Here is a 56,890-nt window from a genome sequence, read left to right as displayed (position 1 = left end):
GAGAGCCCTGAATCCGAAAAGGTTCAGGGCTCTTTCGTTTTGTATGAAAATACACCCTGTTGTCCCACGGGAAGCCGTGCTATCCTTAGGTAATCCGCCTCTTTTAGAAAATAATCACGGGGTGCATGTGAATACCTGCTGTTTTTGTGCGGAAGCTGGTTTCTGCGTATGTGCGCAGGTATAGTTGTCAAATCAGCTTTTTATCCCGCACTTTCTGCACTTCTCACACCTGAGTCGGGTGTAGGAAGTGTGGGAAGTGTGGGTTGTTTTTGGTATATGACAACTGCCGCACGCGCAGGAAATTTATGATAGTTCGATGCGGAAGGTTGTACCTTTGCCCAATTCTGACGACTTAACGTAGATATGCCCGTGATGGTATTCCTCTACAATACGTTTGGCAAGTGAGAGACCTAGCCCCCAACCACGTTGCTTCGTTGTAAAACCAGGTGTAAAAACATTTTTGATATCTTTTTTACGGATTCCCTTACCAGTATCAGTTATTTCAATCGCTACATGTTTGCCTTCCTCAGTCAGAGTGAGGACAATCTGTCCGCTACCTTCTATCGCATCCACAGCATTCTTGCAGAGATTCTCGATGACCCATTCAAAGAGTGAGGTGCTCATCTTTACAATTACATCATGCTTGGGAGTATGGCATATTATGTTCACTTTATTGGAAGTACGCTTACGCATATAATCTACGACATGTTCAAGAACTTCATTCATAGAACTGTCCTTGGTTTCTGGGAGAGAGCCAATCTTAGAAAAGCGTTCTGCTATACGTTCCAGACGTTTTACGTCCTTGTCCATCTCGGGAATCATCTCGTCATCGGGATGACTTTCTTTCAGTATTTCTACCCAAGCCATCAGACTGGATATTGGTGTGCCAAGTTGATGAGCTGTTTCCTTCGATAAGCCAACCCATACCTTGTTTTGTTCTGCTTTCTTTGAGGATAATAGGGCGAAGATGGCCACGACAACAAAGATCATGACGATGCCTAATTGCCAGTAGGGATATTGTGAGAGCCGTTTGAGTAGAGTAGACTCATCATAGCAAACCATTTGGGTGCCAACACGGATGGTGTCACCTGATTGCATCATCTTCAAAGCATAAGCTTTTAAACGGGTTGTATCTTTGATGTTGATGTTACGGAAATCATCGACGTTTCCTTCTTTATTTAATATGATGACAGGAATTGTCGTATTACCTTGTATAACATCCAGTACAAGTGCTAAATCTGTGTTCTCATCGGCAGTATTGAGGGCGTGTAGAGCTTGTGCCCATACTTCCATCTTCTTGCGTTCCTCGTTAGAAAGGTCTTTCACAAGATAATGTGATACAACCAACGAGGTGACGGCAATCAGGATGGCTGCCATCACTAGGAGGATTTTTACTTGTCGGATTCTGTCTGTCCACTGCATACATGGAAATAACGCAGAATTCTTCGTATTATTGCACAGAATGCCCTGTAAATGTGTAATATAATAGTCTGAATATCATGTAATTTGCAGGAAAATGATAAAAAAATAAAATTACCGTCCCTTAATTGGAAAAAAGTTTGTAACTTTGCAACCCAAAAGTGTGATTATGTGTAGTCTGGAGTTATTGAAGGTCGATCTGAAGGGGTTGAAGGAAGAGGAAACTTCCTTAGATTTCAATCTTGACGATGCTTATTTCAAGGCTCTTGACGGTGCTGATGTGAAGAATGGCTCTTTGCATGTGTCGGTGTCTATACGCAAGGCAACCGGCTTTTTCGAGTTCCAGTTTCATACAGAAGGCATAGTAATCATACCTTGTGACCGATGCCTCGACGATATGGAGCAGCCGGTAGAAACCGACAACCGCTTGGTCGTTAAGCTCGGAAGCGCATACTCAGAGGAAGATGATGTTATCGTGGTGCCTGAGGACGAAGGAATACTCGACATGGCGTGGTTCATCTATGAGTTTGTCGCACTGGTTATACCCATCAGGCATGTGCATGCACCTGGCAAGTGCAACCCTGCCATGACGCAAGCTCTGGAAGAGCTGTCAGCTGACCGAAGCAGCGATGAGGAGTCCAACCAGCCGATAGACCCCCGATGGGAAAAACTCTTGAAATTAAAAGAGAAAAGTTAAAAGTTAAATTTAAAATTTAAAATAATTATGGCACATCCTAAAAGAAGACAGTCAAAGACTCGTACACTCAAGCGTCGTACTCACGACAAGGCAGTAGCTCCTACACTCGCAGTATGCCCTAACTGTGGCGCATATTATGTTTATCACACCGTATGCCCCACTTGCGGTTACTATCGTGGTAAGGTTGCTATCAAGAAAGAGGACGAAGTAGCTGAGTAATGGATAGAATCAACGCTATAATCACCGGCATCGGTGGCTACGTCCCCGACTACATTCTCACCAACGAGGAGTTGTCGAGGATGGTTGACACCAACGATGAGTGGATTATGACGCGTGTCGGTATCAAGGAACGCCGCATCCTCACAGAGGAAGGTCTCGGTACCAGCTATATGGCGCGTAAGGCAGCCAAACAGTTGTTACAGAAGACCGGCGTTGACCCTGATACGATTGATGCGCTGATTGTTACCACTTCAACGGCGGATTATAAGTTTCCTTCCACAGCATCTATCGTGTTAGGCAAACTTGGTCTGAAAAACGCTTTTGCGTTTGATTTCTGGGGTGCCTGCTGTGGCTTCCTCTATACGCTCGACGTGGCAGCAACGATGATTCAGAGCGGTCGCTACAAGAAAATCATCGTCATCGGCGCTGATAAAATGTCGTCGGTAACAGACTATAAGGATCGTCAGACATGCCCCCTCTTCGGAGATGGTGCCGCTGCCGTGCTCTTAGAAGCTACCGAGGAACAGAACATCGGTGTAATGGATTCTTATCTCCGTACAGATGGTAAAGGTCTCCCGTTCCTTCATATGAAGGCAGGAGGGTCTGTCTGCCCGCCATCGCACTTCACAGTTGATCATCGTCTGCACTACCTTTATCAGGAGGGACGTACGGTGTTCCGCTATGCTGTGACGAACATGAGCAATGACTGCGCATTGATTGCTGAACGTAACGGCCTGAATAAGGATAATATCCAATGGGTTGTTCCTCATCAGGCAAATATGCGTATCATCGAGGCGGTAGCCAAACGTTTGGAACTTCCGATGGATCAAGTGATGGTTAACATCGAACACTATGGTAATACTAGTGCTGCAACCATTCCATTGGCCATCTGGGACAACGAAAGTAAGCTAAAGAAAGGTGACAACATGATTTTCACCGCCTTCGGTGCAGGATTCGTACATGGCGCATCTTACTACAAATGGGCTTACGATGGCAGTAAATAGTCATAAAGCAGGATTCGTAAATATCGTTGGTAACCCCAACGTAGGTAAAAGTACGCTCATGAACCAATTGGTTGGTGAGCGTATTTCCATTGCTACTTTCAAGGCGCAGACAACCCGTCACCGTATTATGGGTATTGTTAATACACCAGAAATGCAAATCGTCTTTTCTGATACACCAGGTGTGTTGAAGCCAAACTACAAACTTCAGGAGTCGATGCTCGCTTTTTCAGAGTCGGCCTTGCAGGATGCAGACATTTTGCTCTATGTGACAGATGTTGTAGAGAATCCAGAGAAGAACATGGATTTTCTTGAGAAAGTGCAGAAGATGGATATCCCTGTGCTGCTGTTGGTTAATAAGATTGATGAATTGGCAGGCGGTGAAGCTAGACTGGGTGAGATTGTTGAACATTGGCATCGCTTGCTGCCGAATGCTGAAATCTTGCCGATCTCTGCTAAGAATAAGTTTGGTGTAGACATGCTTCTTCGCCGCATTCAGGAGTTGCTTCCTGAGAGCCCGGCCTTTTTTGAAAAAGACCAACTGACGGATAAACCAGCCCGTTTCTTCGTGTCGGAGATTATCCGTGAAAAGATTTTGCTGTACTACGATAAGGAGATCCCTTACTCTGTAGAGGTCAGCGTAGAGCGCTTCAAGGAAGACGAGAAGCATATTCATATCAATGCCGTCATCTATGTGGAGCGTGATAGCCAGAAAGGCATTATTATAGGCCATCAGGGCGTAGCCTTGAAAAAGGTTAGTACTGAGGCTCGCAAGTCGTTAGAGAAATTCTTCGACAAATCGATCTTCCTGGAGATCTTTGTGAAGGTCGACAAAGATTGGCGCTCGTCAGAGCGTGAACTCAATCATTTCGGATACAACCCTGAGTAAGAATTTAGCAACAGAACATGACTTTTTGATTGTAATAGTCCTTAAGTCCTGCTGTCTGTTGCAGAAAAAGAGAGTTATATGGGAAATTTAGTAGCAATCGTAGGACGCCCGAATGTGGGGAAATCAACCCTATTCAATCGCTTGACAAAGTCTCGTCAGGCAATCGTCAGCAATGAGGCAGGCACTACCCGTGATCGCCAGTATGGCAAATGTGAGTGGAATGGTCGCGAGTTTTCTGTAGTAGATACAGGCGGCTGGGTCGTAAACTCAGATGATATATTCGAGGAGGAAATCCGTAAACAGGTGATTATCGCCACAGAGGAAGCAGATCTGGTGCTTTTCCTTTGTGACATTAATAATGGTGTAACAGGCTGGGACATGGATGTGGCTCAGATTCTGCGTCGTGCAAAACTACCTGTAATACTTGTGGCTAATAAGGCCGACGATGGTAAGGATCTTTATGATCAGTACGAGTTCTATAAACTCGGATTGGGCGATCCGTATCCCATCAGCGCTGCTACAGGCAGTGGTACAGGCGACTTACTTGACAAGGTGCTCGAGTTGTTGCCAGAGAAAGCAAAGGATGATTTGGAGGATGGCATCCCCCGTTTTGCCGTTGTTGGTCGTCCTAATGCCGGTAAGTCGAGTATTATCAATGCCTTTATTGGTGAGGAACGTAATATCGTGACGGAGATAGCAGGAACTACCCGTGACAGTATATATACACGCTATGATAAGTTTGGTTTCGACTTCTATCTTGTTGATACGGCAGGTATCCGTCGTAAAAATAAGGTGACGGAGGATTTGGAGTTCTATTCGGTAATGCGCTCTATTCGAGCTATCGAGAATAGTGATGTATGTATTCTGATGATCGATGCTACGCGTGGTATTGAGGCACAGGATATGAATATCTTCCAATTGATTCAGAAGAACAATAAATCACTGGTTGTAGTCGTTAATAAATGGGATCTTGTAGAAGAAAAGTCTCAGGTGGTTATTGATACGTTTACGAATGCTATTCGTCAGCGTATGGCACCATTTGTCGATTTCCCCATCATCTTTGCCTCGGCGCTTACGAAACAGCGTATTTTCAAGGTGCTGGAGACAGCTAAGGAGGTCTATCTGAACCGCAAGGCGAAGATCGGTACTTCGAAACTTAACGAGGTGATGTTGCCGTTGATAGAGGCATTCCCGCCTCCCTCAGTAAAAGGCAAGTATATTAAGATTAAGTATGTGGCACAGGTACCTGATACACAGATTCCTACTTTTGTGTTCTATGCCAACCTTCCACAATATATCAAAGAGCCTTACAAGCGCTTTCTGGAGAATAAAATCCGAGAGAATTGGACGCTTACAGGTTCGCCGATTAATGTCTTTGTGCGTCAGAAGTAAATGAAACATCTGTTTTGGGCTTGGCTGGTCCTGATTCCAGTATGTGCTTGTTCTGGACCGACGCCAGAGGAGTTAGCTTCTTTGGCGGCAAAGGGCTATTACGATCACCTGGTCAGAGAGGAATATAATCTGTTTCTGGAGGGCAAGAGTGGCGCAGACAGTCTGCCTGCGGACTATAGTGAGCAGTTGCAGGTTACATACCGCCAGTTTATGGCGCAGCAGGAGGCCTTACATCATGGTATTCGTGAGGTACGTATCTCCAGGGCTATGCGTGATACTGTATTGAACTCTGTAAATGTATTCCTGGTGCTTTGCTATGGAGACTCTACGAATGAAGAGATTGTGGTGCCTATGGTGGAGCAGGCAGGAAGTTGGCGAATGAGATAAACATGATATAATCAATAATATTAAAGGATAACTAAATGAAAAAAGTGATGATTCTGCTGGCTATGGCCAGCTTGGGGGTGACTGCTATGGCGCAGACTGAAAGCCAAAAGAAACTGCCCGTACTTAATGACAAGCAGTCGGAGTATATTCCTGTTCTTCAGTATTGGAAGGAACATGATATTCTCCAACATATGGATGTATCGCTCACAGCAGGAACTACAGGTCTTGGTTTGGAACTTTCTTCACCAATCGGTGAGTATGTGCAGCTCCGTGCAGGCTATGATTTTACGCCTCATTTCACGAAGAATATGCAGTTTGATGTTATTGTTGGTGATGAGCCGGCTCGTCGATATGATGCTAATGGAAATCGTGTTGAAACACGTTTTGACCGTATGTCTGAGATGCTCTATTCTTTCTCTGGCTTTGATGCAGATGATCATATCGATATGGCTGGTAAGCCAACCATGAGCAACTTTAAGTTGTTGGTTGATGTATTCCCATTTAAGGCAAACGATAATTGGTCTAAGAATATACATTTCACAGCAGGATTCTATTGGGGAGCGTCAAAGTTCGCAGAGGCTGTTAATACTACAGAGGCTATGGTTACTTTGCTCTCTATTGGTATGTATAACCGTATGTATGACAATGTCATGAATGGTGATCCGGTTATAACACTACCTAATCCTCAGAACCCCAGCGAGCCTTATGAATCTTATTTGAATCCTCATCAGGAGAAGATGTTCAGGGATGCAGGACGAATGGGCTTTAAACTGGGTGAATTTGCACATGATATCTATGATTCTTATGGAGAATTGATTCATAGGGAGGGAGATCCTTATGTAATGGTTCCAAATTCAAAAGGTATGGTTGTTGTAAAGGCTAAATCAAATGCATTCAAACCTTACTTGGGCTTTGGATATGGTGGACGTTTGGTGAAGAACCGTGACGATTGGAAGGTTTCTTTCGATGCCGGCGTTTGGTTCTGGGGTGGTTCGCCTGATCTTTATATGCATGACGGTATCAACCTGACGAAGGATGTTAGAAATATCAGCGGACAGGTTGGTGACTATGTTGATCTGGCTAAGACCTTTAAGGTTTATCCAGTATTGAATGTGAAATTCACCAAGAGAATTTTCTAATACAAATAATAAAAAATCCCCGCCAGTGACGGGGATTTTTTATTATTTGTTAGCTGTATACTTCTTACTTAATTACGATCTTTTTACCGTTCTTGATGTAGATGCCAGCTTTAGGCGTAACGTTGGCAGGCAGCTCCTGACCAGCGAGAGTGTAGATCTTGTTGTCTGCTTTCTCTTCTGCTTCAATGCTCTCTATGCCTGTGTATCCGTCTTCTGTCATTATTTCTGCAGAACCAGAAGAAACCTCAAGGTATGGCTTGTTGTGAGGGATATAGGCTCCATCTGTCAGATCGCTTGCTGATGCAACGACGAAAGCAAGCTTACCATTCTCATCTTTACCGAGCACGCGCATCGATCTTGAGTTATATGCCAGACGGTTCACGTGTTTTGAAGCACTGCTGTCGAAATAGCGACCATACAGATGGTTATCGCTTGGCTCGCTGCCACCGCTTGTCATAGGTGTGATCTTATTGTCAGCGGCGCTTGAACCAGCCAATTTAACCAGTACAGGGAAGGTTGCTGCAATAACATTGTCGGTAACCTTCTTCAACTGGAAACCACCTTTATTTACCTTGTTGACATAGTAGGCTGTCATACCACTGCCGAGTTTGAAGGGGAAGCTGCAATAGATGGTTGCCCAGTAGCCATCGTTGGTATGTACCATTGGTTTGATGCCAATGTAGTGATCATCTTTACCAATAGGGTAGAGTTTCCATGTACGTGCCTTAGTTCCCTTAATGGTCAGTTTGCCTGTTTCTGACCCACTGTCCTGAGGTGTGTCGTTCAGATACTCTGTAGCACCGCTATAGCTGCCCCAAATCTGGTAGCCACCACTTACAGCTGTAAAGTGGGGATAGAGTTTGCCGTTTGATCCCTTACCTATACTTGTGCCTTGTGCAGAAATATCATACTGATCTTCGGTGCCCTTTACTTTTTTCAGATAGGCTACCGCACCAGGATGGGTGTTAACTTCACTGAGTGACTTGATGGTGATGATGGCTGCGACATCAGCTGTACCTGTACCAGCGCTGAAATCATACTGGTTGTCGGCCATTACCATATAACGCTCTGTGACGGTGTTTTTGATATGGTAGTAACCATCACTCTGAGCGTAGGCACCGAGAGCAAAGGCTGCAAAAAGAATTAGAGTAGATATTTTTTTCATATATACTTTTGTTTATTGTTAAAGAAAAAGCCCAGCCCCATTCTGGGACCGGGCTTTATAGTCTTATCTGTTATTGAGATTACTCAGCGATGCAGATAGATACACGGTTGCTGTCGTTGTCCTCGAAAGGCTGAACGCGAGCACCCTTGCTGTCATAGCTAATGCGGCTCTCAGCGATACCAGCGGCCTTCAGGGCCTTAACAACTGCGTCAGCACGACCAGCGGCCAGACGATCGTTGATCTTATCGTTACCAGTACCAGCGTCAGCGTAACCAGTGATCATAACCTTAGAGGTAGGATTCTGGTTCATGTAAGCTACGATGTCCTGAACCTTCTGGGCCTCAGACTCACGGATGATAGTCTTGTTGATCTGGAAGAAGATATCGCGACGGAGGGGCTCAGCAGCTGCGGGAGCAGCAGCGGGTACCTCAACAATCTTCTCAACGATCTTCTCAACATACTTAATCTCGGGCTCTGGAGCGGGGATGAACTTGGTAGAGTAGGTCTTGCCAAGAGCAATCTTTGCGCCAACGAGGAGGTTGATGTAAGAGTCAGGGTTGCCAGCATCCTTGAAGTTGAACTTGTCACCCAGGATGTTACCATTCAGCTCAGCACCGAGCTTAACAGCGTCGCTAACCTTGAAGTCAACAGTCAGACCAGCCTGTGCGAAAGGCAGAACAGCTGACTTATTCTCGAACATAGGAGTCCAATCGGTAGATGTGAACTTGATCAGATTACGTGTCTGCTCAGCCTCATCACTTGTTGAACGGAAGTTAACACCACCACCGATGAAAGCACCGAAGCTAACTACACGGTTGGGGTTGAAACCTGCGATGATGTTAGACAGATCGAAAGTCAGGTCGATAGAGGGAGCGAAGTAGTTGAACTTGTAGTTCAGGTCGCCGAATCCCAGCTTATCTGTAGCTTCCTTTGAATAGCCAGCCTTACCCTGCCAAGCGTTTACAGCAAAGCGAGCACCCAGTGCCTTAGAGAACTGGTAGCCAACACCTACCTGTACGTTGGGAGAAATGAGGTCGCCGAATTTAGCCTCACCTGTGGTGTACTGGCCACCAGCCTGAAGCTGTACGTACCAGTGCGGCTCGAAGACGTATTCTGTCGTACCTTTCTGCTCCTGAGCAGATACTGACAGACCAGCCATCAGCATCAGGCAAGACAATATTGCTTTCTTCATTTTCATATCTATTACTTTGTTTTTTTTAATTCACAATGTTAATTACTCACTTCAACCTTATACTATTACTCAACGCGGGTAATAGGATATCTCTTAGTAACTGTGTAACCAGCATAGTCAACTGTGCTGTATACAATCTCAGAAGCGCCCATTGGGAGAGTCAGCTTGATGATCTTGTTGTTACCAGCCTCGAGGTGTGACTCAACAACCTTGCCACCCTGCTTAACAGCAACGTACTTGAAGGCTGCAGGTACGAGGTACTCCTCTGTAGGTGAAGTCAAGATGAATGTGATCTCGCTCTCTGCTGACTTAAGAGTCATCTCAGGAACCAAGCGGTTAACACCATCTGTACCGATGAACAGTATGATAGGAGCAACTGCATCGAAGAACTCGTGACCCTCTCTGAAGGTAGCCAGCTTATCAGACTCCTTGTCCAGATAGTTCTTTACGCGGTCCATAGTCTTCTTTGAATCAGTAGCCTTAGCGATGGTGTAAACAATACCCTTGATAGCATCAAAATCGTCAACGCCGAGCAGGTTCTTAGCAGCAGCCTTGCCACTCTTGTCGAGTGTCCAGAATGTGTTGTATGACAGAGGCTCGATAGCTACGCTAGTGATGTCGAAGCCCTTAACGAAGCTCTTCTCAACGCCGTCAGCGCCAGTCCAAGAAGCCTTCAGACCATAGAGAGGAATGTTCTTACCCTCTGCGTCGATCTTGTTGTAGTAGTTCTGGATGATCTGGAGAGCCTCCTTTACCAAGCTCTTAGCACCAGCCTTCTTGCTGCCTTCCTTAGCCTTCTCAATAGCTGCCTTAGCATCGTCCTTAAGATCCTGGAGGTTCAGGAAGTTCTGGATGTCAACGAGGTTCCAAGTCTTAGCCTTTACGAGGTCCTGAACGTAACGAGTTACAGTAGCCTCATAGAGGTTTGCGCCATTCTCACCGCGAGTAGCAACGATACCGTTACCGTGCTTGCCAAGAGCCCATGTGATCAGGTGGTTAGACTCCTGAACGTCGCTCAGTGTCAGACCAGCGTCCTGACCCAGGCTGTTTACGAATGAGAAGTTAACCTTAGAAGCGTCAACAGTGTTGGGGTTAACGGTGAAGTAAACCTTACCTACGTTGCCCTCGAAGCCTGAAATCAGACCGTCGTCAACGATAGAAACAGGAGTAACACCCTTAATATCGTCCTTTGTCAGACTATGAGCGTCGATATCAACGTTGCAATCCTCACCTACGTATGGGAAGAGGTCGATGCCAGTGTGGTTGATGCCATAGTAAGATGCGAGAGTTCCAGGATTGAAACCAGGCAGGTTGATGGTGCCGAGAACAGCGTCGAGAGTCTCCTCAACGTTAACGTCGGTGATGAGGTTGTTCATCTGCTCCTCAAGAGCCTTTACAGCAGCCTCAACAGCGTCTGCGCGAGCCTCGAGATCCTTGATGGCTTTTTCTGCGTTTGATACGCGGGTATCAATAGCAGCGAGGTCGTTCTTAATCTGAGCTACCTCACCCTCGAGAGAAGCTACCTTGCCCTCAAGAGCTGAAACCTTACCCTCCAATGAGGTGAGACGAGTGTCAAGACCTGCAATCTTGGTCTCCAACTCAGCCTTAACTTTGTCGATGTCCTTGTAAATCTGTGAAGCGATGTCGTCCACGTTGTCCTTACAAGAAACAAATGATGTTGTGCCTGCAAAGAGCATTGCAGTCATCAGAATACCATTAATAATTTTCTTTTTCATTTGAACTTAAAAATTATAATTAAACAATTAAAATATGATATATCTATGCATTAATTTATATAAATCGGTGACAAAAGTAGGTAATTATTTCCAAATGTGCAAGAAAAAATTAATTTTTTTTCGAAAATATCTTCATTTTCTGCCATTCTGCTGCCTTTTGGGCAGTTTTTCCCTTTATTTATCATACCTTACATATTGTTTCCGTTAGTTCGTTTCAGGTGCGCCTGACAGGACTCGAACCTGCACGTCCTGCGACACCAGATCCTAAGTCTGACGCGTCTACCAATTCCGCCACAGGCGCGTGAATCGACAAAGTCAATTCAATTTTCCGTAAAAACCGGGTGCAAAGGTAATATAAATTTTTCATTCCACCAAAAGTTTGCGTGCAAATTCTATCAGCGTATCGACGCCTTTAACAAAATCTGACTGTTTGAGTCCGATATTGTAGTCTGGATCGATACCGAATTCCGTTTGCTGTTGCTGACGGTCGTACATGGGGCAGGCTGAGAAGCGGACGGTCCATCCGTTAGGCAGGGTAGAGGAGAAGGGTAGTCCTGCTCCGCCTCCTGTCCGATCACCAACAATCTTGACTTGTGGGAAGCATTTCATATATTTCACGAATTCGTTGGCTGCACTAAACACCTCACGGTTGGTCAGCACAACGACATTCTTCTGCCATCGCAGGCGTGAGGAAGGCTCGATATACTGGGCCTCCATTTTCGAGAAATCGTTGTGCCCCTTGCCTTTCTTGTGCTGCATGTAGCCCACGAGTGTCTTTTCGTTACAGAAGCGGGCAGCCAGTTTCTCTGCATTGGTAAGTTCGCCACCGCCGTTTCCTCGGATATCGATGATGAGTCCGTTGGCGAAGGCCAGATACTGGAAGACTTCATCGAGATTGCTCTCGCCAATAGGACTTGCAAAGCTACCATAGTATACATAGCCGATATTGTCGTCGAGCAGGCGGTATTCCAGTCCGCTGGCTATGCGATAGTCTGTACCCAGATATCGCCGTTGGATGGTATCGCTGAAATTGGTGGGGTAATCCTCGTGCCAGTTCCAGTAGCGTCCGTAGTCGAAGGCTGTTCCGAGGTTGACGTGACCATCGCGCAATTCGGCGAGCATAGACGTGAGAACCTCGAATAACTGCTCGTCGTTAAGGTTGTTTTCCGCGCGTACATTATATATATTATATATATGCTGCCAGTCGAGCCCGTATTCCTGCTGCTTGTAGTCGAAGAAGCAGTAGTGCTCGTCGATGATTCTCCACAATGCCTCCAGGTTGCCAGAGGGGGTGTTCTCGAACTCCTCGGTGTCGACGCAGGACGCGAGCGTCAGTGTCAACGTGAAGTATAGCAACAGTTTCTTCATAGGCTGCGGGATATGCCAAGCATGACACGGTGGGTATAGATGTGCTGCTTGAGATTATTGACTTGGGCTTGCTGGTAGTTGCCCAGATAGCCCATACGTAGGTTCCACTTTTTCCCCGTATGCCATTCGATGGTGAGGAGTTGGCGGAAAGTGGGGGCGCTGATGAATGTGGTAGGGATGATGTTGTGGTCGTAGTTGCCCCGCGAGAATATCTCGTAGTACGACTGTCCGTAGTTAGGACTGAACATGACGCCTACCAATGGCAGGGCCAACTCGTAGCGCAGGTTGAACTGCTGTTGCCAAAGGTGGAAAGCGTAGTTGGCAATGCCTGAGGGCATGATATTGACTGATGCTCTGGCCTGAGCAGGATTGTTTGAGCTGATCATGTTATAGACAAACCCAAGGTCGGCATTAGCCACGCCTCCCGCCTGAAGGCGAAGCTTGTTGCTGATGAGCCACTGATGGAATCTGCCCCAATAGATATTGTAGTTGCCTTCGAGCATCGAGGCATTGCCGCTTCGGTCCTCTGTGGTGGAGAAGTCGAACTCGTGTTCGATGATGGTGCTCCAGGGTGTTTCCGGCTTTTGTTGCTCCTTTATATATAAATAGGTGAAGCCAGCACCGGAAAAGTGTTCCTGAGTGAGATAGGTGTCGAGGATGCGAGATGGGCCAATGCCCAGCATCTGGGTAACCGTCTGTGCTCTCGTTGCGAGAGCAACAGCCAGTAGCAGCATCAACACAATCTTATTCTTCGTCATCGAATAAACGTAATTGACCTATCATTTCGTCGCGAATCTGCTGTTCGCTTTTAACCTTTGTCCGAGCTTGCTCGTGCTCGTCGGCATGAATTGGCTCGTTCTGTTCTTGCTCAGTCGCAACCTTGCCCGTATCAGAATCGGGGGTCTCTTCTTCCTCGTCTGGCGTGTCTGGTGTATCCTGACTTTCAGGTACTTCAGGGAAACGGGTAGGTTCGAGCTCTACGATGTTCTCTATCTGGTAGGTTGTGAGGCGTTTGCCTTTTGCCTTGTAGCCTTTGACGGCAATGAACTGTTCTGCGTCGAATTCCTCAGAACCTCTGAATTCGTCAGCCCCGCCATAGGTGACCTGAATGCGCGGATAAGGTGTATCTGTGAGCAGGATGAGTTGTGACGCAGGATTCTCGCTGAGCCAGTTCTGCTTGTTCTTCCTGGCATCCATCTGGAAACGCTTCATGTAGGGATATCCCTGATTGTCTGCGTCGTAGAGGATGGCTGTCCACACCTTGTCTGCATCGTATTTCTCGATGCGCAGGATGTTCTCCTCGTAGTGGTTGTTGATGTCGAAGTTCGACAGGTAGTAGTCGCCGTTCTTCAGGATGACGAGGATCTGGTCTTCGTCGAAGAATTCGCCCAGCAGGCGGCCGTGGTCGTCGTAGTTCAGACGGTTCACGTCGGGATCGTACCACACTTTCCGACCACCCAGCGTAGAGTGGCCGTGGCTCTTCAGGCCTATGCGATGAACAGAGAATTTTGTAAGCAGGTTGCCTTTCGAGGTGCGTCCCTTGATCATGATTTCTGAGAAGTCCTTGTCGAGGAAGATCTTCTTGATTTTCGGATTGGGGTCGAGCGTCACTTTGATGACCTCAGCTTCGCCATTGGGGTTGGCCGAGAAATAAAGTATCTTCGAGCCTGGCGTGCCTTGAGTGACGTCGTACTCTCGATCGCGAATCATCGTGGTCATGTTGAAACGCTTAATGAAGCTGAAGCCCTTCTTGCCGTCGCGATAGACAACATTATAAATGGTACGAGTGTCGTTTTTCTTGAACACATTGAGATAGAGCACGTTCTTGCCCACGAACACCTTTTCTGCCACACGGATGACCTTGTATTTTCCGTCTCTGTAGAAGATGATGACATCGTCGAGGTCAGAGCAGTTGCACACGAACTCGTCTTTCTTCAAGCCTGTGCCAATGAAGCCGTCTGTGCGATTGATATAGAGCTTCTGGTTGGCTTCGGCCACCTTAGCAGAGTCGATGGTGTCGAAGTTGCGAATCTCCGTAAGGCGTGGGTGATCCTTGCCATACTTGTCTTTGAGGAACTGGAACCAGTTGGCCGTCACCTCCGTGAGGTTGGCCAGGTCGCGCTCAATCTCCTCAATCTCCGCCTTCAGTCGTGCCATCAGTTCGTCGGCCTTCTCCTTGTTGAACTTCAGGATGCGCTGCATCTTGATTTCGAGCAGCTTAAGAATGTCGTCTTTTGTTACCTCACGAACCAGACTAGGATAGTAGGGCGTCAGGCGCTCATCGATATGTTCGCACACCTTGTCGACATTAGGCGCTTCCTCGAATTTCTTGTCTTTATAGATACGTTCTTCGATGAAGATGCGCTCCAGCGACTGGAAGTGCAGTTGCTCAAGCAACTCGCTTTTACGAATCTCCAACTCCTGACGAATCAGGTCTTTGGTGCGATCAGTAGAGTGTCGCAGAACGTCGCTCACGGTGAGGAACTTAGGCTTGTTGTCCTCGATGACGCAGCAGTTGGGCGAGATGTTGATCTCGCAGTCGGTGAAGGCATAGAGGGCGTCGATGGTCTTGTCGGAAGAGACGCCAGGCGCCAGATGGACCTGTATCTCAACGTTGGCAGCCGTCAGGTCTTCTACCTTACGGGCCTTGATCTTCCCCTTCTCAATAGCCTTTACAATCGACTCCTGCAGGGTTTCGGAGGTTTTTGAGAAAGGAATCTCGCGGATGACGAGCGTCTTCTGGTCGATCTTCTCAATCTTGGCGCGTACCTTAACCGAGCCGCCACGCTGTCCGTCGTTATACTTGCTGACGTCGATGCTGCCAGAAGTGGGGAAGTCGGGGTAGAGCTGGAAAGGCTGGCCGTGCAGATAGGCGATGGCTGCGTCGCAGATTTCGCAGAAGTTGTGAGGCAGGATTTTTGAACTCAGACCTACGGCAATACCTTCAGCACCCTGTGCCAGAAGCAGCGGAAATTTCACGGGGAGCGTGATGGGCTCTTTGTTACGCCCGTCGTACGACATTTTCCACTCTGTGGTCTTGGGGTTGAATACCGTGTCGAGAGCAAACTTCGAGAGTCGGGCCTCGATGTATCGTGGAGCTGCGGCGCTCGAGCCTGTGAGCACATTACCCCAGTTTCCCTGTGTGTCGATGAGCAGGTCTTTCTGACCCAGCTGCACCAGAGCGTCGCCAATAGAGGCGTCGCCATGAGGGTGGAACTGCATGGTGTGACCCACGATGTTGGCAACCTTGTTGTATCTGCCGTCATCCATGCGCTTCATCGAGTGAAGAATGCGTCGCTGCACAGGTTTCAGACCGTCGCCCAGATGGGGAACGGCTCGCTCAAGGATTACATACGAGGCGTAATCCAGAAACCAGTTCTGGTACATGCCACTGAGGTGATGTACTGCAGCTGCGTCGAAGCGGCTGACGGGTTTATAGTCGGAATGGCCCTCAGTGTTCTGACCTTCCGACTCTTGCTGTTCCAAAATCTCGTCGTCCTTTATTTCGTCGTCCATTTGCTTTCTTTGGCCTTTAGTTTCTTGCGTGCAAAGGTACAAAAAAAAATCGAAACAACCAATTTTCGCGCTAAATTCTTTGTAGGGGTGTCTGGCGGTTAGGTGTTTTGTAAGAATAATTCTGCGTTTAAGAAACTTTTTATAAGGTTCTGGTTTATAAAAGGTTGCAAAAGTCATTAGCTTGTTATATGCAAACTTGGACTTTAGTCGGAGTAAAGTCCTGGTTTTGTCGGAGTAAAGTTCTACTTTACGGGGACTAAAATGCGGGTTTTGAATCCGTGGTTTCTTCTTGTCATGATATTTTGCCATATATCAGCTGCCTTAAAAAATAATTAGGTGTAGAAATTAAGTCTTAATTTGGCGAAAGTTTTGGCTGTTTCAGAATAAATGTGTACCTTTGCAGGCAATTAAGAAATAGAACCACAAAGAAAATGACAGCAAACGAGATTCGCGACTCTTTCAAGAAGTTTTTTGAGTCGAAGCAGCATGCCATCGTGCCCTCTGCACCGATGGTGATTAAAGATGACCCCACACTGATGTTTACTAACGCTGGTATGAACCAGTGGAAAGATATTATTCTCGGTACTCGCGACCCGGAACCGCGCCGCCGTGCTGACACTCAGAAGTGTCTACGCGTTTCAGGTAAGCACAACGACCTGGAGGAAGTAGGTCATGATACCTATCACCACACCATGTTCGAGATGCTGGGTAACTGGAGCTTTGGCGACTATTTCAAGGAGGGTGCCATCGACATGGCTTGGGAGTATTTGGTGGATGTGCTGAAACTGAATCCAGAAGACCTCTATGTGACTGTGTTCGAGGGCTCACCCGAGGAAAACATCCCTCGCGACGACGAGGCCGCCAAGTATTGGGCCAAGCACGTGCCTGAGGATCATATCATCAATGGTAACAAACATGACAACTTCTGGGAGATGGGTGATACAGGTCCCTGTGGCCCTTGCTCAGAGATTCACGTCGACTCTCGTACCCCAGAGCAGCGCAAAGCCTCTGGCAAGAGCGGTCGTGAACTGGTGAACCAGGACGACCCCCAGGTGATTGAAATCTGGAACCTCGTGTTCATGCAGTTCAACCGTAAGGCTGACGGCTCGTTGGAGAAACTCTCGATGAATGTCATCGATACGGGTATGGGCTTTGAGCGTCTGGTTCGCATGATGCAGGGCAAGCACTCTAACTATGATACCGATATCTTCCAGCCCATCATCAAGGCAGAGGAGCAGATTACAGGTCTGAAATACGTGACTTTCGAGGAAGAGGAGAAGGCTCCTGTCTCAAAGGACCAGGACAATATCAACATCGCAATGCGTGTTTGTGCTGACCACCTCCGTGCTGTCAGCTTCTCTATTGCTGACGGTCAGCTGCCCTCGAATGCCAAGGCTGGTTACGTGATTCGCCGTATCCTGCGTCGTGCCGTTCGCTACGCTTATACCTTCCTGGGACAGAAGGAGTCGTTCCTCTATAAACTCGTGCCCACGCTGGTGGCAGAGATGGGCGATGCCTTCCCAGAACTGAAGGCTCAGCAGCAGCTGATTTCAAAGGTAATGAAGGAAGAGGAAGACTCGTTCCTCCGTACCCTCGACAAGGGTATCTCTCTGCTCGATAAGGCAATGGAACAGCTGAAGGCAGAAAGCAAGACGGAACTTGACGGTGAGCAGGCTTTCCGTCTGTTCGATACCTATGGCTTCCCTCTCGACCTCACAGAGCTGATCTGTCGTGAGAATGGCTTCACCGTGAATGAGCAGCAGTTCGACGTGGAGATGCAGAAACAGAAGGAGCGTGCCCGCAATGCCGCTGCTGTAGAGAATTCAGACTGGACAGAAATCGCAGCAGGCGAACAGCAGTTCGTGGGTTATGATTATACAGAATATGAGTGTCATATCCTGCGCTACCGCAAGGTGACACAGAAGAAAAACGAATTCTATGAGCTTGTGCTCGACTACACCCCATTCTATGGTGAGATGGGTGGTCAGGTAGGTGATCAGGGTGTCATCTGCAACGAGGCAGAAACTATCGAGATCATCGACTCGAAGCGTGAGAACAATCAGACGGTTCACATCGTGAAGCAGTTGCCTAAGGATCCCGCAGCCCAGTTCATGGCTTGTGTCGATACCGATAAGCGCGATGCCTCAGCTGCCAACCATACTGCTACCCACCTGCTCGACTATGCACTGAAGCAGGTTCTGGGCGACCACGTAGAACAGAAGGGATCGTATGTATCGCCCGATACCCTTCGTTTCGACTTCTCTCACTTCGAGAAGGTGAGCGACGAGCAGATTCGTGAGGTAGAGCGCATGGTGAATGATATGATTCGTCAGGATATCCAACTCGACGAGCATCGTGATGTTCCTTTCGACGAGGCCAAGAAACTCGGTGCCATCGCCCTCTTTGGCGAGAAGTATGGCGACAAGGTACGTGTGGTTCGCTTCGGACCTTCATGTGAGTTCTGTGGTGGTATCCACGCCAAGGCTACGGGAAAAATCGGCTTCTTCAAAATCGTGTCTGAAAGTTCTGTGGCAGCAGGTATCCGTCGTATTGAGGCCAAGACTGGTAAGGAGTGCGAGGAACTGCTCTACAAGACTGAAGACATGCTGAAGACCGTAAAGACATTCTTCAACAATGCCAAAGATTTACAGGGCGTGATAGCCAAGTACATCGAGGAGCATGATTCCATGAAGAAAGAAATAGAGCAGTTCCAGGCCCAGCGCGTTCAGGCATTGGCTCAGGAACTTGTCGGCAAGGCTCGCGCTGTGAATGGCGTAACGGTGATTACTGGTAAATATGATATGATGCCCAACGCAGCCAAGGACCTCGTGTTCAAGGTACGTGAGTTGCATGCTGAGAATCTCGTTTGTGTGGTAGGTACCGTCTTTGATGGCAAGCCTATGCTTAATGTAATGCTGAGCGATGATATGGTGAAGGATCATGGCCTGAATGCAGGTCAGCTGGTGCGCGAGGCTGCCAAACTGATGCAGGGCGGCGGCGGCGGACAGCCTCACTTCGCCAGTGCAGGTGGCAAGAACCCTGATGGTCTTACTGCTGCTATCGACAAGGTCGTTGAACTCTGCAACCTATAAAGGTGAAAAGGAAAAAAGTATAATGGTATAAAAGGAGGTTATTATGGCGCTGAATCTGAACAAGAATCTGAAACTCTACTACTCCATCAAGGAGGTGGCAGAGATGTTCGGTCTCAATGAGAGTACACTTCGTTATTGGGAACAGGAGTTTCCTTTTCTGAAACCAAAAGTGAGCGGTCCTTCTAACACGCGTCAGTATCAGGAGAAGGATATTGAGCAGATTCGATTGATTCATAATCTTGTAAAAGAGCGTGGGTTCAAGTTGGCTGCTGCACGCAAGATTCTGACGCAGAACCGTAAGGGCGTTGAGACTAAGGCTGATGCCTTGGAGAAACTGATAGAGGTGCGTGATAACCTGCAGATACTGAAGAAACAGTTAGACTATCTCCAGTAAATATAATAAATCAATAAATCCCCGCTCAACAGAGCGGGGATTTATTGTTATTGTCGAGGTCTTCCTCCAAATTCGTTTTGGGTTTTCTCCTTGAAAGCATCTGCTTCCTTCAACATCTCTTCAACAGCCCTCTCCAATTGGCGATCGTGTCCTGTGAGATAATCCTCTGGTGTGTTGTAGACAATGATTTCTGGCTTAAGGAGTGTGTTCTCTCCATAATCGCCACGCATGTCAATACGTCCCACCTGGGGAATACCAAAGGTGATGCCATTAACAAGAGTCTCCCACCATACACTTGAGGCTGTACCTGCCACAGGGGTCCCAATGAGTTTTCCAATCTTCAGGTCCTGATATTCTCTGGGGAAACCACAGGCGTTACTGTAATCGTCCTCGCAGAGCAATACACACGAGGGCTTGATCCACTGGGCTGACGGTTCGACGCCTAAGTATTTTCCGTGAGCCAGGAAGTGGGAGTGCTGTCGTCCACTCAGCAGATGGCACAAATCGTCGTGCAGATAGCCACCACCATTGTGGCGTTCATCTACAATCACAGCATCGCGGTTTCGATTGTCTTCATTCAGCAATTCATTATACAGTTTACGGAAACAGTCGCCATTCATCGACTCAATGTGCACATAAGCCAGACGTCCGCCAGAGAGGCTGTCTACAAGCTGGCGATTACGCTCTACCCAACGATCATAGAGAAGATCAGTGAGCTTTGATTTCGTAATGGGTTTAACGGTAATATTCTTGCCGCCAACTGTCAGACGTATAGGCTTATTGGCTTGCCCCTCTAACAATGGGAAATAATCTTCATCTTTCTTGATGGCAATACCATTGATGCGTTCAATGATGTCGCCTGCCTTGATGCCTGTATTGCGGATAGAAAGCGGACCACCATATACAATCTCCTTTATCTTCAATCCATCGCCTTCGTAACTGTCGTCGAAGAAAACTCCCAATTCCGCAGTCTGTGTTGGTGCTGTGGGACGATAACGGGCACCAGTATGCGAGGCATTCAGTTCGCCAAGCAGTTCACTCAGCATGTCCTGAAAATCATACTCATTATTAATATAAGGTAGAAATTTTGCGTAGATCTCGCGATATTCTTCCCAGTCTACACCATGAAGGTCTGTTCTGTAGAACTTATCCTTTACTTGTCGCCATATGTGGTCAAAGAGGTTCTGGCGTTCTGCGTAGGGGCGGTAGTTGAATACAGCCTCAAAATCGATGTTTGTAGGTTTGCCTTTTGCGAGGTCAATTTTCTTGATGCCACCTTTCGTGGTCAGGTAGAGCTCATTGACTTTGGCGTCTGTATCAAGGAGACCATATCCTGCATCCTTCAGCACAATCTCTGTTTTGTTTTCGAGTAGGTCATGCTTCCAGAGATCGTAGCCACCTTCAAAGGCTGCCTGATAATAGATAGTATCACCTTTGTTGGTCATCACTGCATCTCCAAGAGATGAGGAGTTGGGAGTTACACGAACCACACGCTTACGGCAATTCTTTAAGTCGAGCGCTGTTGGTGTTGATGCGTTTTTGTTATTTTTGTCGTATATCTCCTTTTCTTCCTTAGTCATAAGGAAACGCTCATACGCGTCTATGTCGAAAAACATCAGGAAATAGTCATTCTCTACGCCATGTCCACCGTGATTCTTATATCCCTCTCTGTCACTCATGAAAAGCATAGCCTTGCCACCCATCACCCATTTGGCGTTATCATCGTTGTAGGCGCTGTTAGTCAGATTGAAGGGGGCATCCTTGCCTGCGGCATCAATCAGCGCAATGTCATGGTGGTGATAGCCTCCGTCACCGATATAGGTGGCCAGCAGTTTCTTGCTGTCAGGACTCCAGGCGAAGTCAAGGTCGCCATCAGAGTAAGAGAAGGCTAGCTTTCCATTCATCACTGTACGGATTTGACGCGAAGCCAGATTGATGATGCGGATGGTTCCTCGGTCTTCGAAGAATGCTATCTCCTTTCCATCAGGACTATATTGGGGTTGGAAAGACGTCTTATTTTCCTTTGTCAGTTGTTCTTCCGTGAGGTCGGAGGCATAAGCAAACTGCTTTTCATCCTTGTCCTTGATGCTTGTCTGATAGATGTTCCAGCATCCATTTCGTTCTGAGGCGTAAACAATGCTTCGCCCATCAGGCGCAAAATTTATGTTGCGTTCCTGCTCTGGGGTGTCTGTTATTTGTTTGGTGGTCTTGTAATCGATAGAAGTCACGTATATGTCTCCGTGATATACAAAGGCTATCTCTTTGTTTTTGGGAGATACGCATATCTCTGTGGCTCCTGAATTCTTAACCTGACGAATCTGATCACGATCAGAACGATCACTGACAATACTGATATTTACTTTCTGGGGGGCGTCGCCAGTACGAATAGTATAAATCTCACCATCATAGCCGTAACAGAGCGTACCATCGTTTGCAGCTGTGAGGAAACGTACAGGATTCTTCTGATGGTGTGTAATCTGCTGTTCCTGTTTCCCATCCAGACTTCGACAGTAGATGTTCGATGTGCCGTCTTTTTCACTCAGATAATAATAGCTTCTCCCATCAGCTGTCCAAACGGGATTGCGGTCTTCGCCTTCAAAGTCTGTCAGTTTGGTATATTGGCCCTTAGACAATAACCATATGTCACGACAGATGGGTGATTGGTGATGCTTACGGAAATTGTCCTCACTGCCTTTCATATCATGATACAGCAGGTCGCCAGTCTCGTAGTTGATGCTAAGATTGGCCATGGGTAGGGCTGAATACATTCGAGGACGACCTCCTTTAATACTTACCTCATAAATCTGGGGAAACTTAGCACTGGCAAAGATGTTTGACTGTGCCGAAGGCATCAGATAAGTGCTGAACAAGACGTGTTCATTGTCTTTAAACCCAATGGGTGTCTCAGAACCACTGTTTGTCGTCAATCTTACTGGTGATCCGCCGGCTTTACTTATAACGAATACGTCCATGCTCCCCTCACGTGTAGAGGCGAAAGCTATTTGACTGCCATCAGGACTCCATACGGGATAGGCATCGTAGGCAGGATTGGAGGTCAGTTGGCGAGCTTCTCCACCTGTGGCTGCTACTGAAAACAAATCCCCTTTGTAGGAGAATACAATACTCTTGCCGTCGGGTGAGATGGCGCAATGGCGCATCCACAGCGGACTTTGTTGGGCCATCGCTGTAGCTGATGCAGCTACGCAAGCAATGGTGAAAAGAATTTTCTTCATGAAATTACTTTTTAATGTTTTTGTGGGTTTCTATTGTAACGGATTCCATTTCGATTCGGTAGTGAATACTGTTTCTGGAGTTATCATAGCGGCCTCCTTCTTCGTGAGTTGACGGCTCCAGCCTACACGCCTTTTCGTTTGGACTCCTTCGCCATGATTGTTGTATTCCTGATAGCGTGCTGTCTGTTCGCGATGTTTTTCCCAGTTGTGCCAACCTTCAGGGCGGATATGTCCTCCCAATTCGCTGTTCATGAAAAGTGTATAGCCATAGTCACGCCAAGGACGTCCAAGATAGACCTGTGTTACTTCAGGCTTGGCTATCAGACGACAGTGATTGAATATATAGCCATAGGGCTGATCCTGAGGCGTTGAGGCTGCGGTAATATATGAGTTAATTAGACTCTCTATTGTACAGTTCTCAAACCATGCTATAGAAGGGCCGAAGATAAAATCAGTAGTGCCACAGATATAGCAATCCTTGAAGTAAAGGCGTGTATTGGCCATACCCGTATAGACAGTGTCCTGATGACCTATAAATCGACAGTTGATAAACAGCAGACGATCTCCCTCTGTATGAAGTGCTACAGCCTGTCCCAATCTGGCAGAACAGTTTTCAATAGTGATGTTTTTAAGTGTGATGGCATTGCCTTCGATCTTCAACGTATAGGTACGGAAAGTACCCATAGGTTTTCCTGTCTCAACTCGGTTAATGTTCGCATGATCATCGTGGGTGATGATGGTCTTGTCAGCATTCTCACCGCATATCTCGATATTCTGCAACCACTGGGGGATAATCAGCTTTTCCTTGTAGACGCCGTTTCTTACAAAAATCACTTTATGATAATCCATAAAGGCTCGACATACCTCAATGGCTTCGTCGATGGTGCAGAAATCTCCTGTGCCGTCACGTGCCACGACAATCGTATCAGGATTGTCATATTTGTCAGCAGCGGAAGTGCTTATGGTTAAGGCCAATACGGCCATTAAAAGTAGTAGTTTCTTCATTTTGTAAGTAGTTTACATGATCTCTGATATCTCCTTGAGGTCAGGAATCTGTTTTAGGTTGTCGATGATGGCTTTAACATCCTCACGATCGTGAACTCGCAGTTCTATGCTACCATCGAAGATGCCGTCCTCACAGGTAATAACAACCTTGTGGATGTTAACACTCATCTGTGAAGAGATGACCTGAGTTATCTCATTCAGCATACCAACACGATCGATACCTCCAAGGCGGATAGTAGCATCGAAATAAAGCAGTTTGTGCATGTCCCATTTGATGTCGATGATACGGTTGCCAAAGCTTGTTTTTAGCTTAGCCGCTACAGGACAATTACGTTTATGTATCTCTATCTGGTTCTTGTTGTTGATATAGCCAAGGGCATCGTCACCAGGAATAGGATGGCAACAGCCCATAAACTTATACTTGGTGATGTTCTCCTCGTTAATGAAGACGGGTTTCTTGCGGTTAAACTTCTCTGGCACCACAAACAAATCGTCCTTTGGTGTGTCTTCCTTCTTTTTCTTTCCGACAAAGGGCACATACTTGCGCCAGCCCATACCATCGTCTTCAGCTTTGTTCTTACCATTTAGTTCGTCAATGTCTTTCTCGCCAAGAAGAACGATTTTCTCTCCAATGGCTGTATAGAACTCATTACGTTTCTGGTAGTCGTGGAATTCTGCCAGTTTATCTGCTAGAGCCAAACTCGGTTCAAAGCCGTTTTTCTGGAGAAAGTCGTTCAGAATCTCCTCTCCCTCGCGTTGTATCTCACGGTTGTCTCTACGCAGAATGGCCTGAATTTTAGCCTTTGCTTTTGCTGTTGACACGAAGTTAATCCACGAAGGACTCACATGTTGTGACTTTGAGGTCAGAATCTCCACCTGGTCACCACTCTGCAGTTTATGACTTAATGGCACCAACTTGTGGTTTACCTTTGCGCCAATGCAATGGCTTCCAAGGAATGTATGAATAGAGAAAGCGAAGTCGAGTGCCGTGCAATTGGCGGGAAGTGTACGGATTTCTCCCTTTGGCGTAAACACGAATATCTCGCTGGCAAAGAGGTTTAATTTGATGGTGTCGAGGAAGTCCATGGCGTCGGGCTGTGGGTCGTCCAGGATCTCCTTGATGGTGCGTAGCCACTCGTTCAGTTCGTTCTCATCCTCAGTATATTCCTCTTCTACTCCGTCTTTATATTTCCAATGGGCGGCAAATCCTTGTTCAGCTATCTCGTCCATACGATCTGAGCGAATCTGTACCTCTATCCAGCGACCCTGTTTCGACATCAACGTCACATGGAGTGCCTGATAGCCATTTGCTTTCGGATGACTTAGCCAATCGCGCAAACGGTCAGGGTGAGATTTGTAGATCTTCGAGATGGCGACATATATCTTGAAGCACTCGTTAATCTCATCCTCTCTATTGTTGGGCGTAAATATGATGCGGGCTGCTAGAATATCGTAGATTTCTTCGAAACTGACATGTTTGTTCTGCATCTTGTTCCAGATGGAATAGGGCGTTTTCACACGCTCCTTAATCTCATACTTAATACCCATTCCCTTGAGCGCTTCCTCAATAGGCAATGTGAATTGTGCAAACAGTTCGTCACGTGATACGCTGGTAGACTTCAATTTGGCTTCGATGGCTGCATACTCATCCGGATGTTCAAATTTGAAACTCAGGTTTTCCAGTTCCGATTTGATCTTATTTAATCCAAGACGATTGGCCAGAGGCGCATAGATGTAAAGTGTTTCACCCGCAATTTTGTATTGTTTGTTGGCTGGTTGAGAATCCAGAGTGCGCATGTTGTGCAGACGATCGCATATCTTAATCAGAATTACGCGAATATCGTCGCTCATGGTTAGCAGCAATTTCTTGAAGTTTTCTGCTTGTGCAGATGCTTGTTCACCGAAAATGCCGCCGCTGATTTTTGTCAACCCATCTACGATCTGTGCAATCTTCGCACCGAAGATGTTCTCAATGTCCTCAACGGTATAGTCTGTATCTTCCACCACATCGTGGAGCAAAGCAGCACAGATACTTGTGGAGCCAAGTCCGATTTCCTTACAGGCAATCTGTGCCACGGCTATCGGATGCATAATATAAGGTTCGCCTGACAGACGACGTACACCTTTGTGAGCCTGACGGGCAAAGTTGAAGGCTTTCGTAATCAGGTCAACCTTCTTACGATGGCGCGATGAAAGATAATCGTTCAAAAGTACCTCAAACGCACCGTTTATCAGCTTGTCGTCATTCTCTTCCTGTAGTCTTTGTTCATCTTCTGCCATAATTCTACTCCCTTCTTAATTTCTAACCTCTCACCTCTTTTCTTATTTCACTCTGATTTTCTTACCTGCCTGAATATTATTGCCTTTGATACCGTTAAGTCTTCTCAACTTAGCTACGGTGGTGCCGTTCTGCTTAGCAATCTGCGACAGAGTCTGTCCCTTGCGGATGGTTACGTTTCTGCCACCTCGGGCATTCCTGCTGCCCCTGCTTCCTCTTCTGGCATTCCTATTGTAGCGACTGCTACGGCCGCCCTTACGTGAAAAAGTAGGAACATCGTCTGCCACGTCAACTACGGCACGTTTTGTCAGCAACTCGGTTGCACGGTAGTTATAAATAGAGTCTTCGTTGTCGATAAATCTTCCAGTATCAGCAAGTGGTAGACGGATGGCATATCCTTTGGTGCTGCCAGGTACAATGTCGCGACGATACTCAGGATTGAGAGAGCGTAACATATCAAGATCTGTGCCAAGTACACTGGCAATCTGTTCCAGATGCACATCTTTGTGAACCACTATGGTGTCGGTCTGTGATGGCAGACGGGTTGTCATCGGACATATATTATGTTCACAATAGTAGGTCATGATGTAGTTGGCTGCAATGAATGCGGGCACATAACCACGAGTTTCTGCTGGCAGATAAGGATACAACTTCCAATAATCTTTGTCGGCCTGAGTCACGGCATCGTTTTCTGTACGACCATTGGCAGCACGGTAACGGCGAATGGCTTTGTTGATGTTTTCTGGACCGCAATTATAGGCAGCGATTACGAGAATCCAGTCGCCAAAGATGCGATACAAGTCTCTCAAATAGTGGGCTGCGGCATACGAAGATTTTACGGGGTCGCGACGCTCATCCACAAGTGAGTTCACCTCTAAGCCGTACTGACGGCCAGTGCCCAGCATGAACTGCCACAATCCTGTCGCACCCACTCTTGATACAGCTTTCGGGTTCAGGGCGCTCTCAATAATGGGTAAATATTTCAACTCCAAAGGCACCTGATAGCTTTCCAAGGCTTCCTCGAAAATTGGCATGTAGAAATTTGCTGCTCCAAGTAAGTAACTTACCGAGTAGCGGAGTCGACCAGCATATCGATCAATAAATCGTTGTACAATATCATTATAGGCCATCTCCATTACGGTTGGCATCCTGCTTAGTCTGTTTATATAGTCCTCCTTGGGATATGTAGGATTCTCGTTTTTCATCTCACAGTCGCCAGGAGTTCCCAAGTATGTTTTTGACATATAGAGATTTAGCAGACTATCAAGATCGTAGGTCATGGCCTCGGGGAAGTCAATAATTTCTTCGTTTCCTTCATTGTCTGTGAGTGAAATCTTGTCCTCTGTAGGCACGTCTTCATCCTCTGCCTCCATGAATTCGTCATCTTCATCGAGGTCATCTACGTCAATACTATCTGTTACTTCTGTAGTCGTATTGATTACCGCCTGCGCTTGCAGGTTGTTGGTTGTTGCTGCCAGCAGCATTCCAGTCAAAAATAGAAATAGTTTTTTCTTCATATAATTGTTGAACGTTATACTTAAAAGTTTAGGCTGCATTGCAGTCCTAGTGATGAAGCATCCAGTGGGTTACTGGATGAATGGTTGTTCAGAATCGTCGGTTCAACTTTCAGACTCAGATCCTTCGATATGTCAAATACCGACAACTCTGCATCTACATAAGCATCGACCACCGAGAGAGCGTAGACACCTACCAGTACAAAGAAACTCAGATCGCGCCATCTTCTAAAACGGTCTTTTCGCTTTCTGAAAATATCTGTATAGCGATCTTTGTTCGATTTGTCTATCTGGGCACCGAGATGAAGAAACTGGTTATAACTCTGTGTGGCGGGATCGTTGTCCATCAGGTCAAGATAAGCCTGTGAGTAGTCCTTATACATTGTGTTATTCCAGTTCATGGCATACAGACAACCCACAAAACCACCGTATACGAGTGGCAGTTTCCAGTATTTGCGGTTGTATATCTGTCCGCCACCTGGGATGACCAGAGCCAGCCATAGCGCACGTTTGGGGGCTGGGCGCCATAAACTCATATCCTTCATGGGCTTGGTCTGCTTTACCTGGCCTATCAGGGTTGATTCAACCAACGAGTCAATACTCTGGTTGGCAGCTGTTACCATGCTGTCGGTGATAATAATATTCTTGCCCGTTACCAATGTGTCGTGAATCACCAGCGTGTCGCCAATGAGGTTCTTCAGACTGTCGGCAATCTGCTTCGTCAACTGTCTTTGAGCGTAGCTCTGCTGTGTACCAGCGAGCATGAATATACACATTACCAGCAGTGCTCGAACCCATATGTTTTTATTGTTTCCTTGTTTCAACGTTGTTGGTTCCTTTTCAACTTATCCGTTTTTAACTCTGTCAAAGACCTGCATAATAGTCTCCAACTCCTCTTCGTTAGCGAATGGGATACTAATACGTCCCTTGCTTTGTGGAGAGCATGTCATCTGTATTCTTACCTTAAAAAGTTCCGACAGACGGTCTCTTAGAATGCTGTATTCTAATGGCAACTGGCTGGGTGCCAACTTCTGTTTGACATTCTGTAGGCTTTCACCCGTCTTGACCATCTGCACCATCTCCTCTACTTTTCTTACCGAATAGCCATTGCGCTTTACGTCGTTGAAAAGCTTGATTTGTGCCGAAGGACTGTCGATAGAAAGCAGCGCACGGGCATGTCCCATGTCCATCTCCTTGTTCTTCAGAGCCATCTGAATGGGAGCAGGTAACTTTAGCAGTCGCATATAGTTTGTTACAGAAGTACGGCTTTTGCCCACACGTTCTGATATCCTTTCTTGTGTCAGTCCCAAAGTGTCTGAAAGATGCTGATAGGCGAGAGCTATTTCTATAGCATTCAAGTCCTCGCGCTGGATGTTCTCAACGAGAGCCATCTCCATCACGTCATCGTCGGCAGCAGTCTTGATATATGCAGGAAGTGATTCCAGCCCGGCCATCTGTGAAGCTCTCCATCGACGTTCACCAGCAATAATCTGATAGGTGCCCTGTTCTGTCTGTCTGACGGTAATGGGGGTGATAATACCAATCTCACGGATGCTGGCAGCCAATTCCTTCATGGCGCTCTCTTCAAATTCACGACGAGGCTGATTTGGGTTTGGTTCTATCAAATGGATGGGTATCTCATTCAAGTTCGACGATCCCTTTGTCTGAATGTCATTGGTGTTGATGAGTGCATCCAATCCTCTGCCTTTGCCAGAGCCGATGTTGTCTAAGCCGCGCCCTAACACATTACGGTCGTATTTCTTTCTAACAGCCATAGTTTAATGCTTGTTTTTGAAGATGATTTCATTTGCCAGAGCCAGATGATTCTTTGCTCCAGTAGAGTCTGCATCATACAAAATTGCGGGCAGACCATGGCTGGGGGCCTCTGAGAGCTTAACGTTACGCTGGATGACGGTTTTGAATACTAATTCCTGGAAGTGACGTTTCACTTCATCATATATTTGGTTGGCCAGTCGTAAACGACTGTCATACATTGTCAGAAGAAACCCCTCAATCTCCAGAGTTGGGTTGAGCTTGCTTTTTATGATTTTGATGGTGTTCAGCAGTTTACTAATACCCTCCAGGGCAAAGTACTCGCACTGAACGGGAATAATGACAGAGTCTGCAGCAGTCAGCGAGTTGACGGTAATCAGTCCCAGTGATGGCGAACAGTCTATTAGAATGAAATCGTAGTCATCGCGGATAGGCTCCAGCATCTTTTTGATAACTTTTTCGCGATCACTGACGTTCAGCATTTCTATTTCTGCGCCTACCAGGTCAATATGGCTGGGAATGATGTCAAGTCCGTCAATGTCCGTTGTATAGATTGCGTCGCGGACATCAGCATTATTGATGATACATTCGTATAGTGAACAGTCTACTTCTTTAATGTCTACGCCCAGTCCACTGGAGGCGTTGGCCTGTGGGTCGGCATCCACTACCAATACACTTTTTTCGAGTGTGGCTAGCGATGCTGCCAGATTAATAGTGGTTGTGGTCTTACCCACACCGCCTTTTTGGTTTGCCAAAGCAATAATCTTTCCCATTTGTTAGTTTCTAATCTTGATAAAGAAAATAAATTTGGGCACAAAGTTACATATTTTCACTGAGAAATCTCTCCATTTAAACCTTTTTTCGTACTTTTGCACCGAAAACAACGATATTTTATGGAAATTAAACGACCCTTATTGCTCATTTCCAATGACGATGGCTTTCATGCCAAAGGTATCCGACAGCTGATTGACATGGTCTCTGGCTTTGGCGATATCATTGTCTGTGCACCTGATTCTGCCCGTAGCGGTTCCTCATGTGCTTTTTCTGCTACCACTCCGTTACGACTCACCTTGCAGGAGAAACGCGAAGGACTGGAGGTCTGGTCGTGTAATGGTACACCAACTGACTGCGTGAAAATGGCGTTGGCAGAACTGTGTCCTCGCAAACCTGATATGGTTATAGGTGGTATCAACCATGGTGATAATGCCTCAGTGAATACACACTACAGCGGTACGATGGGGGTTACCATCGAGGGGTGTATGAAATATATCCCCTCTGTGGCTTTCTCGCTTTGTGATACGAAGGCCGATGCCGATTTTGAACCGCTTCGCCCTTTGATCCTTCAAATTACGGAGCGGGTGTTGCGCGAAGGACTTCCTTTGGGCGTATGCCTTAATGTAAACTTTCCTCTGGTTAAAGAATATAAAGGCGTTCGTGTCTGTCGTATGGCCAAGGGAACATGGAACAGTGAGGTTACCAAGTGTCATCATCCCCGTGGTTATGACTATTGGTGGATGGTGGGGCATTATCAGAACGATGAACCTGAGGCGGAAGATACTGACAACTGGGCTCTTAGCCATGGATATATTGCCATTACTCCTACTCAGGTCGATGTTACAGCCTACCAAGCTATAAATCTCGTCAATAGTTGGGACTTGCATAGTTAATTTACTAAAATTGTCAAATAGATAAAGATGAGGTATTATCTCATAGCTGGCGAAGCTTCAGGCGATCTTCATGCATCCTACCTGATGCGGTCATTGAAAGAGATTGATAATGAGGCAGAATTCCGCTTCTTTGGTGGTGACCTGATGACAGCTGTTGGCGGCACTCGTGTTCGTCATTATAGTGAACTGGCCTATATGGGTTTTATCCCTGTACTTCTTCATCTGCCAACTATTTTGGGTAATATGAAAATGTGTAAACACGATATCACTGAGTGGCATCCCGATTGTGTGATATTAGTCGATTATCCAGGTTTTAATCTGAAGATTGCAAAGTATGTAAAATCTCATACAAATATCCCCGTCTATTATTACATATCCCCCAAGATATGGGCATGGAAAGAGTATCGTATCAAGAATATCAAACGTGATGTTGATGAACTATTCTCGATACTTCCCTTTGAGGTGCCGTTCTTCGAGGTGAAACACCATTATCCTATCCATTATGTTGGCAATCCTACGGCCGATGAGGTGAGGACATACCTTGCAGAGCATAATAATGGGGAACATGGTGATAAGAAAATTATCGCCCTTCTGGCTGGTAGTCGTCAACAGGAGATAAAAGATAACCTTCCTGCTATGCTGGAGTCTGTGAAAATTCTTAAAGATTCGTATCGCGTAGTCTTAGCAGGGGCTCCTGGCATAGATTCTGCTTATTATGAGAGGTTTGTAAAAGATAGCGGGGTGGAAATTGTCTATAACCAGACCTACGATCTGCTTTCTAAAGCCCATGCTGCCTTGGTGACAAGCGGCACTGCGACACTTGAGGCGGCTTTGTTTAATGTGCCACAGGTTGTGTGCTACAAAACGCCCATACCTAAGGTTATTTCTTTCCTGCGCAAGCATCTTTTAAAGGTAAAATATATTTCGCTTGTCAATCTCATTGCCAATCGTGAGGTGGTTCGTGAGTTGGTGGCCGATACATTCTCTGTGTCGAACATCCAGCGTGAGCTCCAGAGCATCCTTACAGGTCCTGACCGCGAGGCTATATTGAAGGGGTATGAAGAGGTACACCGTCGTTTAGGCGACCAGAAAGCCCCCGATAATGCAGCACATATTATTTACAAACTAAATCATAATCAATCTGTTTAATCATGAACAAATTACTTGCGTTACTGGGCTTCGATCCTGCAAAACATTCTGTGAAGGTTGAGATGATTGCCGGCTTGACGACATTCCTCACCATGTCGTACATCTTGGCTGTCAATCCGTTGATTCTTGGTGAGACAGGCATGGATCGAGGTGCCTTATTCTCTGCAACGGCTGTGGCTGCCCTCATTGCCACGCTGGTCATGGCATTCTATGCGAAAATGCCTTTCGCTCTTGCTTCTGGTATGGGACTGAATGCTTTCTTTGCCTATACTCTCGTACTTTCCATGGGCTATACATGGGAAGAGGCTCTTGCCGCAGTGTTCTTTGAAGGTGTTGTATTCATCCTACTCACCGTATTCAAAGTGCGCGAGGCCATTGTCAATGCCATTCCCGTTAACCTACGTTATTCTATTAGTGTGGGTATCGGACTGTTTATCGCCTATATCGGTCTGAAGAACGGGGGAATCATTATTGGCAGCGATGCCACTGTTACCGCTTTGGCTCCTTGGACTGTCACTTCGCTATTGGCCGCTGGTGGCGTATTGCTTGGTGGCGCGCTCATGGCTCTTGGTATCCGTGGCGCCCTATTCTATACTATTGTCATCATGACTGTCATTGGCATACCCTTTGGTGTTACTCAATTGCCGAGTGAATTCTCATTAATCAGTATGCCCCAGTCACTTGCCCCCATCGCCTTTCATCTGGACTTTACACAGTTCCTTGCTTTCGACCTCAACTATTATATTGTGGTGTTTGCCCTGCTCTTTATGGATCTCTTCGATACGTTAGGTACACTGATTGGGGCTTCAACCAGTGCTAATATGGTTGATCCTAAAACGGGTCGCATTCATGGTCTGAACCGCGCTCTGATGGCTGATGCCATTGGAACTGCCTGCGGGGCGCTTTGTGGCACGAATACAGTAACTACCTATGTGGAGAGCGCCACGGGCATTGCTGAGGGAGGCCGTACCGGACTGACTTCATTTACGGTGGCTCTGCTCTTCTTTGTGGCTTTGTTCTTCTCGCCACTCTTCCTCATCATCCCCTCTGCTGCCACTACGCCGGCTTTGGTTTTGGTGGGAGTGTTGATGACAAAGCCTATTATGAAGATAGACTTCTCAGACTTCACCGAGGCTGTACCTTGTTTCATTACCATCATCACCATGTCGTTTACTGCCAGTATCTCCGAGGGTATTGTGCTGGGTATGCTCTCTTATGTTATCGTCAAGGTGCTCACTGGTCGCTTCAAAGACCTCTCTATTGTGATGTACATCCTTGCTGCCTTTTTTGTCTTGAAATACATATTTAACTAATTTAGTATAAAAATGAAAAAGTTCTTTTCAATTGCGCTGCTGGCAGTAGCTGCTCTCAGCGTCAACGCACAGAACGTGCAGCTTCATTATGACTTCGGACGTAACCTCTATTCCAATCAGGAGGCTGGTCGCCAGAAGGTAACTCTTACCGTTGAGCAGTTCAAAGCTGACAAGTGGGGTTCATGGTTCTATTTCGTTGATATCGATTTCAGTCGTAAATTCACTGAGGGCGCCTACACCGAAATCTCTCGTGAGTTCAATATTGGTAAGAAAGGCTTTGCTGCTCATGTCGAGTATGATGGTGGACTCAACCGTTTTGGCAGTTTTCAGCAGTCTGCATTGCTTGGTGGTGCATGGAATGGTCATAACGACGACTTCTCTAAGACGTACTCTGTTCAACTTATGTACAAGCGTTTCTTCAAGAGCTATAATTATACTTCGGCCTATAATAGTTTCCAGCTTACGGGTGTGTGGGGGCTGAACTTCGCAAACAATAAGGGCACCTTCTCTGGTTTCATTGATTTCTGGCGTGGGGAGAAAGACAATGGTCACGGACAGCTGGTCATCCTTTCAGAACCTCAGTTGTGGTATAACTGTAACGAGCACTTGAGTATTGGTACCGAGGTCGAGATTAGTAATAACTTTATCTACAATACCTACGACGACCAATCGTTTTTCATTAATCCAACCCTTGGTGTGAAATGGAACTTCTAACTCCTTCCCGCAAGACTATCGTTGGTATTCAGTTTCTGTTTGTGGCCTTTGGCTCAACGGTGCTGGTACCATTGCTTGTTGGTCTCGACCCTGCCACGGCTCTCTTTACAGCGGGTGTCGGTACGTTTATCTTCCATCTGGTCACAAAAGGTCAGGTGCCTATCTTTTTGGGCAGTAGTTTTGCCTTCATCGCCCCCATCATCTCCGCTTCTCAACAGTGGGGCATGCCTGGCACCATCGCAGGTATCGCCGGGGTGGCTTTGGTTTACTTTGTTATGTCAGCGCTCATCAAGTGGCAGGGACGTAGGCTGTTAGACCGTCTGTTCCCGCCCGTTGTCATCGGCCCTGTCATTATCCTTATCGGCCTCTCCCTCTCTCCCGCTGCAGTCAACATGGCCAAAGAGAATTGGTTGTTGGCTTTCGTCTCACTGATTACAGCCATTCTCGTGCTCACCTTTGGTCGGGGCTTGGTAAAGCTTGTCCCCGTGGTTGTGGGTATCATCGTGGGTTACATCGTGGCCCTCTGCATGGGATTAGTCGACCTTTCCGGCGTGGCTACCGCCTCATGGTTCGCCTTGCCGCCGAGCATTTCTCATTTCCAGTTGCCTCAGTTTGCGTGGGAGCCCTTTGTGTTCATGATCCCTGTGGCCATCGCCCCTGTCATCGAGCATATTGGCGATGTTTATGTCGTAGGTGCTGTGGCAGAGAAAGACTTTGTGAAAGATCCTGGACTCCATCGCACCATGCTGGGCGATGGTCTGGCTTGTCTCTTTGCTTCGTTGGTGGGCGGTCCTCCAGTGACCACCTATAGTGAGGTGACAGGTGCCATGCAGATTACCAAAGTCACCCACCCGCAAGTTATCCGCATTGCTGCTGCCACAGCCATCGTGTTTTCCGTCATCGGCAAGTTGTCGGCTTTGCTTCAGAGTATACCTTCTGCTGTATTGGGTGGTATCATGCTGTTGCTTTTCGGCTCTATTGCGGCTGTGGGGGTGCAGAACCTGATGAATCATAAGGTCGACCTGAATGTAACGCGCAACATCATCATTGTCTCTGTGACGCTCACGTTGGGCATCGGTGGTGCCATCCTTACCTTCGGCACCTTCTCCATCAGTGGTATCGGTCTCTCCGCTGTCGTTGGTGTCTTGCTCAATCTGTTGCTTCCTCAAAAGAAAGCATAATAAAAAAGGCTCCCCCTCGGGAGCCTTTTTTATTATTTAATCACCACCTTTTTCTTGTTGTGTATATAGATACCCGCCTTGGTAGGCTTATTGCCGAGCAGTCGGCCGTCCAATGTGTACCACCTGTCAGCTGTGGGCTCGTCAGCATCTATCTCTCTGATGCCAGTAGGATCGTCATCATCCGTGCCTGTCTCTACCTCCGGCGCTTGTTCGGCCGGGAATCCTGATATGCTAGCCAATGGGTTGCCCGTACTCATTAGGGGTGATACTTTGATGGAGTATACTTTGCCAAATGTCTTCTGGCGCTTGCCTATACGAGTGCCTACTGGTTTCTGTGCTAAGAATAGGTAGACGTAGGTGGGTTCGCTGACTTTATAGTTTATTTTCACCTTGTTTCTGTAGGGTTCTTCTATTTCCTCGGCCTTGTTGGTTCCTATCTGTACCATCAGCTTATAGCCGTCCTCTGTCTTCACGTCGAGCTCAATATAGCCTTCGCCGCTGGGCACCATGAAGGTGATGCCACCTTGGAACTCTTGGGCGAATCTGTCGCTACCAGGGATATAATCGCCATTCTCCACAGCCTGCGATACGATTGATACACCCGTGGTTGTCTTGACTGTGTTCAGTACGATACAACGCTCCTCGGAGCTATAATAGTCATCGTCTTCCTCGCTGTTACCCGTATGCTGGACCAGAGTGTAGAGAATGTCGTCAATCACCACGTTGGTCAGATCTTTGCCGCTGACCTTTTCAGGGGGGAATACGACGGTCTGGCCATTTGCGAGAGGCTTCAGATATTGTCCGATGGTTGCTGCCAGAACCACGCTTCCATTCTTTGTAAGCAGGCTACCATTCTTGTAGTGGCCGTCCTCAGGATTGACTAGGTACAAGAGCGACTCTTCGTCGATGGTCAGACTGCTGAAGCCACTGATTACACCGTTGGTGTTGCTCGTAGAGAATTCTATGCTGCCTGGTATGTTACTAAACGAGACGAATTTCAGCGAGCCTGTATTCTCCGCGTTGCCTCGATTGTTAAACCAGATGCGCTCCAGTTTGCTGTTGCCGTTCACGAAGATGGTCAGGTCTTTCATGCAGCTCTCTATGACAACAGGGGTGGGGTTATTGGTGATGATTAGCCACTTATGCTCTTCATCATAAAAGAAATGACCGTCACCGAGGATGTCCTGACGGTTCTCCGTCGTTAGTTGCGTCGTTCCAACCCTGAGTTTATAGTTCTCTTTCACCGTCAGTCGATAGCTAACGGTCTGTGCCTTGTAGTTAGCATTGCCGGCAAAGGCTGCCGAGATGGTCGTCTCACCAATGCCTTTGATGGATACCTTTCCTTCGGCATTGACGGTCGCAACATTTTTCTTCGAGCTAGAGTAAGTTACTGCAAGCGAATGGGGGTTCGTCAGTGTAGGCTGTGTCCAGCTCTCCTTGTGAAATATTTCTACCGATCCCTTTGAATACGCTAACCCTGCTGCGGCCTTATTGATTGTGAAGTCCTTCGTGGCAGTGTTTTTATAGATGCCGTTACCTGTTATGGTGACGGTGGCTGTGCCTGCATTGATATTGTTACTATAGCCAATGGTATAATAGGCAGAATTCAATTCTGCACCACTCAGTTTTACGCTCGTCACGCTGGGCTTCTTCTCTGAGCCGTCATAGGTGTAGCTTGTCTTGGAAAGCGTGATGGTTGCGCTGCTAATATCAGTCACAGCATGGAAATCCACAGTAACCTCTACATCATACTTTGGATCTGTTGTCGGCATTGTAAATGTATAAGTTTTACCTGTAGGACCTATGGCGATATCATCTCCTGTAATGTCGAGAGGCGTATTGTAGCCTGGTGCACGTGTCTGTGCATTTTCACCATTGACGGTTTTAATAGCTGTGATGTCGTCCTTCAATACGAAGTAGCCATCGGCTGGTGTAATGGTCAGTGTTACCACACGGCTATTATCGATACTGGCAGCTACTGTCCCTTGTCCTTGTGGCGACGTGTAAGTGGCTGAGTTTCCCTGTTCGTCAATAACATCAGTTCCATTAACAGTCACCTTTCCATTTGCTTTGGCTCCCAGAGATACGAGGAGCATCGTTACAATTGCGAATGTATATTTCATCATCTGTTTCATAACTTCTCCTCCTTATTTATTATTAATAACCACTTTCTTACCATTTTTTATATAGAGTCCTGGCTGCGTAGGTTTGTCTATCCTTCGTCCCTGCATATCGTACCACTCTTCTCTTAATCCTTCATTCTCAATTCTCAAATCGCGAATGCCTGTCGATTCATCGCCAATGCTATACATACCACGCGAGGGATTAACCGAACTCAAATCGAGATAATTATGATTCGTTATGAGTCCGGTAGCCTTTACGAACTCATCATTGTAAAGCACATAATACTTTTTGTTATCAGCATTAGTTTCCCCCTGGGCATGTTCTAGAAGATTACCGGAAGTGTCATCTGTTTCATCTGTTGTAACGCAGTTGAAGGTAGTGGCTGTTCCCTTGAACAGTAGCAGTGGTGTTTCCTTTGGCAATACGCTGAGGCTCTTCAGAACAACTTGATTACCGCTTACACCCGTAATGACATATGCCTCCATTCCTGCAGGTATTGTATAATTATCAGTAGCATTGTAATATGTTCCATATTGGTTCTGTCCTTGGAAATAGTTACTTATATCTGTACTTACTTTTACTAGGGTGTTGAATTGGTTGTTATAATTCAGTATCACAGTGGTTACACTGGCACCAGTTGCTGTTAGAGATGTTGTTAAATTGACGTTACCCGAACTTACTGCAGTTATCACTCCACCTGCAAAGGTCGCTATTGATGGATCAGCACTTGTATATGAGTCAGTTGTAGCATAGTCAATGTTATCTCCAGTCTCAATAGCAGGAATCAGTACTGGAGTCTTTTTCTCGCCAGGATTCAATATAATCGGAGCATCCTGATAACCGAAATACTTACCCTTTATTTTTGCCGTTGTAGCGCTATTTGCCTCTACCCAAGCTTCAACAGTACCAGGAGCAGCCATAGCGAATGGTGTAGAATAGGCGGCTTCGCTAACTCCTGCAGTTCCGTCAGCATAGATGATAGAGTATTTGATAGAACCATCAGCATAGGGTTTGGTCAGTGTCACCTTATTACTAGCATCTGGTGCCATCGTCGGAGCCGTGGGGGCTTGTATCGTGTGGTTGTTGCCAGTAGTGTTCCAATAGGCGAGTTTGTTGTATGTAATCTCGGCAAAACCGCTAAATGGCTGGTTAGTCGATTTAGTCTGCATACCGAGCTTTCCTCCTTCTGTTCCATCGAATAGAATGGTGGCACCAGTGCCCATTGCCTCGAAAATGTAGGCGTTCCTTGAATAATTTATTTCGCTATTACCTTTTAGCTTAACTGTAAGTCCTACAATACCAGACTTAATATAAGTCAGTGGAACTGGGTCGTTATTGGGATTAGAGTTATCAATCAATGCAAATCCATCGATAGTGAGAACCTTATTGGTAGAATCGTATGTAATGGTTCCTGTACTGCTAACAGGTTGGTCTGTTATGACGTAATCCCCAACAATCAAGAACTCTGGATCTGTCGTAATGACAGTAGTTTCTGAATCTATAGGTTTCCAATAAAGACCACTGCCAAGGGTAATAAAGTCGAATGAGATCGGATGATGACCATCTCCACATGTCGCTGTCAAGTTTACACTGGTGGCTCCAGTGGCCTTTACAAAATTAATTTTGCCACCATTTGTGTAGAATGCATATGTACTACCTGTTACATTGATTGTTCCATCAAGGACAACAGTTAAATCGGAAGAGCTCGTAACGTTTATACCATAATCTGCAATAGTTGTTCCATCATTCAGCGTTAAAATGCGATTTTCTGAGTCATAGGTTATCTTTCCGTCGCTCATTACGTCAGCCTTGCTTGCGCTGGTAATAGCATATCCATCAACCAAAACGTCATAATCCGTTACATCAATCTTCTTGTTTGTTGCATCGTAGTCAATGCCATTTGAGAATGTTTTAGAAGTGAATCCACTAATGGGCTCGCTAGCAAATACTGCAGTTCCTGTATTATCTTTGAATGCCAAACTACCTCTAGCTGCGGGATCCGTATCAAAAGATAGTTTACCACTGCTTGTGGATTGAATCAGGGATGTCTCAGAACCTGCGGCTTGAAGAATAGTGGATCCTGTCAGGAAAATGGTCAAGTCGCCAAGGCCACTGACAATCTGACCTATAATCGTGACTCCGTTAGTCCCCCCGTCTAGTGTCAGCTTCTTGTTGTCATTATCGTAGCTCCATTCAGTTCCGCTTGTGGCGGCTGAAGTTACAGGTGTACTACCAATCCATAGGGGATAAATCGTTGCCGAAGATATAATAGCTTCATGGGTTGTTGCGTCATTAATGGGGTTCCCAGACTTTGATGAATAGTTTAGCCCACTATAACTTACCGAAGCAAAATTCTTAATTAACGGAGAAGGTGGAGAAGCTGTGGCACTGTTACTTAAGTATAAACTGCAATCTTCTGTACCTGCTTGGAAAGTCAGGGTAGCTTCAGGATTAATCGATCTAATAATGGTGGTAGAATCATCCCTGGTAACCTTGCTATTACCATTAAGAGCGATAGTCAGATTTGCCAGTCCGCTGATAATGGGGTTTTGTTGATCCGCATTCGAAATGGTTAATTTGTTGTTAGAAGCATTGAAGGAGAAATTGGCAATATTGGATGTACTGGTAAACTGAGAATTTCCAACCCATAAAGGATAACTAGGGGTTGAAGTGATGGTCAGTTCCTTGACGATATTTACACTACTTACCTGCCATCTAAAGTTCTTGCCGTTAGTGTCGTATTTTGTTGGAGTTTCAATCTGAAGATAGGCTCCGGTCCCCATCGTGACATTGGCAAATCCCGTAACTGCACTGGCAGCATCGCCTGTAGTTCTGATCTTAAGTGAAGCACCTGCGTCAGCGGTAAACGTAAGAGTACCGTTATTGAGAGATTTGATGCCATTCGATCCAGCTCCGTTAAGATATCCGATTCTACTTTCTCCCGATACACTATTCGCAAGATGAATAGTAAGATCATCCATGACACTTCTGATTGGACCATCTATGTCTGCCCCATCTAGTATTAAAGTGTTAGGGGCGTTGCTTGTGGCGGGGGTGAAAGTTACAGTTGGAGTTCCTTGAACGCTAGTGATGTTGTCACGATTTGCATTTGTTACAGCAGTGTTGTCAACTATAAGTTGAGAAGTGGTGATTTTAATTGATTGAATGGAAATGGAAGCATCATCACTTCCCGCAGCCAACGATAAGTGAAGGATAAGCTTATGTCCGTCGAAGAATTGTTTTTCCTTCATCTGTGTGTTATTGTCCCAATAGAAGGTTTGGGGAGATGCGCTGAGGGCTACGAAAGTAGTTAATGTTTCGTTGCTGTTATTATTATCTTTATAAAATTCTGCACTGCAAGTAGTTCCATCAGTAGAGAGGGTGTAGGTGATTTCTGCGCTGAGAAATGCTCCTGATATAGTAAAATCCGAAATGACATCAAAGGTAAGTTGGTTGGTGCTGTTACCATTGTTCATGGGAATGGCTGAAAAGCCAAGAGCATTGTCTAAAGGTGTTCCAGCAAGGCCAAGATAGTCTTTTTTGATTTTCCAGCCATAATTTGTTTCACCTGATGTGGATGATACGCTGTACGCATAATTTTGATCACCAGTAAGACTCTCCGTTTTAGAGAATGTATAGGTCGTGCTTACTTCCTGTCCCCAGACGGAATGCGGAAGGATGATGAGGGTGAAAAGAACCAGCAACTTGTGCAGTTGGCTACATTGGTTAAATTGGTGGCGTAAACGTTCTCTCATAATTGGTTTATTGATTTTTTGTTGATTATTCATTGTTGCGGAATGGATTCCGGGTGCAAAGTTACGACTTTTATTAATTGGCTAATGAACATTTTCTTCCAAACTAACCTGCATTTTCTTCCAAAATGCTTTGTTTGGCTGGCTTCATCCGTTTTGGGGAATACCTATACCCCATACCATCCCAATGGTTAGGGCTTAGGCTCATTAATTTAGGGAATTTATATAATGCATATTCTTGGCGCAAAGATACAAAAATAATCCATAACCTCCAAGCTTTTATTTGTTTATTTGCATTTTAACGTCATTACGTCATCTTTGCTTGTATAACATTGATATATAGGGGAAAAGACCGATAGGCATTAGATGCTTTAATGTCATTGCTTATACCTGAAAAAGTAAAACAAGTTGTTTTACCTTCGAAAAGACTATCTTTTTGCTAGTAAAAGACTATATCTTACAAGGTAAAACAACTTGTTTTACTTTAGTACATGACGGCGCTCTGTTATTTAGAGCCTATCTATATATATTAAATAGGTAGGGTGAAGATAAAGCGAGCGCCTCCTGCGTGTTCTGTGTCGAGCTTTACGTCGCCATTCAGGCGGCGGGCTATCGAACGGGCAACGGTGAGCCCACAGCCTGCACCATCGAAGAAACTATTGAGTTTGGTGAATGGTTCGAATACCTTCTCGGCGTCCTCGGCAGTGATGCCGGTACCCGTGTCTTCTACAACGAACTCTACGTTGGAGCCGTTGATGTTGGTGAGTAGGGTGACGGAACCGCTGGTGGTGAACTTCATGGCGTTGTCGAGCAGGTTCACCAGTACGCGCACTGCCATGGGCTGGTTGGTGAAGAGCATCGTGGCTTGGGCCTCTTCGGCTGCCTGGTTGATGAATCTCAGATAGTCGATCTTGTCGATGCCCGTCTCGCGAATAGCCTGGTCGGTGATGTCTGTTGCCTGACAGTTGTCTTCGGCTTGGATGGTTGTCTCTGTCTCTACATCGTTGAGGTTCAGGATGGTGTTGGCCAACTGGGCAATCTTGGCGGCATTGGGAGTTGCAAAGTCAATCTTCTGCTTGATGGCTTCGGCTGCCTGCTGAATGAGCTCCTTCTTTTTGATGATGCTCTGCTCTAGTGTGCTCTTTGAGGCCATGAGGTCGTTCACCTGCTTTTCGAGTTTCTCCTTGACGTTCGTCATGGCTTGCCGCTCTTCTTCCATTTTGTCGAAGGCAAGGAGAGCCTGTTCGTAACCTTCTCCGACGTTGTTGAAGTTCTGTTGTAGGTCGCGGTAGTCCTTTAACAGGTGTTCCAGTTCGTCAACACGCTTCTGGTAGTCTTTCAGCAGTTGTTGACCTTCCTCGGCCGAGTCTTTCGCAGACTTCATCTGGAAGTAGAGGGCTGTGCCGAGGGCTGCGATGAGCAGTACGAGGATAATCAATACAATAGTCATAAACGGTTATGCTTTTTTCTGTTCTACTTTCATAAACTTGGTGAATCCTGTCATGGCGAGAACTTTGTAAATCTCGGGGCTGACATTGACAATTTTGAACTGACCTTTCAGCTGCATCACGGTGCGCATGGTCTTCTGGATGATACGGAGGCCTGAGCTGGCCATGTAGACGAGGTCGGTGCAGTCCATTTCGAGATCGACGCCGCCATCTTTAAGGGCGGGCTGGATGTCTTCTTCAAACTGATTGGCATTCATCGTGTCGATACGTTCTCCTGTCTTAATGATGGTTTTACCACCTTCTTTTAAAATCTGTGTCATAATCTATTAATATTAAAGTTTTATAATTCTTTCTTCATTGTAAGCAGGTTCTTGCCTTCCAGGCGTTGGTAGGTAACTTTGTTCATGATGTTCTTGACGATGTAGATACCCATACCACCGATTTCGCGGTCGATGGGGTTTATGTCGGGGTTTGCATCTTCTTTAGCTGTGGGGTCGAACTCCTTGCCGTGGTCAGAGAGTACGAAGATAAGTTCCTTGCCATTGTATTCGGCTGTAAGTTCGATGTCTTCGGGCTTACCTTCGGGATAGGCGTAGAAGATGATGTTGCTGACCATCTCCTCCATTACCAGGTTGAGATTCATCTGGAGCTCCATGTCGAGCCCCAGCTCTTCGCCGATTTCCTCGACGAACTGGTTCACGCGTTCCAGTTCTTCAACTTGGTTTTTAATTTTTATCTCTTTCTTCATATGTTTTAGTGTTATTGGATATCTTTCTTACCTATTTACCTTTAAACATAACATGGTAAGGTCGTCGTTTGGTTCGGCGCCATTGCGGTGGGACTCGACCTCGGCCTTGAGCATCTCGATGGTTTGTTGGGCACTCTCGAAGGGACGGGTCTTCAGAATCTCAAGCAGTCGTTCGTCGGAGAACTGCTCCTGCTCTTTGTTCTCGGCTTCATTCAATCCGTCGGAGTAAACGAAGAAAGGATGCCCCGTGATGTCGGCTATCTCTTCGCCCTCATATTCCAGTTCGGGCCAGAGGCCGATAGGAGCGTTTGGTATCATATCAATGAACTCGGCAGTGCCATCGCTCACAAGTATTGGCGGGTTGTGACCAGCGTTGCAGAAGTGGAGATGCCCCGTCTTCAGGTCAACCAGCCCGAGGAACATGGTGACAAACATGCCTCGCTCGTTGTCTTCGCCCGAAAGGGCGTCGTTGATGCGGGTGCATATCTCGGCGGGCATCATTTTCTGGGCTGCGAGGGTGCGGAACAGGCGTGTGGCCTGCGCCATGAAGAGTGATGCGGGTACACCCTTACCCGACACGTCACCAAGGCAGAAGTAGAGCTGGTCGTCGATGAGGTGGTAGCCATAGAGGTCGCCACCCACCTCCTTGGCGGGGGTCATCGAAGCAAAGAGGTCGAGATCGGGGCGCTCGGGGAAGGTACTTGGCACCATTGACATTTGGATATCACGGGCGATACGCAGGTCGCTCTCAATACGCTCTTTGGCAATGGTGGTCTCTTCGAGTTGGTCGTAGGCGGTGAGCAACTGCTGGTGAGTGTCCTCCAACTTCAGGTGGGCTACCTTCAGGCGCTTGGCACTACGCAAGCGGAAGAAGATAAAGATGACGAGCGAAAGCACGATGATAGCAGCAATGATGATGGCATTGCGCGTCATAGCTTGGGCGTGTCTCACCTCAAGTTCACCCAGTCCGAAAAGGGCGTTCATCTCGGTGAGTTGTCGCTTGGTGTCATTCTTGTTGATAGAGTCGTTGATCTGGTAAATCTCATTATAGTATTGAGCTGCTTCACGGTATCTGCCTAAGGCTTCAAGAATCTTGGCTCGCTGTTGGTGTATGCGAATGACGATGCCCTTGTCATCGCTTTCATCTTCAAGCATACGCATACGCTGGTCGTTATAGGTCAATGCTTCATCGAAAAGCCCCTGCTTCCTGCACAACTCTGCTTTGTAGTAAAGCCACAATTTATTGAGATCCTCTTCCTCATAGCTTACTTTTGTATGCAATTCGTTAAGCATTCTATTGGCTTTTTCAAAGTCGTCAAGTCCCAAAGCAGCTTGGGCACATGCCAAATAGTAGTGCCCCCAGCGAATAGAGGTTTCGCCATCTTCCTTTTTAGTTTGATAGTACTCTGATAAAAAGAGTTTCCATTGCTTGGTGAGTTCTTCTAATTTCTTATACTCCTTTTGGTTCTCAAGTACATCACAATAATAGGCGAAGATATCGCAAAGTTGAATGGGCTTTGGCTTAATGTCCATCAGAATGTCAATACTCTTTTGATAAGAACTGGCCGCCTCTTCATCGTTATACATGTTCGCATAAACGTTACCCATGGCGTAGAAGGCTATGCCCATTCCGTAGTTGTCTTTACGCCGTTTCGCATCACCGAACATGGCGTTTACTTCCTTCAGGGCAGTGTTGGTCTGTCCTGCAAAGTTGTAGGTCTCTACCAAGATGGTCCATGTGTCGTAATAGTTTTTCCATTCTTTAATGGATGCGAGAAAATGAAGTGTGGGATGTACCTGCTCATAGATGGAGTCGTTGAGATCGGTATTGTAGAAGAGAATAATTTTCTGAGCTCTGGCGTCTCCTTCTGCTTTGAGGTTGCCTTGATGGTGGGTCTCGGCTAAGAGGTCATTGATGCATTTTAGCTGATAGTCAATATCATCAGAACCTAGGCTCAGTTGATACAACCTGCCATAGGCGGCAATCAGATGCTTCCCTTTAAGGTGAGGAATTTTACGCCTAAGATCTGCTGCTTCGTCGGCATAGATGGCGGCGGAGCACAGAAATAATAGCAGTAAAATAACCAACCGGTTGAGAGCCCTCATATTGACTGTCGTTTTTGATTATTGATGATTCGATGCCTATGGAATGAATTCCGGTGCAAAGTTACGACTTTTTATGCATTAGGTAGTGAACATTTTCTTCCAAACTACCCAGCATTTTCTTCCAAACTGCTATTCGATAGCTATCTTTGCGGGGCATTTCTGTGCGCAAAGATAAAAAAATAATCTATATCCGCCAAATGTTTTTGTAAAATTGTAAACGATTTAGTGAAAACGTAGGGGGCTATGCATTGTCATTTAGGTGCAAACCGTTTTCTATCACCATCTGGCGCATGTTCTTTAACAGGTCGCTGGCGAAGATGAAATCGGTGAGCTTCTGGTTGGTGGAGCCCATCAACTGACTGCTCACTCCTTGCCACTCCTTACTGCCTTCGTAAATAAATATGATGTTTTCGCCAATACCCATCACAGAGTTCATGTCGTGGGTGTTGATGATGGTGGTCATGTTGTATTCTTGTGTGATGGAGTGGAGCAGGTCGTCGATGACAAGCGAGGTCTTGGGGTCGAGACCTGAATTGGGCTCATCGCAGAAGAGGTACTTGGGGTTGAGGGCGATGGCGCGGGCGATGGCCACACGCTTCTGCATACCGCCACTGATTTCGCCAGGGAACTTCTCGTCGGCATCCTTCAGATTTACGCGGTCCAAACACTCCTGAGCCCTGCGGACGCGTTCTCGGTAGTTCATCGTCGAGAACATGTCGAGGGGGAACATCACGTTTTCGAGTACCGTCATCGAGTCGAAGAGGGCTGCGCTCTGGAATATCATACCCATCTCGCGGCGCATTGCTACCTTCTCTTGCTTCGACATCTGCACAAAGTCACGCCCGTCGTAGAGTATCTGTCCCTTGGTTGGCTCTAATAGCCCGACAAGATTTTTCATTAAAACAGTCTTACCAGAGCCGCTCTGTCCGATGATGAGATTGGTCTTGCCATCCTCAAACACGGTATTGATATCCTTCAATACGTCTTTATCTTCGAAACTCTTATAGAGATGCTTAACTTCAATCATGATAACAACTGGGTTAGGAAAACATCCGAGAACAGAATCAGTACACTCGAGGTTACCACTGCATCGGTTGAGGCCTTGCCAACGTTTACGCTACCGCCCTCGACGGTGTAACCGCAGAAAGAAGGAACGCTGGCAATGATGAAGGCAAAGAATTGGCTTTTGATAATGCTCATCCACACGAACCACGGCACAAAGGCATGCTGCAAACCGGCTGTCAGGTCGTCGGGGGGGATAATGTGGCCTAGGTAGGCTGTGCCATAAGCCCCCAAGATGCCAGTGGCTGAAGAGAAAATGACGAGGAAGGGCATGATAGTGAGCAAACCTAAGATCTTTGGTAAGATGAGATAACTGGCTGAATTGATACCCATAATCTCAAGGGCGTCGATCTGTTGGGTAACTCGCATGGTGCCTAGTTCAGAGGCGATGTTTGAGCCAACCTTGCCAGCCAGGATCAGGCACATGATAGAGCTGGAGAACTCCAGCAGCAGAATCTCACGTGTGGTGTAGCCAGCTACCCATCGGGGCATCCAGGGGCTCTGTATGTTCAGTTTCATCTGAATGCAAATGACGGCACCTATGAAAAACGAAATGATAAGCACGATACCGATGGAGTTGATGCCCAACTGTGCCATCTCGTTGATATACTGCTTCAAGAACATCCTCATACGCTCTGGGCGTGAGAATGTTCTGCCCATGAGGGCCAGGTATCGACCAAAGGTGGTCAGCCACTTGTGTAATAACATACTTCACCAAATTGCATTTCGGATGCAAAGGTAGTTATTTTTAGGCATGGATTACGCGGATTACGCGGAATTTTTTAAATTTTTATTATTAATCTGTGTTAATCCGCGTAATCCGTGCCTTATTTTTCGTACCTTTGCAGTCGATTATGGAAGAAGAACGTATCGTATTACGGACAGAAGGCCTCGTGAAGCGCTATGGCAAGCGTACGGTGGTTAATGATGTGAGCTTCGACGTGAAGCAGGGCGAGATTGTTGGCCTGCTGGGGCCTAATGGCGCAGGTAAAACCACGTCGTTCTATATGACCACAGGCTTGATAGTGCCCAATGGTGGCCATATCTACCTGGGTGACGAGGAAGTAACCGACTTCCCTGTTTACAAGCGTGCTAGAGCTGGTATCGGCTATCTGGCGCAGGAAGCGAGCGTGTTTCGTAAGATGACAGTTGAGGATAATATCCTTTCGGTGCTGGAGATGACGGGTAAACCCCGTGATTATCAGATGGAGAAATTAGAAAGTCTGATAGCGGAGTTCCGTCTCCAGAAGGTGCGTAAGAATACGGGTGACCGATTGTCGGGTGGTGAGCGTCGTCGTACGGAGATTGCCCGCTGTTTGGCCATTGAACCTAAGTTCATTATGCTTGATGAGCCATTCGCTGGTGTTGACCCCATCGCTGTGGAAGACATTCAGCAGATTGTGTATAAGCTGAAATATCTGAATATCGGTATTCTGATTACCGACCATAACGTAGACGAGACACTGGCCATTACCGACAGAGCCTATCTGCTGTTTGAAGGTCGCATTCTGTTTCAGGGCACTCCGGAGGAGTTGGCGGCCAATCAGGTGGTACGAGAGAAGTATCTTACCGAGAGTTTTGAGCTCCGTAAGAAGAACTTCCAGTTGTTAAATAAATAAAATTTTTTTTGAATTACGCCTAATATATAGCCGATTATGCGTAATTTTGCACCTCAATTTTGAGTATATATTATAAATAAGTACATAAGAAGATGAAAATTTCGTTTGAATGTGCCGATAAGATCAATGGTCTGTTGACCATGACTGTTGAGCCGGCAGACTACCAGGATGCGGTAGAGAAGACACTGAAGAGTTATCGTAAGAAGGCCCAAGTTCCTGGATTCCGTCCAGGTATGGTTCCTATGGGTATGATTAAGAAGCAGTATGGCACAGCCGTGAAGGTTGACGAGGTAAACAAACTGCTTGGTGAGAAGTTGTATGAGTATGTTCAGGAGAACAAGATTAAGATGCTGGGTGAGCCCCTCCCTAATCAGGAGAAGCAGGTGCCTCAGGACTTTGAGAAGGATGAAGAACTGACTTTTGTATTTGATATCGCAGTGGCTCCTGAGTTTAAGGCAGAGCTCACTGGTCGTGATAAGGTTGATTACTATACTATCAGTGCAGACGAGAAACTCATCGACGATCAGGTACAGATGTACCAGAGTCAGGCAGGTGAGTTTGTTAAGGCAGAGGTGTTCAGCGGCAACGACACTATTACTGGTGATATGCGTGAGCTCGACGAGAATGGTAACACCAAGGAAGGTGGTATCGTGACCGAGGGTGCTATGGTTATGCCTGCTTATGTTAAGGGTGAGGATCAGAAGAAGCTCTTTGACGGTTGCAAGCCTGGTGATATCATTACTTTTAATCCTAAGAAGGCTTATCCTGACAATGACGCCGAGGTTGCTGCCATGCTGAAGGTGAAGAAGGAGGATGTAAAAGATCTGACTGCAGATTTCAGCTACCAGATTACTGAGATCCGTCATTTCCAGCCCGCTGAGGTTGATCAGAAGCTCTTCGATCGCGTGTTTGGCGAGGGTACTGTAAAGGACGAGAAGGCTTTCCGTGAGAAAATTGCTGAGACCATCGCTCCTCAGCTGCAGCAGAACAGCGACTATAAGTTCCTGCTCGACGTTCGTAAGCACATGGAGAAGAAGGTTGGTAAGCTTGAGTTCCCTGAAGCTCTGCTGAAGCGCGTGATGCTGCAGAACAATCAGGACAAGGGTGCTGATTATGTAGAGAAGAACTTTGATGGCAGCATCAAGGAACTCACTTGGCATATGATTAAGGAGCAGCTCGTTGCCGCCAATGATATTAAAGTAGAGGAAGAGGATCTGAAGGCTGTAGCCAAGGAAGCTATCCGTGCCCAGTTCGCTCAGTATGGTATGAGCAATGTTCCTGAGGATGTGATCGAGAACTATGCTGCCGAGCAGATGAAGAAGCGCGAGAACGTAGACAATTTCGTGGATCGTGCCGTTGATGTTAAACTCACCGAAGCACTTAAGAAAGTGGTTAAACTGAACGAAAAAACAGTCACTTTGGAGGAGTTCAACAAGCTTATGACAGAAAAATAAGTTTTTTTAGGAAAAAATAACCCCTAAGTTTGAAGGGTTATCGACTTTTTTGATTATCTTTGTGTCCCAAACACAAGATGCGAAAGGTCGATAACCCTTTTTTCGTGTCCCATAATGATGTATATAAGAAGACGTATATGAAGAATGATTTTAGAAAATATGCTGTTCAGCATTTAGGAATGAATGGTCTCGTGCTTGATGACGTGATGAAGGCACAGGCTCAGTATCTGAATCCGTATATCCTTGAAGAGCGTCAGTTGAACGTAACCCAGATGGATGTGTTCTCAAGACTGATGATGGATCGTATCATCTTTCTGGGTACACAGATTGACGACTATACTGCCAATACACTGCAGGCTCAGTTGCTTTACCTCGATTCTGCCGATCCTGGCAAAGATATCTCTATCTATATCAACAGCCCTGGCGGTAGCGTGACTGCAGGTCTGGGTATCTATGATACTATGCAGTTTATTTCGAGCGATGTGGCTACTATCTGTACTGGTATGGCTGCTTCGATGGGTGCCGTTCTTCTGGTGGCTGGCACCGAGGGTAAGCGTTCTGCGTTGCCTCACAGCCGTGTGATGATTCATCAGCCTCTTGGTGGCGTGCAGGGTCAGGCTTCTGATATTGAGATTGAGGCCAAGGAGATTTTGAAATTCAAGAAAGAACTGTATACTATCATCTCAGAACATTCGCATACACCTTACGATAAGGTATATGCAGACTCGGACCGTAACTACTGGATGACCGCTGAGGAAGCCAAAGAATACGGCATGATTGACGAGGTGCTCAAGCGCAAGAAGTAAGAGATTGGAGATGAAGAAAGTATGTAGTTTTTGTGGAAGGGGTGAGAAGGAAGTTCGCCTGCTTATTACCGGTCTGAGTGGCTATATCTGTGAGGATTGTGCTCAGCAGGCCTATCGTATTGTGCAGGAAAATCTCGTTGAAACTCCTAAAAAAGAAGAAACAGACAAGTATCAGAATAAAAAGGTTCCCAAGCCCAAGGAAATCAAAGCCTATCTTGACGAGTACGTGATTGGTCAGGATGAGGCTAAGCGCTATCTCTCTGTAGCAGTATACAACCATTATAAGCGTTTACAGCAGCCAGCTGATGATAATGGCGTGGAGATAGAGAAGAGTAATATCGTCATGGTTGGCTCTACGGGTACGGGTAAGACCCTTCTGGCTAGAACTATCGCCAAGTTGCTGGATGTCCCTTTCACCATTGTCGATGCAACGGTGTTTACCGAGGCAGGCTATGTGGGTGAAGATGTGGAAAGCATCTTGACGCGACTGTTGCAGGTGGCGGACTATAACGTGGAAGCTGCCCAGCGTGGTATTGTGTTTATCGACGAGGTAGACAAAATTGCCCGTAAGAGCGACAACCCCTCTATAACTCGTGACGTGAGTGGTGAGGGAGTACAGCAGGGATTGCTGAAACTCTTGGAGGGTACCATGGTGAACGTTCCGCCTAAGGGTGGTCGTAAGCATCCTGATCAAGATTATATCCATGTGGATACCCGTAACATATTATTTATATGTGGCGGTGCCTTCGATGGTATCGAGCGCAAGATTGCCCAGCGTATGAATACTCATGTTGTTGGCTATAACTCGGTAAAGAATGTCAGGAAGATTGATAAGGAGAACCTGATGAAGTATATCGTACCTCAGGACTTGAAGTCGTTTGGACTAATTCCGGAGCTAATTGGACGTCTCCCTGTGCTTACCTATCTTAATCCTTTGGATCGTAAGGCTCTTGAGAGAATCCTTGTGGAACCTAAAAATTCTATTATCCGTCAGTATCAGAAGTTGTTTGATATGGACGGTATTCAGCTGACATTCACAGAAGAGGCTCTTGAGGCTTTGGTGGATAAGGCTGTAGAATATAAGTTGGGAGCCCGTGGCCTGCGCTCTATCGTTGAGAGTGTGATGATGGATCCCATGTTTGACTTTCCGTCGAAGCGAGTTAAGAAATTTGAAGTCACGGCAGACTATGTTCGTGAACAACTGGATAAGTCACATTTTGAAAAATTAGAAGCCTAACAACCAACAACTGTATGACCGAAAAAGTGAATCTTACAGAAGCCCTGAAAAAGTACTTTGGATTTGATACGTTCAAAGGCGATCAGGAGCGTATTATTCAAAATCTTTTGGATGGCAACGACACCTTTGTACTGATGCCTACGGGCGGAGGAAAGTCGCTGTGCTACCAACTGCCTTCATTACTCATGGAAGGAACGGCCATTGTCATCTCGCCCCTTATTGCGCTGATGAAGAACCAGGTGGATGTTATCTCTAACCTGAGTGAACAGTCGGGCACTGCCCACTATCTGAACTCATCGCTCAACAAGGCTGCGATTGATCAAGTGAAGGAGGATATCCTCGCAGGACATACCAAATTGCTCTATGTGGCTCCGGAGTCGCTGACGAAAGAGGATAATGTAGAGTTCCTGAAATCAGTCAAGATATCCTTCTATGCCGTCGACGAGGCCCACTGTATCTCAGAATGGGGTCACGATTTTCGTCCGGAGTATCGTCGTATCCGTCCTATTGTGAACGAGATCGGCAAGGCGCCAATCATTGCCCTTACAGCGACGGCGACCGATAAAGTCCGTACCGATATTAAGAAGAATCTGGGTATTGTCGATGCAACGGAGTTTAAGAGTTCCTTCAACCGTCCGAACCTTTACTACGAGGTTAGACAGAAAACGAAGGATGTTGACAAAGATATTATTAAGTTTATCAAACAACATCCAGGCAAAAGTGGTATCATCTATTGCCTCTCGCGCAAGAAAGTCGAGGAATTGGCTGCCGTTTTGCAGGCTAACGACATCAAGGCAGCTGCCTATCACGCAGGTCTCGACTCTGGGACTCGTACCCAGACTCAGGATGACTTCCTGATGGAGGATATTGATGTGATTGTGGCGACTATTGCCTTTGGTATGGGTATTGATAAACCTGATGTGAGGTTTGTGATTCACTATGATATACCCAAGTCGTTGGAAGGTTATTATCAGGAGACGGGTCGTGCCGGCCGCGATGGTGGCGAGGGTATATGTCTGGCATTTTACTCTCGTAAGGACCTTGACAAACTTGAAAAGTTCATGGAAGGTAAGCCTGTGGCAGAACAGGATATCGGCCGTCAGTTGCTTGTTGAGACCGCTGCATATGCAGAGACCTCTGTATGCCGCAGAAAGATGTTGCTCCATTATTTCGGTGAAGAGTATCCCAAGGATAATTGTGGTAATTGTGATAACTGTCTGCATCCCAAGACCAAGATTGAGGCACAGACCCAATTGGTGATAGTGCTAAACTCCATCCTGGCTATCAAAGAGAATTTCCGTAGCGACTATGTAATCGACTTCATTATTGGTAAAGAGACGGATGAGATCCTTGCCCATCACCACGAAGAACAGGAACTCTTTGGCGCAGGTGCTGACGATGATGATAAGATATGGAATCCTGTAATTCGTCAGGCCTTGATAGCAGGGTTCTTGAAAAAAGAAGTTGAAAACTACGGTTTGCTGAAGGTGACACCAGCAGGTAAGAAGTTTCTCAAGTCGCCCAGTTCGTTTATGATTGTGAAGGATACGGAGTTCAGCGATGATGATGATGGCTCAGACCATGATGGAGGTGCCAGCGCCTTAGACCCGGTGTTGAGTTCAATGTTGCGTGATTTGCGCAAGAAGGTGTCAAAACAGATGCAGCGTCCGCCTTATGTGATCTTCCAGGATGTGTCGATTGAACAGATGGCTACCGATTTCCCTGTAACCCTTGAGGAACTGAAGAATATTCAGGGTGTTGGCGAGGGAAAAGTGAAACAGCCTTATGCCAAGCAGTTTGTAGACCTCATTGCCAAGTACTGCGAGGAGAATGAAATAGAACGTCAGGTAGATATGCGTGTTCGCACTGTGGCTAAGAAGTCGATGCTGAAAGTGAAGATTATTCAAGGTATCGACCGCCAGGTGGCACTTGACGATATCGCTGATGGTCAGAACATTGACTTCGATGAGTTGCTCGACGAGGTTGAGGCAATCGTTTATAGCGGTACGAAACTGAATATCGACTATTTCCTTGAAGAGGTGATGGACGAAGATCATATTGATGATATATATGACTATTTCTGTGAATCGGAGACTGATAATCTGCATGTGGCCCAAGACGAATTGGGTGAAGATTATTCGGAAGACGAAATCAGACTGGTCAGAATAAAATTCATCTCAGAAATGGCAAACTAAACCCGAAAAGAGCAGTCATCACTGCTCTTTTTTGGTTAATTTGCATTAATAAGGTGAGTTTTTCCTAAAAAGAGAATGCCATGTGGCGGAAAATGACTACCTTTGCACGCAATATTTAAAGAAAGGTATTATTTATGGCTTCATTTATTGCAGACAAAATTGTAATGGACGGCCTGACATTCGACGACGTCCTCTTGATCCCCGCTTATTCTGAAGTACTGCCCAAGACAGTAGAGTTGAAAACGCGCTTTTCGCGCAACATCGAGCTCAATGTCCCCTTCGTAACGGCAGCCATGGACACTGTTACAGAGTCTCAGATGGCTATTGCTATTGCTCGTGAAGGTGGTATCGGTGTAATTCACAAGAATATGTCTATTGAGGATCAGGCGCGTCAGGTGGCTATCGTTAAGCGTGCCGAGAATGGCATGATTTATGATCCTATTACTATTCCTCTGGGTTCTACGGTAGCGCAGGCCCTTGAAATCATGTCAGAGTATCATATCGGTGGTATTCCCGTAGTTGACGAAGGCAATCATCTCGTAGGTATTGTCACCAATCGTGACTTGCGCTTTGAACGTCGTCTGGATCGTCCTGTAGAGGAAATCATGTCGAAGGAGAATCTCGTAACTACTCATCAGCAGACCGACCTTATTGCTGCTGCTCAGATTCTGCAGGAGAACAAGATCGAAAAACTTCCTGTCGTTGACAAGGATAATCGTTTGATAGGTCTGATTACCTATAAGGATATTACCAAGGCCAAGGATAAACCCATGGCTTGTAAGGATGAAAAGGGACGTTTGCGCGTGGCTGCAGGTGTGGGCGTTACTGTTGATACCCTTGATCGTATGCAGGCTTTGGTTGATGCTGGCGCCGACGCAATTGTCATTGACACAGCCCATGGTCACTCTAAGTCTGTGATAGAGAAGTTGGTCGAGGCAAAGAAGTCATTCCCCAATATCGACATTGTAGTGGGTAATGTGGCCACTGGCGAGGCTGCCAAAATGCTTGTTGAGCATGGTGCTGACTCAGTGAAGGTCGGTATTGGTCCGGGCTCTATCTGTACTACCCGTGTGGTTGCCGGTGTGGGTGTTCCCCAGCTCAGTGCAGTCTACGATGTATACAGTGCCTTGAAGGGTACAGGTGTCCCCTTGATTGCCGATGGTGGTCTTCGCTACTCTGGCGATATCGTAAAGGCTCTTGCTGCTGGTGGCAGTTGTGTAATGATTGGTTCACTTGTCGCAGGTACCGAGGAGAGTCCTGGCGACACCATCATTTACAATGGTCGTAAGTTTAAGAGTTACCGTGGTATGGGCTCCCTTGAAGCCATGGAGCAGAAGCACGGTTCAAAGGATCGCTATTTTCAGGGTGATACGAAGGAGGTTAAGAAACTCGTTCCAGAAGGAATTGCCGGACGTGTACCTTATAAGGGAACAGTTCAGGAGGTGATCTACCAGATGGTGGGTGGTCTGCGTTCAGGTATGGGATATTGTGGTGCTGCTACCATCGATGCCCTTCACAATGCCAAGTTCACCCGTATTACCAATGCTGGTGTCAACGAGAGTCATCCACATGATATCACGATTACCAGTGAGGCTCCGAACTATAGTCGTCCCAACGATTAATTAAATGAAAAGAAATCTGCTGCTTGCAAGCATACTGCTGGCTGCTGTGTCTGCGTGGGCACAAACAGATCCTGTTGTGATGAGCGTCAATGGTATTGACGTTCATCGCTCTGAGTTTGAATATTCCTACAATAAGAACAATGGTGAGACTGCGGTTGATAAGAAAAGCGTCGATGAATATGTCGAGCTCTTTGTCAACTATAAGTTGAAAGTGGCTGCGGCGCTTGATGCCAAGCTCGACACCTTGACATCTTTCCGTCAGGAATATGCCATGTACAGAGATCAGCAGGTGCGTCCCACTATTGTTACTGATGCTGAGATTGAAGCTGAGGCTCGCAGGATGTATGATCGCACGAAGGAAGCTCTGGGGACTCGTGGCCTGATTCACCCGGCCCATATTTTTCTGGAGCTCTCTACACAGGCAACATTGCAAGAGCAAGAGCGTATTAAAACACGCATCGACTCGGTTCACCGTGCCCTTCAGAACGGCGCTGATTTCTCGGCATTGGCTCAGAAGGTGTCGCAGGATCCAGGTTCGGCTTCTCGCGGTGGCCTTTTGCCATGGATAGGGCAGGGACAGACGTTCAAAGAGTTCGAGGATGTCGCTTTCTCGTTGCAGGCTGGTCAGATGAGTGCGCCTTTCCTGACCCCCGTGGGCTATCATATCGTGATGATGAAAGAGCGCAAGCAGTTGGAACCATACGATTCGCTGAAGACAGAACTTCTACAGGCGCTTGAGCGTCGTGGCATTCGCGAGGAAATAGTTGATGCTAAACTCAAGAACATGATAGATCTCTCGCAGGGGGCACTCTCTCGTGATGAGATTCTTACCCGTCGCTCCGACTCTCTCGCAACAGTCGATCCTGAGATGAAATATCTCTTTCAGGAATATCACGATGGCTTGTTACTCTTCGAGATCAGTACTCGTGAGGTGTGGGATAAGGCCGCATCTGATGAGGTGGCTCTGAAGGCTTGGTTCGAGACTCATCGTAAGAATTATACATGGGATAGTCCGCGCTATAAAGGTATAGCTTATCATGTAAAGGATAAGAAAGATGTGAAGGCCGTGAGAAACTGTGTGAAGAATCTGCCTTTCGACGAGTGGACAGAAGCGCTTCGCTCTACCTTTAACTCCGATTCCGTCATTCGTATCCGTGTGGAGAAGGGGCTCTTCAGGCCAGGCGACAATGCTACCATCGATAAATTGGTATTTAAGACTGGCTCAGAGGTCGTGCCACTAAGAGACTATCCTATCGACGCTGTCTATGGTAAGAAGTTGAAGAA

Annotated in this window: 43 protein-coding genes and 1 tRNA gene; 21 read left to right on the top strand and 23 right to left on the bottom strand. The window is 46.6% G+C overall.

Annotated elements, in window-relative coordinates; translation table 11 throughout:
- Window positions 1–303: 303 nt before the first annotated feature.
- Window positions 304–1,422, bottom strand: coding sequence for a sensor histidine kinase (locus tag T325_RS06970; RefSeq protein WP_036911825.1), 1,119 nt, complete (start codon window positions 1,420–1,422; stop codon window positions 304–306).
- 166 nt (window positions 1,423–1,588) lie between these two features.
- On the opposite strand from T325_RS06970, the gene T325_RS06965 reads away from it, so the two are divergent.
- The 7 genes from T325_RS06965 to T325_RS06935 all read left to right on the top strand — a co-directional run bounded on the left by T325_RS06965 (window position 1,589) and on the right by T325_RS06935 (window position 7,143).
- Window positions 1,589–2,116: a YceD family protein gene (locus T325_RS06965; protein WP_036911823.1), complete on the top strand. Its 528-nt coding sequence runs from the start codon at window positions 1,589–1,591 to the stop codon at window positions 2,114–2,116.
- A gap of 27 nt (window positions 2,117–2,143) precedes the next feature.
- Window positions 2,144–2,335, top strand: coding sequence for a 50S ribosomal protein L32 (rpmF, locus tag T325_RS06960; protein WP_036911821.1), 192 nt, complete (start codon window positions 2,144–2,146; stop codon window positions 2,333–2,335).
- The gene (locus tag T325_RS06955) at window positions 2,335–3,339 is read left to right on the top strand and encodes a beta-ketoacyl-ACP synthase III (RefSeq protein WP_036911819.1); all 1,005 of its coding nucleotides are present in this window, start codon (window positions 2,335–2,337) and stop codon (window positions 3,337–3,339) included. The genes rpmF and T325_RS06955 overlap by 1 nt, the downstream gene beginning before the upstream one ends.
- The gene (gene era, locus T325_RS06950) at window positions 3,326–4,225 is read left to right on the top strand and encodes a GTPase Era (RefSeq protein WP_036911817.1); all 900 of its coding nucleotides are present in this window, start codon (window positions 3,326–3,328) and stop codon (window positions 4,223–4,225) included. The genes T325_RS06955 and era overlap by 14 nt, the downstream gene beginning before the upstream one ends.
- A 78-nt stretch (window positions 4,226–4,303) precedes the next feature.
- The gene (der, locus tag T325_RS06945; RefSeq protein WP_036911814.1) at window positions 4,304–5,617 is read left to right on the top strand and encodes a ribosome biogenesis GTPase Der; all 1,314 of its coding nucleotides are present in this window, start codon (window positions 4,304–4,306) and stop codon (window positions 5,615–5,617) included.
- Entirely contained in the window at window positions 5,618–6,004 is a 387-nt protein-coding gene (locus tag T325_RS06940) for a hypothetical protein (RefSeq protein ID WP_036911811.1), read from the top strand.
- Window positions 6,005–6,039: 35 nt separating this feature from the next.
- Window positions 6,040–7,143, top strand: a complete 1,104-nt coding sequence (locus T325_RS06935) for a hypothetical protein (protein ID WP_051949766.1) — start codon at window positions 6,040–6,042, stop codon at window positions 7,141–7,143.
- 64 nt (window positions 7,144–7,207) lie between these two features.
- Here the strand turns inward: T325_RS06935 and T325_RS06930 are convergent, their stop codons facing one another.
- From T325_RS06930 to T325_RS06900, 7 genes are all read right to left on the bottom strand, one after another.
- On the bottom strand, window positions 7,208–8,308 hold the full coding sequence (locus T325_RS06930; RefSeq protein ID WP_036911808.1) for a hypothetical protein: 1,101 nt from the start codon (window positions 8,306–8,308) through the stop codon (window positions 7,208–7,210).
- Window positions 8,309–8,387: 79 nt separating this feature from the next.
- Entirely contained in the window at window positions 8,388–9,500 is a 1,113-nt protein-coding gene (locus T325_RS06925; RefSeq protein WP_231622206.1) for an OmpA family protein, read from the bottom strand.
- Window positions 9,501–9,565: 65 nt separating this feature from the next.
- Window positions 9,566–11,236: a DUF1664 domain-containing protein gene (locus T325_RS06920; RefSeq protein ID WP_036911801.1), complete on the bottom strand. Its 1,671-nt coding sequence runs from the start codon at window positions 11,234–11,236 to the stop codon at window positions 9,566–9,568.
- Between the two features lie 219 nt (window positions 11,237–11,455).
- A tRNA-Leu gene (locus T325_RS06915) sits at window positions 11,456–11,537 on the bottom strand.
- 62 nt (window positions 11,538–11,599) lie between these two features.
- Window positions 11,600–12,604 carry a S41 family peptidase gene (locus T325_RS06910; RefSeq protein ID WP_036911798.1) on the bottom strand — a complete coding sequence of 335 codons (1,005 nt, stop codon included), beginning with the start codon at window positions 12,602–12,604 and terminating at the stop codon, window positions 11,600–11,602.
- Complete coding sequence (locus tag T325_RS06905) at window positions 12,601–13,362, bottom strand: DUF3316 domain-containing protein (protein WP_036911795.1); 762 nt, start codon at window positions 13,360–13,362, stop codon at window positions 12,601–12,603. Before T325_RS06905 ends, T325_RS06910 begins: the two co-directional genes overlap by 4 nt.
- Window positions 13,349–16,120 carry a DNA gyrase/topoisomerase IV subunit A gene (locus T325_RS06900; protein ID WP_036911792.1) on the bottom strand — a complete coding sequence of 924 codons (2,772 nt, stop codon included), beginning with the start codon at window positions 16,118–16,120 and terminating at the stop codon, window positions 13,349–13,351. Before T325_RS06900 ends, T325_RS06905 begins: the two co-directional genes overlap by 14 nt.
- Window positions 16,121–16,551: 431 nt before the next feature.
- Here T325_RS06900 and alaS point away from each other — a divergent pair, with 431 nt between their 5' ends.
- Window positions 16,552–19,212 carry an alanine--tRNA ligase gene (gene alaS, locus T325_RS06895; RefSeq protein WP_036911789.1) on the top strand — a complete coding sequence of 887 codons (2,661 nt, stop codon included), beginning with the start codon at window positions 16,552–16,554 and terminating at the stop codon, window positions 19,210–19,212.
- A gap of 43 nt (window positions 19,213–19,255) precedes the next feature.
- Window positions 19,256–19,606 carry a MerR family transcriptional regulator gene (locus T325_RS06890; RefSeq protein ID WP_036911787.1) on the top strand — a complete coding sequence of 117 codons (351 nt, stop codon included), beginning with the start codon at window positions 19,256–19,258 and terminating at the stop codon, window positions 19,604–19,606.
- A 47-nt stretch (window positions 19,607–19,653) separates the two neighbouring features.
- On the opposite strand, the gene T325_RS06885 is transcribed toward T325_RS06890, so the two are convergent.
- The 7 genes from T325_RS06885 to T325_RS06855 all read right to left on the bottom strand — a co-directional run bounded on the left by T325_RS06885 (window position 19,654) and on the right by T325_RS06855 (window position 30,182).
- Entirely contained in the window at window positions 19,654–22,839 is a 3,186-nt protein-coding gene (locus tag T325_RS06885) for a S41 family peptidase (RefSeq protein WP_036911784.1), read from the bottom strand.
- A gap of 30 nt (window positions 22,840–22,869) precedes the next feature.
- Entirely contained in the window at window positions 22,870–23,844 is a 975-nt protein-coding gene (locus T325_RS06880) for a pectinesterase family protein (protein WP_036911781.1), read from the bottom strand.
- A 12-nt stretch (window positions 23,845–23,856) separates the two neighbouring features.
- Window positions 23,857–26,124 (bottom strand): RelA/SpoT family protein, encoded by a 2,268-nt coding sequence (locus T325_RS06875; RefSeq protein WP_036911779.1) that lies wholly within the window; start codon window positions 26,122–26,124, stop codon window positions 23,857–23,859.
- A 42-nt stretch (window positions 26,125–26,166) separates the two neighbouring features.
- The gene (locus T325_RS06870; protein WP_369794039.1) at window positions 26,167–27,639 is read right to left on the bottom strand and encodes a lytic transglycosylase domain-containing protein; all 1,473 of its coding nucleotides are present in this window, start codon (window positions 27,637–27,639) and stop codon (window positions 26,167–26,169) included.
- A gap of 20 nt (window positions 27,640–27,659) precedes the next feature.
- Complete coding sequence (locus tag T325_RS06865; protein ID WP_231622205.1) at window positions 27,660–28,412, bottom strand: DUF5683 domain-containing protein; 753 nt, start codon at window positions 28,410–28,412, stop codon at window positions 27,660–27,662.
- 69 nt (window positions 28,413–28,481) lie between these two features.
- Entirely contained in the window at window positions 28,482–29,411 is a 930-nt protein-coding gene (locus T325_RS06860) for a ParB/RepB/Spo0J family partition protein (RefSeq protein WP_036911778.1), read from the bottom strand.
- Window positions 29,412–29,414: 3 nt separating this feature from the next.
- Window positions 29,415–30,182 carry a ParA family protein gene (locus T325_RS06855; RefSeq protein ID WP_036911777.1) on the bottom strand — a complete coding sequence of 256 codons (768 nt, stop codon included), beginning with the start codon at window positions 30,180–30,182 and terminating at the stop codon, window positions 29,415–29,417.
- 120 nt (window positions 30,183–30,302) lie between these two features.
- Between T325_RS06855 and surE the strand changes: the two genes are divergently transcribed.
- Genes surE through T325_RS06830 form a run of 5 tightly spaced genes read left to right on the top strand, consistent with a single transcriptional unit; the run spans window position 30,303 to window position 35,433 of the window.
- Window positions 30,303–31,076: a 5'/3'-nucleotidase SurE gene (gene surE / locus T325_RS06850; protein WP_036911776.1), complete on the top strand. Its 774-nt coding sequence runs from the start codon at window positions 30,303–30,305 to the stop codon at window positions 31,074–31,076.
- Between the two features lie 27 nt (window positions 31,077–31,103).
- Window positions 31,104–32,225, top strand: a complete 1,122-nt coding sequence (gene lpxB / locus T325_RS06845; protein ID WP_036911773.1) for a lipid-A-disaccharide synthase — start codon at window positions 31,104–31,106, stop codon at window positions 32,223–32,225.
- Between the two features lie 2 nt (window positions 32,226–32,227).
- Complete coding sequence (locus T325_RS06840; protein WP_036911772.1) at window positions 32,228–33,538, top strand: NCS2 family permease; 1,311 nt, start codon at window positions 32,228–32,230, stop codon at window positions 33,536–33,538.
- 12 nt (window positions 33,539–33,550) lie between these two features.
- Window positions 33,551–34,252 carry a nucleoside-specific channel-forming Tsx family protein gene (locus tag T325_RS06835; RefSeq protein WP_036911771.1) on the top strand — a complete coding sequence of 234 codons (702 nt, stop codon included), beginning with the start codon at window positions 33,551–33,553 and terminating at the stop codon, window positions 34,250–34,252.
- Window positions 34,240–35,433: a uracil-xanthine permease family protein gene (locus tag T325_RS06830; protein ID WP_036911770.1), complete on the top strand. Its 1,194-nt coding sequence runs from the start codon at window positions 34,240–34,242 to the stop codon at window positions 35,431–35,433. The genes T325_RS06835 and T325_RS06830 overlap by 13 nt, the downstream gene beginning before the upstream one ends.
- A 32-nt stretch (window positions 35,434–35,465) precedes the next feature.
- Here the strand turns inward: T325_RS06830 and T325_RS06825 are convergent, their stop codons facing one another.
- From T325_RS06825 to T325_RS06790, 8 genes are all read right to left on the bottom strand, one after another.
- Window positions 35,466–37,568 (bottom strand): hypothetical protein, encoded by a 2,103-nt coding sequence (locus tag T325_RS06825; protein WP_036911769.1) that lies wholly within the window; start codon window positions 37,566–37,568, stop codon window positions 35,466–35,468.
- 12 nt (window positions 37,569–37,580) lie between these two features.
- Window positions 37,581–41,345 (bottom strand): hypothetical protein, encoded by a 3,765-nt coding sequence (locus T325_RS06820; RefSeq protein ID WP_036911768.1) that lies wholly within the window; start codon window positions 41,343–41,345, stop codon window positions 37,581–37,583.
- Window positions 41,346–41,838: 493 nt separating this feature from the next.
- Complete coding sequence (locus tag T325_RS06815) at window positions 41,839–42,759, bottom strand: sensor histidine kinase (RefSeq protein ID WP_036911764.1); 921 nt, start codon at window positions 42,757–42,759, stop codon at window positions 41,839–41,841.
- A gap of 6 nt (window positions 42,760–42,765) precedes the next feature.
- Entirely contained in the window at window positions 42,766–43,077 is a 312-nt protein-coding gene (locus T325_RS06810) for an STAS domain-containing protein (RefSeq protein ID WP_036911761.1), read from the bottom strand.
- A gap of 20 nt (window positions 43,078–43,097) precedes the next feature.
- On the bottom strand, window positions 43,098–43,505 hold the full coding sequence (locus tag T325_RS06805) for an ATP-binding protein (RefSeq protein WP_036911758.1): 408 nt from the start codon (window positions 43,503–43,505) through the stop codon (window positions 43,098–43,100).
- Window positions 43,506–43,532: 27 nt separating this feature from the next.
- Entirely contained in the window at window positions 43,533–45,611 is a 2,079-nt protein-coding gene (locus T325_RS12385) for a SpoIIE family protein phosphatase (RefSeq protein WP_051949765.1), read from the bottom strand.
- Between the two features lie 241 nt (window positions 45,612–45,852).
- Window positions 45,853–46,638 (bottom strand): ABC transporter ATP-binding protein, encoded by a 786-nt coding sequence (locus tag T325_RS06795; RefSeq protein ID WP_036911756.1) that lies wholly within the window; start codon window positions 46,636–46,638, stop codon window positions 45,853–45,855.
- A complete protein-coding gene (locus T325_RS06790) occupies window positions 46,635–47,381 on the bottom strand; it encodes an MlaE family ABC transporter permease (RefSeq protein WP_036911753.1) in 747 nt (248 codons plus the stop codon). The genes T325_RS06795 and T325_RS06790 overlap by 4 nt, the downstream gene beginning before the upstream one ends.
- Window positions 47,382–47,527: 146 nt before the next feature.
- On the opposite strand from T325_RS06790, the gene lptB reads away from it, so the two are divergent.
- From lptB to T325_RS06755, 7 genes are all read left to right on the top strand, one after another.
- Window positions 47,528–48,292, top strand: a complete 765-nt coding sequence (gene lptB / locus T325_RS06785) for an LPS export ABC transporter ATP-binding protein (protein WP_036911750.1) — start codon at window positions 47,528–47,530, stop codon at window positions 48,290–48,292.
- A 92-nt stretch (window positions 48,293–48,384) separates the two neighbouring features.
- The gene (gene tig / locus T325_RS06780; protein WP_036911749.1) at window positions 48,385–49,746 is read left to right on the top strand and encodes a trigger factor; all 1,362 of its coding nucleotides are present in this window, start codon (window positions 48,385–48,387) and stop codon (window positions 49,744–49,746) included.
- A 137-nt stretch (window positions 49,747–49,883) separates the two neighbouring features.
- Window positions 49,884–50,552, top strand: a complete 669-nt coding sequence (clpP, locus tag T325_RS06775; RefSeq protein ID WP_036911826.1) for an ATP-dependent Clp endopeptidase proteolytic subunit ClpP — start codon at window positions 49,884–49,886, stop codon at window positions 50,550–50,552.
- A 10-nt stretch (window positions 50,553–50,562) separates the two neighbouring features.
- A complete protein-coding gene (gene clpX, locus T325_RS06770) occupies window positions 50,563–51,789 on the top strand; it encodes an ATP-dependent Clp protease ATP-binding subunit ClpX (protein ID WP_036911748.1) in 1,227 nt (408 codons plus the stop codon).
- Between the two features lie 14 nt (window positions 51,790–51,803).
- The gene (gene recQ / locus T325_RS06765) at window positions 51,804–53,984 is read left to right on the top strand and encodes a DNA helicase RecQ (protein ID WP_036911745.1); all 2,181 of its coding nucleotides are present in this window, start codon (window positions 51,804–51,806) and stop codon (window positions 53,982–53,984) included.
- Between the two features lie 134 nt (window positions 53,985–54,118).
- Entirely contained in the window at window positions 54,119–55,606 is a 1,488-nt protein-coding gene (gene guaB / locus T325_RS06760; protein WP_036911743.1) for an IMP dehydrogenase, read from the top strand.
- Window positions 55,607–55,610: 4 nt separating this feature from the next.
- The coding region (locus T325_RS06755; RefSeq protein ID WP_036911741.1) for a peptidylprolyl isomerase at window positions 55,611–56,890 on the top strand (1,280 nt) is incomplete at its 3' end.

Source organism: Prevotella sp. FD3004 (assembly GCF_000746155.1).
In the GTDB taxonomy this organism is placed as follows: domain Bacteria; phylum Bacteroidota; class Bacteroidia; order Bacteroidales; family Bacteroidaceae; genus Prevotella.
Note: the sequence above shows the minus strand (reverse complement) of the source record. Positions and strands in the feature narration are given on the sequence as shown.

What these genes read in the sequence shown, in the direction of transcription:
- T325_RS06970 (WP_036911825.1), bottom strand. Translation starts at nt 1,422, where the DNA reads ATGCAGTGGACAGACAGAATCCGACAAGTAAAAATCCTCCTAGTGATG.
- T325_RS06965 (WP_036911823.1), top strand. Translation starts at nt 1,589, where the DNA reads ATGTGTAGTCTGGAGTTATTGAAGGTCGATCTGAAGGGGTTGAAGGAA.
- rpmF (WP_036911821.1), top strand. Translation starts at nt 2,144, where the DNA reads ATGGCACATCCTAAAAGAAGACAGTCAAAGACTCGTACACTCAAGCGT.
- T325_RS06955 (WP_036911819.1), top strand. Translation starts at nt 2,335, where the DNA reads ATGGATAGAATCAACGCTATAATCACCGGCATCGGTGGCTACGTCCCC.
- era (WP_036911817.1), top strand. Translation starts at nt 3,326, where the DNA reads ATGGCAGTAAATAGTCATAAAGCAGGATTCGTAAATATCGTTGGTAAC.
- der (WP_036911814.1), top strand. Translation starts at nt 4,304, where the DNA reads ATGGGAAATTTAGTAGCAATCGTAGGACGCCCGAATGTGGGGAAATCA.
- T325_RS06940 (WP_036911811.1), top strand. Translation starts at nt 5,618, where the DNA reads ATGAAACATCTGTTTTGGGCTTGGCTGGTCCTGATTCCAGTATGTGCT.
- T325_RS06935 (WP_051949766.1), top strand. Translation starts at nt 6,040, where the DNA reads ATGAAAAAAGTGATGATTCTGCTGGCTATGGCCAGCTTGGGGGTGACT.
- T325_RS06930 (WP_036911808.1), bottom strand. Translation starts at nt 8,308, where the DNA reads ATGAAAAAAATATCTACTCTAATTCTTTTTGCAGCCTTTGCTCTCGGT.
- T325_RS06925 (WP_231622206.1), bottom strand. Translation starts at nt 9,500, where the DNA reads ATGAAGAAAGCAATATTGTCTTGCCTGATGCTGATGGCTGGTCTGTCA.
- T325_RS06920 (WP_036911801.1), bottom strand. Translation starts at nt 11,236, where the DNA reads ATGAAAAAGAAAATTATTAATGGTATTCTGATGACTGCAATGCTCTTT.
- T325_RS06910 (WP_036911798.1), bottom strand. Translation starts at nt 12,604, where the DNA reads ATGAAGAAACTGTTGCTATACTTCACGTTGACACTGACGCTCGCGTCC.
- T325_RS06905 (WP_036911795.1), bottom strand. Translation starts at nt 13,362, where the DNA reads ATGACGAAGAATAAGATTGTGTTGATGCTGCTACTGGCTGTTGCTCTC.
- T325_RS06900 (WP_036911792.1), bottom strand. Translation starts at nt 16,120, where the DNA reads ATGGACGACGAAATAAAGGACGACGAGATTTTGGAACAGCAAGAGTCG.
- alaS (WP_036911789.1), top strand. Translation starts at nt 16,552, where the DNA reads ATGACAGCAAACGAGATTCGCGACTCTTTCAAGAAGTTTTTTGAGTCG.
- T325_RS06890 (WP_036911787.1), top strand. Translation starts at nt 19,256, where the DNA reads ATGGCGCTGAATCTGAACAAGAATCTGAAACTCTACTACTCCATCAAG.
- T325_RS06885 (WP_036911784.1), bottom strand. Translation starts at nt 22,839, where the DNA reads ATGAAGAAAATTCTTTTCACCATTGCTTGCGTAGCTGCATCAGCTACA.
- T325_RS06880 (WP_036911781.1), bottom strand. Translation starts at nt 23,844, where the DNA reads ATGAAGAAACTACTACTTTTAATGGCCGTATTGGCCTTAACCATAAGC.
- T325_RS06875 (WP_036911779.1), bottom strand. Translation starts at nt 26,124, where the DNA reads ATGGCAGAAGATGAACAAAGACTACAGGAAGAGAATGACGACAAGCTG.
- T325_RS06870 (WP_369794039.1), bottom strand. Translation starts at nt 27,639, where the DNA reads ATGAAGAAAAAACTATTTCTATTTTTGACTGGAATGCTGCTGGCAGCA.
- T325_RS06865 (WP_231622205.1), bottom strand. Translation starts at nt 28,412, where the DNA reads ATGTGTATATTCATGCTCGCTGGTACACAGCAGAGCTACGCTCAAAGA.
- T325_RS06860 (WP_036911778.1), bottom strand. Translation starts at nt 29,411, where the DNA reads ATGGCTGTTAGAAAGAAATACGACCGTAATGTGTTAGGGCGCGGCTTA.
- T325_RS06855 (WP_036911777.1), bottom strand. Translation starts at nt 30,182, where the DNA reads ATGGGAAAGATTATTGCTTTGGCAAACCAAAAAGGCGGTGTGGGTAAG.
- surE (WP_036911776.1), top strand. Translation starts at nt 30,303, where the DNA reads ATGGAAATTAAACGACCCTTATTGCTCATTTCCAATGACGATGGCTTT.
- lpxB (WP_036911773.1), top strand. Translation starts at nt 31,104, where the DNA reads ATGAGGTATTATCTCATAGCTGGCGAAGCTTCAGGCGATCTTCATGCA.
- T325_RS06840 (WP_036911772.1), top strand. Translation starts at nt 32,228, where the DNA reads ATGAACAAATTACTTGCGTTACTGGGCTTCGATCCTGCAAAACATTCT.
- T325_RS06835 (WP_036911771.1), top strand. Translation starts at nt 33,551, where the DNA reads ATGAAAAAGTTCTTTTCAATTGCGCTGCTGGCAGTAGCTGCTCTCAGC.
- T325_RS06830 (WP_036911770.1), top strand. Translation starts at nt 34,240, where the DNA reads ATGGAACTTCTAACTCCTTCCCGCAAGACTATCGTTGGTATTCAGTTT.
- T325_RS06825 (WP_036911769.1), bottom strand. Translation starts at nt 37,568, where the DNA reads ATGAAACAGATGATGAAATATACATTCGCAATTGTAACGATGCTCCTC.
- T325_RS06820 (WP_036911768.1), bottom strand. Translation starts at nt 41,345, where the DNA reads ATGAATAATCAACAAAAAATCAATAAACCAATTATGAGAGAACGTTTA.
- T325_RS06815 (WP_036911764.1), bottom strand. Translation starts at nt 42,759, where the DNA reads ATGACTATTGTATTGATTATCCTCGTACTGCTCATCGCAGCCCTCGGC.
- T325_RS06810 (WP_036911761.1), bottom strand. Translation starts at nt 43,077, where the DNA reads ATGACACAGATTTTAAAAGAAGGTGGTAAAACCATCATTAAGACAGGA.
- T325_RS06805 (WP_036911758.1), bottom strand. Translation starts at nt 43,505, where the DNA reads ATGAAGAAAGAGATAAAAATTAAAAACCAAGTTGAAGAACTGGAACGC.
- T325_RS12385 (WP_051949765.1), bottom strand. Translation starts at nt 45,611, where the DNA reads ATGAGGGCTCTCAACCGGTTGGTTATTTTACTGCTATTATTTCTGTGC.
- T325_RS06795 (WP_036911756.1), bottom strand. Translation starts at nt 46,638, where the DNA reads ATGATTGAAGTTAAGCATCTCTATAAGAGTTTCGAAGATAAAGACGTA.
- T325_RS06790 (WP_036911753.1), bottom strand. Translation starts at nt 47,381, where the DNA reads ATGTTATTACACAAGTGGCTGACCACCTTTGGTCGATACCTGGCCCTC.
- lptB (WP_036911750.1), top strand. Translation starts at nt 47,528, where the DNA reads ATGGAAGAAGAACGTATCGTATTACGGACAGAAGGCCTCGTGAAGCGC.
- tig (WP_036911749.1), top strand. Translation starts at nt 48,385, where the DNA reads ATGAAAATTTCGTTTGAATGTGCCGATAAGATCAATGGTCTGTTGACC.
- clpP (WP_036911826.1), top strand. Translation starts at nt 49,884, where the DNA reads ATGAAGAATGATTTTAGAAAATATGCTGTTCAGCATTTAGGAATGAAT.
- clpX (WP_036911748.1), top strand. Translation starts at nt 50,563, where the DNA reads ATGAAGAAAGTATGTAGTTTTTGTGGAAGGGGTGAGAAGGAAGTTCGC.
- recQ (WP_036911745.1), top strand. Translation starts at nt 51,804, where the DNA reads ATGACCGAAAAAGTGAATCTTACAGAAGCCCTGAAAAAGTACTTTGGA.
- guaB (WP_036911743.1), top strand. Translation starts at nt 54,119, where the DNA reads ATGGCTTCATTTATTGCAGACAAAATTGTAATGGACGGCCTGACATTC.